Below are 55,647 nucleotides of genomic sequence, written 5' to 3' on the forward strand. Positions count from 1 at the left end.
CGCCCCCGCCCGTGCGGCGGCGGCCGCCCGTGCGGCTCGCTCGGCCGGGTCGGTCAGCATGCGGCGCAGCGCCTGCGCCAGCGCGGGCGCATCGTCGGGTGCGACCAGCAGGCCCGCATCGGCCGGAACCGTTCCCGGCACCGCGCCCGCGCGCGTGCTGACGATGGGCAGGCCATGGGACAGCGCCTCGTCGAAGACGATGCCGTAACCCTCGTACCGGGTCGCCAGCGCAAAGATCGAGGCCTTTCGGTACAGGTCCGCCAGGCGATCCGCCCCGACCCGCCCGGCCAGTTCCAGCCGTCCATCCAGTCCGCTGGCGGCGATCTGCGCCTGCAGGTCGGCAACATGGGCTGCGTCCCAGGGGTTGCCCACGATCACCGCCTGCCAGTCCAGATCGGCCAGCGCCGCCAGCGCGGCGATCAGCACGTCATGGCCCTTGCGCGGGTGCAGGATGCCCACCGACAGGATCAGCGGCGGGTCCTGTGGTGTGGCGGGCTGTTCCGGGCGGTCGGTGCCGGGGCGGGCGACGGTGATCCGGTCGGCGGGCACGTCATAGCGGTCGACCAGCATGTCGCGCGTATGCGGGCTGGGCACGATCACGTGGTCCGCATGGGCCAGGTTCGCGCGCTCGGTCCGCCACAGATGGTCGGCCAGATCGGCAGGCAGCGCGCTTTCCTGGGCCAGGGGATGATGGATCATCGCCACGATGGGCGCGCGGATCGCGACCACCCCCTGCGGGTCCAGCGCGCCAAAGGCCAGCCCGTCGATGACCACCGGCCGATCCGCGGGCACCGCCTGCAGCGCGTCGAGCGCCTGGCGCATGTCGCTGTCGGACGGGGTCGGAAAGCTATCGGGCAGGGCCAGGACATCGACATGCCGGCCCTCGTCGCGCAGCCCCTGGACCATGCGGCGGTCGTAGATATAGCCGCCGGTCAGGGTGGTGATGTCGCCCGGCAGGGCAAAGGTCAGGGTCTTTGGGTCGGTCACGGGTCTGCCTGTATGGCTGCGGGGGCGGGACGGTTGACGCGGCGCTGCGCCAACAGGACCAGCAGCCCCGGCAGGGTGCTGGCCAGAAACATCAGGCCGAAGGCCAGGCTGGCGGCAAGCCCCGCCTGCGCGCTGGCGCCGATCAGGGGGAACAGCCCGGCGGCCGCACCCTCGCGCAGACCCCAGCCGCTGACGGTCAGCGGCAGGATCATGGTCAGCAGAATCAGCGGCACCAGAACGGCGGTCTCGACCGGGGACATCATCGTGCCGGTGGCCGCGGCGCAGAAGGCAAAGGCCGCAAGGTTGGCCCCGGTGATCGCCAGGTTCAGCGCCACCTGACGCGGCAGGGCGCCCGGCGCCAGCAGCGTGACGCGCAACGCGCCCCGCAGATCGCGTGCGGCGGTGCCTGCGCGCCCAGGCAGCTGTCCCGCACCGCCGATGGCCAGCATCGCGATCAGCGCGACGCTCAGCAACGCGCCGATCAGGCCCATGACCCAGGACGGCAGTGTCAGCCCGCCCGGCATCAGCGTCACGGTCAGCGCACCCGCCGCCAGCACCAGGAACAGCGCGACCTGGCCCGCCAGGCGCTCGATCGCGACGGCGGCGCCGGCGCGGCGCAGGCCCGCCTGATGACGCGCGCGGACCGCGCGGCCGGCATCGCCCACGACACCGCCGGGCAGCGACTGGTTGACGACCTGCGCCAAGTAGTATTCGCAGATGGCCCGGGTGAGGGGGATGGTCTGGCCAAGCTGCCGCGCCGTCAGCCGCCAGCGCATTGCCGACAGCACCGTCTGCGCCGTCAGGGCCAGTGCTGCGGCCGCCAGCCACAGCGGATCGGCACGCACCAGCAAGTGCAGCGCCTGCTGGCCGTCCAGGCCGAACCACAGGAGCGCCATCACTGCCAGGGCGACCAGGATTTGAAGACTGCGTGTCACGTTCATGCAGGAGGCACGTTCAGGGACCCGGAAAAGTTGCGCATGAAGCGGTCGCGAAGTGCTTCCATCGGCATCGCCGGGCTGCCCGGTTCCGGGATCAACCCCCGCGTCAGGCCCCAACCGTCGGTCCGCGCGACCAGATCGGGCGGGCCGATGACGTGGATCGGAACCTCTCGGCGGTCGTCCAGGCCGATGGTGGTGGCGGCCTGGTGATCGCCGACCAGGATCATCAGGGGCGCGTCCTCTCCTTGCCGCGCGGCATAGTCCAGCACCGCCTGCAGCGTATAGTCGATCGTGTCCCGATACTGGGCCCGCACCCGGTCGCGGTCGCGCCAGACGACGTTCGGCGGATCGCCCGCTTGCGCCATCGCGTCGAATTCGGTGCCGTCGCCCAGATCCTCCCAGGGCAGCATTTCGGGGACCGGGGTCCAGGGCGCGTGGGACGAGATCAGGGCGATCTGCGCGAACAGGCGGCGCGGGTCGCTGCCGTCGCGCAACAGGCGGTCGGTGGCGGCCAGCGTGAACTGATCGGGCATGGTGACCCAGTTGAACGGCTGCCCGCGATAGCCCAGGTCGGGCGCGGCCAGGATCCGCTGGAAGCCCATCGTCGACGCCTCGGGCCAGGGACGGACGATGGCGGGCATCACGGCCGCGGTACGGAACCCGGCATCGGCGGCGTGGTGGAACAGTGTCCGGCGCCCGCTGGCGATGGCCGCCTGATAGCGCGTCTGGTCATTGACCCACAGCCCGTTAGCCAGCGTCGCATGCGCCAGCCAGCTTTGTCCGCCATGCGTCGGCGACGTCAGGAACCCCGATGCCATGGCCAATCCGTGATCCTGCAGCACCTGTTGTCCCTGGCGCAGCCGGGGCAGATGCGTGTCGGCAAAGAAGGGCGTGTCAAAGCTGGTGCGACCATAGCTTTCCAGAAAGATCACCAGAACGTCGCGGTCGATCAGCGCCAGCGGATCCTGCAGCCCGGCCAGCGTATCCTGGCGCGCCTGTTCGTTGAACTGGCGCAGCTCTGTCACGGTGCGTGCCGACAGCTGAGCGCGGTCGATGGCATAGGCGGCCGTCGGGGGCGGCATTAACGCCAGCAGCGCGATCCCCGCGACAGAGGCTGCCAGACCGGCGATCCGCATCCAGGCGGGACGCGGGGCCCGGCGCATCAGCACGCCCATCGCCCACCATGTGCCCGCAACGATAAGCAACGTGGCCAGAAGCGCGGCCAGAACCGCACCCGCCGCCTGCCAGGGGCCCAGGCTGCCGGCGATCAGCCGGACGGATGCATCGATCAGGGGCAGGTCCGCGACCGGATTGAACCTGCGGCCCAGACTTTCGAGCATCGCCAGGTCCGCGACCTTCAGCACGGTGACCAGCGTCAGGGCCAGGGTCGCCGCCACGCGCAGCAGCCGCCCCGCGACCGTCCGGCCCGCGGCCAGCGCCAGCAGGATCAGCACCGCCAGCTCCGGCGCCGGGCGTGCCAGCGCGGCCCAGGCCAGTTGATCGGGATGCGCGGGCAGCGCCAGCAGGACGTGCAGCAGCAGGATGGCGGCAAGGACCGACAAGGGCCGGGGGGTCACCGATGGCCCCGCAACCACAGCACGTCGCGTCCAAAGGACCAGATCAGCGCCGCCGCCGCGATCCGCGCCAGGGTGATCGCAAGATCGTCCGACAGGACCGGCACCTGAAGCGCGATCAGCGTCGCAAGCTGCAGCACGCAGACGGCCTTGCGGGCATAGCTGACCGGCAGCGGCGCCATGATCCACGGCCAGACCAGCCCCGCCCCGATGAACAGATAGCGCATGACGCCCAGGGCCAGGATCTCGGGTCCGACGGGGCTGCCGGCCAGGGCGTGCAGCGCCAGGATCAGGGCCAGCGCGGCGTCGACCTCCATGTCGAAACGGGCGCCGAAATCGGAGCACAGCCCGCTGCGCCGCGCCAGCCAGCCATCCACCCCGTCCAGCGTCAGTGATATGGTCGCGATCGCCGCCACTGCCCAGCCCGCCGCGACCCCGCCGACCAGGGGCGCGATCAACGCCGTCGTCAGCGCCATGCGCATCAGCGTCACCGCGTTGCACGACCCAAGCCTGGCATGCGGATAATGCCTGCGCATTGCAACGCAGACCAGCGCGGCCCCCGCCAGATAGACGACGCCCGCGACCAGGGCACCCGTGCCCTGGCCCAGGACCATCACGCCGATGCCCAGGTTCAGGGCCAGCCCCGCGGGAATGGCCAGGATCAACCCCTCGGGCAGGCGGCGGCCTGCGGCGGGGGCCGGTCTGACGGTGGGATCGGCAAGGTCGGGGCGGGAAATCTGCATCGGGTGAACATATGACAGGGGCATGACGCGTCAAGCTGACTTCTGAACAGGCTTGCCTCAGCACGATCCCGGGCTATCCTGTCGCGACAGGAGGGCTGCGCCATGGATCATCGACCCGCAGGCTATGGCACCACGGCGCGGATGCTGCACTGGCTGGTCGCGGCGCTGATACTGGCGATGATCCCGGTGGGTCTGCTGATGGTGCAGGACGGGTTGGACCGCGGCCTGGGGGACGCGCTGTACCTGTTTCACAAGAACGTGGGCAGCCTGCTGATCGTCATCATCGCGCTGCGGCTGGTCTGGCGGCTGACGCATCCGCCCGCGCCGCTGCCCGCGACCATGCCCGACTGGCAGCGGCGGGTGGCGGGGCTGTCGCATCTGGCGCTGTACGGACTTATGGTCGTGATGCCGCTGTCGGGATACATCCGCGTGCGCGCGGGCGGCTTTCCGATCGAAGGGCTGGATGCGCTTGGCCTGCCGACGCTGGTCCCCCGGTCAAAGCCCCTGGCCGACGCCGCCAGCAGCCTGCACGAACTGGCGGCCTGGGCGCTGATGGCGGTGTTGGCCCTGCATGTGGGCGCGGCGCTGCACCATGCGCTGATCCGGCGCGACGGGGTCTGGGCACGGATGTGGCCGCCGCGGGCGCGCTGAGCCCTCGACAGGACCGTCCGGTTTGGATATGGCCATGCGGCGCGAATGACGGGGACCGTCGGGTCGCACCGGATTATCAAATATTGATCACAGGCGGTTGAACGAAAGGTCCTGTCGCGGCGTTCGACGGTGACGTCGAAAATGCCGCCGACCAGGAGAGATCGTGACCAAGACCCAAGACCTGACGATTCTGGTCGTCATCGCAGCGGCCCTTGCCGGCGTGTTTACCCTCGATCTGATGGTGCCGTTGGGGACGGCGGTCTGGCTGATCTATATCCTGCCGTTGAGTCTTGCAGTCTTCGCGCGCTGGCCCGCGCTGCCGGTGGCCACGGCCGTGCTGGTCTGCGTGGCGATGGCGCTGGCGTTCCAGAAGGACAACACCGGCATCGATCCGACCGTGGCAGCCGTGAACCGCGGCTTGGCCGGGATCGTGTATCTGTGCCTGGGATTTCTGGGGCGAAGGCTGATCGTCACCCGCGGCAAGCTGCTGGACACCGACTGGATCACCGGCACCCAGGTCGCGGTGTCCCGTGCCGTCCAGGGCGACCTGACCGCGGAAAAGCTGGCCCGCCAGGTCCTGCAGGTTCTGGCCGACCGGATCGGCGCGCGGGCCGCCGTCGCCTATGCCCGTAATGGACATGGCCACCTGCGGCTGGCGCAATGGGGCACCGACGGTGACGCCCTGGCGGAACGCGTGGCGGATGACGAAGGCCATCTGGGCCGCGCCGTCACCGAAGGTCGCATCCTGCAGATGTCCCTTGCGCCGGACCAGGCGCTGGGCTGGGCGACGGGACTGGCGCGGGGGCGCACGGCGCATGCGCTGATCGTGCCGATGCGGGACGGGCAGCTGATCAACGGCGTGCTGGAGTTCGGGCTGGATGCCGCCCCGCCGCCTCGCGTGATCGACCTGTTCGAGCGTATCGGAGACAAGCTGGGCATCGCGCTGCGGTCCGCCCAGTATCGCCAGCAGCTGCAGGAATTGCTGGAGGAGACCCGCCGTCAAGCCGAGGAGTTGCGCGCCCATACCGAGGAGCTTGCGGCGTCCAACGAAGAGCTGGAGGAGCAGACCCGCGCTCTGCAGGACAGCCAGCGCCGGTTGGAGGCACAGCAATCAGAGCTGGAAGAACAGAACGCCCAGCTTGAAAGCCAGACGCAGGAGCTGGAGGAACAGCGCGATGCGCTGGCCCGGTCGCGCCGGATGCTGGAGGATCAGGCGCAGGAGCTGGCGCAGGAGAGCCGCTACAAGTCCGAATTCGTCGCCAACATGTCGCACGAGCTGCGCACGCCGCTGAACGCGCTGCTGATCATGTCGCGGCTGCTGTCGGACAACCGCGGCCGCAACCTGTCCGAGGAGCAGGTCCGTTGGGCCGAGACGATCGAGGCATCGGGCAAGGATCTGCTGGCGCTGATCAACGACATCCTGGACTTGTCCAAGATCGAATCCGGCAAGATGGACGTGTCGCGCGACACGGTCGAGCCGCAGGCGCTGGCCGACAAGCTGGTGCGCGCCTTCGAGGCGCAGGCCCGCGACAAGGGGCTGACCCTGTCGGCGCAGGTCGATCCCAAGGTCGCGGCGTTCTCCTCCGACCGGCAGCGTCTGGAGCAGGTGCTGCGGAACTTCATCTCGAACGCGCTGAAATTCACCGAACGGGGGCAGGTGGTGCTGCATATTTCCCCGGCGGCGCAGGGGATCGCGCTGTCGGTGCAGGACAGCGGCATCGGCATCGACGCCAGCCAGCAGGAGACCGTGTTCGAGGCGTTCCGGCAGGCGGACGGCACCATCTCGCGCCGCTTCGGCGGAACAGGGCTGGGCCTGTCGATCTGCCGTGAACTGGCCGATCTGCTGGGCGGGCGCATCACGCTGACCAGCGCGCCCGGCAAGGGCAGCACCTTCACGCTGATCCTGCCCGCCGCCCCGGCGCTGCAATCGCCGGCACCTGCGCGGCGGTCCTTGCCCGCGCCCACGATGCCCGAACCCGCGCCGATGATGCTGGACGCCCTGCCGGGGGTCGAGGACGACCGCGCGGACATCGGCGCCGGCGACCGGGTGATGCTGGTGGTCGAGGACGATCCGGCATTCGCCCGCATCCTCTATGGTCTGGCGCAGGAGCTGGGCTTCCGCTGCGTCTGCGTGGGCCGGGCGGATGACGCGGTGCGTGCGGCGCGCCATTTCCTGCCGCAGGCGATCGTGATGGATGTGGGCCTGCCCGACCATTCGGGCCTGTCCGCGTTGGACCGGCTGAAGCGCGACACGACCACGCGACACATCCCGGTGCATATGGTCTCGGCCGACGATTACACCAAGGAGGCGCTGGCCCAGGGCGCCATCAGCTATATGATGAAGCCGGTGCGGCGCGACGACTTGGCCACGGCGATCCGCAACCTGGAGACCCGCCTGGAACAGCGCCTGCGCCGCGTGCTGATCGTCGAGGACGATCCCGCGCAGATGCTGGGGCTGAAGGCGCTGCTGACCAGCGACGGGGTCGAGACGGTGGGCGCCGGTACCGCCGCCGAGGCACTGAAGATCTGCCGCAGCCAGACGGTCGACTGCATCGTCCTGGACATGACGCTGCCGGACGCCTCGGGGTTCGAGGTGCTGGAGCAGCTGGACGGGGACGGCACGGCGTCCTTCCCGCCGGTCATCGTCTATACTGCGCGCGCACTGTCCGAGGCCGAGGAGCAGCGCCTGCGCCGCTATTCGAAATCGATCATTATTAAGGGCGCCAAGTCGCCCGAGCGCCTGATCAACGAGGTCACGCTGTTCCTGCATCAGGTCGTCTCCGACCTGCCGCAGAAACAGCGCGACATGCTGGCCGCGTCGCTGAACCGCGATGCGCAGCTGGAGGGGCGCCGCATCCTGGTGGTCGAGGACGACATCCGCAACGTCTATGCCCTGACCGGCGTGTTCGAGCCGCATGGCGCGACCGTGCAGATCGCCCGGAACGGCCGCGAGGCGCTGGAGGCCCTGGGCCGCATCAACGACGGTGCCGCCCCCAAGATCGACCTGGTGCTGATGGACGTGATGATGCCCGAGATGGACGGCCTGACCGCCACGCGCGAGATCCGCAAGATCGACCGCTGGAAGGGCCTGCCCATCATCATGCTGACCGCCAAGGCCATGGCCGAGGATCAGAACCAGTGCCTCGCGGCGGGGGCGAACGATTACCTGCCCAAGCCCCTGGATGTCGACAAGCTGCTGTCGCTGACCCGGGTCTGGATGCCGCGATGAGCGTCGATCCCGTCCCCCTGCGCGCGGCCGACGCGATCGAGCTGGACCTGTTCCTGGAGGCGCTGAACCGGCGCCACCATTACGACTTCAGGTCCTATTCGCGCGCATCGCTGGCCCGTCGCGCCGAACTGGCGCGCGAAAGGCTTGGCTGCGCGACCCTGTCCGAGGTGCAGGGCCGCCTGCTGCATGATCCCGCGGTGCTGCCCGACATCATCGACGCGATGACCGTGCAGGTCAGCGAACTGTTTCGCGATCCGGCCTATTACCTTGCACTGCGCCGCGAGGTCATCCCGCATCTGCGGACCTTCCCCTCGCTCAAGGTCTGGGTGGCGGGTTGTGCCGATGGAGAGGAGCTGTATTCGCTGGCCATCCTGTTCCGCGAGGAGGGGCTGTTCGACCGCACGATGTTCTATGCGACCGAGATCAACCGACGCGCCCTGGCCCGGGCCGAGGCCGGCATCTATGACATCGACCGCCTGCCGGTCTTCTCGCAGAACTATCAGCGGGCGGGAGGGCTGGGGTCGCTGTCGGATTACTATACCGCCGCCTATGGGCGCGCGGCCTTCGACCGGGGCCTGCGATCGCGCACGGTGTTCACCGAGCACAACCTGGCCACCGACCAGGTCTTTTCCGAGGTCCAGCTGGTGTCGTGCCGGAACGTGCTGATCTATTTCGACGGGACGCTGCAGGACCGCGCCGTGGGCCTGTTCGCCGAGGCGCTGGCGCGGGGCGGCTTTCTTGGCCTCGGTTCTCACGAGACGTTGCGCTTTTCCACCCATGCCGCGTCCTTCGCGGCCTTTGCCGAACCGGACCGGATCTGGCGCCGGAATGCCGACCAGGAGACTGTTCATGCCCGATAGACCCATCCGTTTCCTGATCGTCGACGACATCGCGGAAAACATCATGGCGCTGGAGGCGCTGCTGCGGCGCGACGGGCTGGTGGTCGACACCGCGCGGTCCGCGACCGAGGCGCTGGAACTGATGCTGCAGCATGATTACGCGCTGGCCTTCCTGGACGTGCAGATGCCCGGCACCGACGGCTATGAACTGGCGGAACTCATGCGGTCCACCGAACGCACCCGCGGCGTGCCCATCATCTTCGTCACCGCCGCAGAGATGGACGAGGCCCGCCGGTTCCGGGGGTACGAGGCGGGGGCGGTCGATTATATCTTCAAGCCCATCGACCCGGTGGTGCTGAAATCCAAGGCCGAGGTGTTCTTCCGCATCGGCCGCCAGGCCAAGGACCTGCAGCGCCAGCGCGACGAGATGCAGGACATCGCGCTGCACCGCGACCGCGCGATGGCGCAGCTGAAGGCCCATGCCGACAATTCGCCGCTGGCCTTCGTCACGCTGGACCGGAACCTGTGCGTGCGCAGCTGGTCCAAGGGGGCCGAACGCATGTTCGGGCGGCCCGCGGGCGACATGCTGGGCATGACCGCCACCGCGGCGGGCTGGCTGGACGAACAGGGGGCCGCGCTGCTGACCGGCTGGCTGGACAGCCAGCAGGACGGCGTGCCGCGCTTCTCGGCCGAGATCAGCCTGGATCACGCCGATATCGGCCCGATCTGCTGCGAGGTCTATGGATCGGTCCTGTCCGAGGGTCTGAACCGCCAGTCGCTGTCGCTGCAGGTTCAGGACATCACCGAACGAAAGCAGTCCGAGGAGGTCCGCGCGCTGCTGATCGGAGAGCTGAACCACCGCATCAAGAATACCCTGGCCAACGTCCAGGCCATCGCCCGCCAAAGCCTGCGCCAATCCGGCAGCCTGCCTGAATTCGAGACCAGCTTTGGCGGACGCCTGCAGGCGCTGGCCCGCGCCCATTCGATCCTGTCGGATGCGACCTGGGCCAGCGCGCCGCTGGATCAGCTGATCGACGACCAGATCAGTTCGGGTACGCTGGACGGCGACCGGCTGCGCCGCGACGGCCCACCGGTGGAACTGGCCCCCGACACCATGCTGCGCCTTGCGCTGACGCTGCACGAATTGGGCACGAATGCCGCGAAATACGGGGCATTGTCGGTTCCGGGCGGGATCGTGCACATCGCCTGGCGCCTTGAGGGGCAGCGCCTGGTCCTGACCTGGCGCGAGACGGGCGGCCCGGCGGTCACCGCGCCGTCGCGCATGGGCTTCGGCATGACGCTGATCGGGGCGGCCGGGGGCGGCGATGCGGCCGCGGTCAGCGCCGACTGGAACCCCGACGGGGTCGTCTGGACCATCCGTCTGACCGACGGCGTGACCCGGCTGGCGGGCCAGGCCGCCGCCGCCGAGGCGCTGGTCGGCCAACCCGTCATCCGCGCATCGACGCTGGAGGGCGCGCGCGTCCTGCTAGTCGAGGACGAGCCGCTGGTTGCGCTGGACCTGCGCTATGAGTTGGAGGATGCCGGGGCCACCGTCACCGGCGTCGCCCGCAGCGTCCCCGAGGCGATGGCCGCTGCCCGGAACGGGCCCATCGACCTGGCCCTGCTGGACGGCAACCTGAAGGGAGAGCCGGTGGACGAGGTCGCGGCCTTGTTCGACAGCCTTTCGGTGCCGTTCTGCTTCGTGTCGGGCTATGGCCGCGAGAACCTGCCGCAGGGGTTCGACCATGCGCCGCTGATCGAAAAGCCGTTCCGCCCCGACACGCTGCGCACGATCCTGACCGCGCTTCTGGCGCGCGGGGTGCCAGACGCCGCGGAATAAGGATGCCGTCCTGCCCGATGCGCGTCCCGACCGCCGCGGTCCGTGCGCATCGGCCGGGGCAGGGCCTGCGTTCCGGCAGGCTGCGCGGCGCGCGAACGGCCGTTCCGGGCGGGATCGCCGTGCGGCTGCGGCACGGCTTGCGCCCGGCGGCCGTTTCGGGCAGGACCGCGCCCTGACTTTTGGCAAGCATGCAGGATGCGGATGACCGGCGCGGCGATAACCTTCGAAGGGCTGGGCAAGTCCTTTCCCAAGGCGGGAGGGCAGGTGACGGCGCTGGCCGACATCACCCTGTCGGTCCCTGAGGGCAGCATCACCGGCATCATCGGCCGGTCCGGCGCGGGCAAATCCACGCTGCTTCGCATGGTGAACGGGCTGGAGCGGCCGACGACGGGCCGCGTCACGGTCTCGGGCCGCGACGTGGGCACCGCCACCGGGTCCGCGCTGCGCGCGATCCGGCGCGATGTCGGGATGATCTTCCAGCACTTCAACCTGCTGGCCTCGCGCACGGTGCGGGGCAACATCGCCCTGCCGCTGGAGGTCGCGGGCACGCCGCGCGGCCAGATCCGCGCCCGCGTCGACCAGCTGATCGAGCAGGTAGGCCTTGGCGCGCTGGCCGACCGCTATCCGGCGGAACTGTCGGGCGGGCAGAAGCAGCGCGTGGGCATCGCGCGCGCGTTGGCCACCGGCCCCAAGGTCCTCCTGTCGGACGAGGCGACCAGTGCGCTGGACCCCGAGACCACGCAGACCGTCCTGGACCTGCTGGCCCAGATCAACCGCGACCTGGGCGTCAGCGTCCTGCTGATCACGCATGAGATGGCCGTGCTGCGCGACATCGCCAGCCACATGGCGGTGATCGAGGCGGGCCGCATCGTCGAGGCCGGTCCGACCTACGACATCTTCGCGCGGCCCGAACATGCCACGACCCGGCGCTTCCTGTCCGGTGTCACGGGCGCCACGCTGCCGGCCTTCGTCGCGGCGCGGCTGCAGACCGATCCGCCGGGCGACCAGGTGATCCGCGTGACATTTGCGGGTACGCATGCGACCGACCCGATGCTGGCGCGTCTGGCGACCGATCTGGGCATCAGCGCCAACATCCTGGGCGGCACTATCGAGGAGATCGGCACGCGCCCCTTCGGCAACCTGCTGATCTCGGTCCCCCAGGACCGGGGCGATCAGGCGCGGGCCTTCCTTGAGCAACACGGTCTGACCACGGAGGTGCTGGGCCATGTCCGCTAACCTGATCCCGATCCTGTGGGATGCGACGCTGCAGACCCTCTACATGGTCGCCATCTCGGCCATTCTGGGGACGTTGGGCGGGCTGCCTCTGGGCGTGTTCCTGGCATGCTCTCAGCGGGGGGAACTGCTGTCGGCGCCGTGGATCAACAAGGTGCTGGGGCTGGTGGTGAACGCCACCCGTTCGGTCCCGTTCATCATCCTGGTGGTGGCGATCATTCCCTTCACGCGGGCCGTGGTCGGCACGTCGATCGGCACGGACGCGGCCATCGTGCCGCTGACCCTGGCCGCCATCCCCTTCATCGCGCGGCTGGTCGAGAACGCCATCCGCGAGGTCGACGCCGGCCTGATCGAGGCCGCGCGCGCCATGGGTGCGACGCCGTTCCAGATCATCCGCAAGGTGCTGATCCCCGAGGCGCTGCCCGCCATCACCCTGGGCCTGACCCTGGCCGTGGTCAGCCTGATCGGCTATTCCGCGATGGTCGGCGCGGTCGGCGGGCAGGGCCTGGGCGATCTGGGCATCCGCTACGGCTATCAGCGCTTCATGCCCGAGGTCATGGCCGCCGTCGTCGTCATCCTGATCGTGCTGGTGCAGCTGGTCCAGTCGCTTGGCGAATGGATCGCGGCCCGCGTCGACCGCCGCGCGCCCCGCAACCGCGGCGCCTGAATTTCCCGCAGACAAGAAAGGACGAATCCCATGCTGCGTCTGACAACCTTCGTATCCGCCATCGCCTTGTCCTCCGCCGCCATGGCTTCCGTCGCCATGGCCGAAGACATCAAGGTTGGCGTGTCCCCCGGCGAACATGGCGAGATCATGGAGAAGGTGGCCGAGGTCGCCGAACCCCTGGGCCTGACCATCGAGGTCATCGAGTTCTCCGACTACGTCGTGCCGAACCAGGCGCTGGCGGATGGCGATCTGGACGCCAACAGTTTCCAGCACCGCCCCTATCTGGAGAACCAGATGAAGGATCGCGGCTTTGAGCTGGTCGAGGTCGGCACCACCATCACCACGCCGATGGGGATCTACTCCGACAAGGTCGAGGACATCGCCGACCTGCCCGAGGGCGCGCAGGTCGCGATCCCGAACGATCCGACCAATGGCGGCCGCGCGCTGCTGATCCTGCAGGATCTGGGCCTGATCACCCTGGCCGAGGGCACGGGCCTGGTCCCCAGCCCGCTGGATGTCAGCGACAACCCCAAGGGTCTGCAGTTCCTGGAGCTGGACGCGGCGCAGCTGCCCCGCGCGCTGGCCGATGCCGACATCGCGGTGATCAACACCAACTATGCGCTGGCCTCGGGCCTGTCCCCGCGCGAGGATGCCATCGCCATGGAAAAGGCCGACAGCCCCTATGTGAACATCCTGGTCGTCCAGCAGGGCCGCGAGGCCGAGCCCTGGGTCAAGACCATGGTCGAGGCCTATCAGTCGCCCGAGGTCAAGGCCTTCATCGACGAGAAATACGACGGGGCCGTCATCACCTCGTGGTAAGGCTTCGGGGCCGTCCTTCGGGGCGGCCCTTATCCGTCAGACGCTGGACCGCGCCCGCCGCGGCGAACAGCGCCAGTCCCATCGCCGTCAGCACGGCCAGTGCCGCGAACATCAGGTCGGTCTGACCCCGCCCGTTCGCCATCAGCATCACATGGCCCAGGCCCCGGCTGGAGCCGACCCATTCGCCCACGATCACCGCCAGCGGCGCCTGCACCGCCGCCAGCCGCAGCCCTGAGCCAAGCGCGGGCAGGGCGGCGGGCAGCTGGATCAACGTCAAGCGCCGCAAAGGCCGCGCGCCCATCGACCGCGCCAGATCGTCAAGCGCGGCGGGCGGGCGCATCAGCGCGTCGAACAGCACCGACGCCACCGGGAAATAGACCACCAGCGCCACCATCACGACCTTGCTGGGCGCGCCGTAGCCCAGCCACAGCGTCAGGATCGGGGCCAGCGCAAAGACCGGCACCGCCTGAGCCGCGATCAGCATCGGTCGCAGCAGCCACCGTGCCGCGGGCGACAGCGCCAGATTGACCGCCGTCCCGACCCCAAGCGCCATCCCCAGGGCCAGCCCCGCCGCCAGATTGGCCAGCGTAAAGCGCGCATTCACCGCCAGCATCGCGGCGTGATCCATCAGCGCCTGCGCCACCCGCGCGGGTCCGGGCAGGATGAAGGGCGGCACGCCGCTGGCCCAGACCACGCCCTGCCAGACCGACAGCGCGACCAGGACGGCGATCAGGCTGCGCATGGCATCAGGCTGCGAAACAGCGCGGTTTGGGCCGCCAGAACCTGCGGGTCGTCCAGCGCGCGCGGCGTGGGCGTCGCGGGCAGGGGCAGCGGGCGGGTTCCCCGGGCATCCAGCAGGAAGGCCGCGTGGCAGAGGCGCGCCGCCTCCAGCGGGTCGTGGGTGATCAGGATCACCGTGCGCCCGGCCAGATGCCGTGCCGCCAGATCCTGCATCTGCGCCCGCGTGGCGGCGTCCAAAGCCGAGAACGGCTCGTCCAGAACGACGACCGGGCGATCCTCGATCAGGGTGCGGGCCAGGGCCATGCGCTGACGCTGGCCGCCCGACAGCTGGGCGGGGCGGCGCGTCTCCAGACCCGCCAGGCCCAGATCGGCCAGCAGGGCGCGGGAGCGGGCGCGGTCGGGGGCCTGCCCGCGCAGCCGCGCGCCGATGGTGACATTGGCCAGCGCATCGGCCCAGGGCAGCAGCTGATCCTGCTGGCCCATCAGCGTGACCGGGCCCGCGACATCGACGGTCCCGGCCAGACGCGCGGCCACGGGCAGGCCTGCCACGATCCGGCCCAAGGTCGACTTGCCCACCCCCGACGGCCCCATCAGCGCCGTCCAGCGCCCCGGCGGACAGTCCAGCGCCAGATGCGGCAGCAGCACCCGCCCGTCCAGGATCAGATCGCCCATGATGCGGATCATGTCCGGTCCAGCCCCATCTGCCAGAACCCGACCTCCAGCTGGGTGGCCTGGGTAAAGTGGCGCGCCAGCGTCCGCGCGCGGGGCAGGGCGGGCCAGTCGGGCCCCAACCGCGCCTGCAGCGCCGCGTCGATCAGCGCGCCGACATCATGGCAGACGCGCTGATAGTCGGCGCCGCCATAGGTCGCGGTCCATTCGCCATAGGGGCCGCCGCTGTCCGCATGCGCCAGCCCGATCTGGCCGTAGCCGAAGACGCAAGGCGCCAGCGCCGCCAGCAGGTCCAGCATGTCGCCCGCATAGCCGGTGGCCTGCACGAAGCGCGTATAGGCCATGTTCGCGGGCGATTCCGGGGTGTCCTGCAGCATGCCTTCGGTGATGCCTTCGCGGCCGCAGATCGCGACATGCAGCGGCATCTCTCCGTTCAGCAGGCCGTGGGCGATGGAGGAGGCCAGCGCCATCTCGGACATCCGGTCCGACTTGGCAAAGACCAGCGCCCAGGATCGCGCGAAATGCAGCAGGAACACGTAATCCTGCCGCAGATAGTGCAAGAAACTGTCGCGGGGCAGGCTGCCCGCCGCCAGCTGCCGCACGAAGGCGTGGTCCACATAGGCGTCCCAATGCGCCCCCGCCGCCTCCCGCCACAGCGCGAAGGCGCGGCCGTAATCGGGCGCGCTCATGGTGCGGTCACGTCGATGGCCAGATCGGACAGCGACTGTCCGCCCGGCGTGGCGCCTTGGTCGGCCAGGAACGCCTCGAAGCGCAGATAGCGGCCCGCGTCCAGCGCCGCGGGGCGCCCGGCAAAGCGGGGCCAGGTGTCGGCCCATGCAGCCTCGTTCAGGGGGGTGCGCAGTTCGGCGGCGGTCTCTGCGAAGATCCGCCATGCCGCGTCGGGGTCGTTCTTGATGAAGGCCGTCGCGCGTTCCGTGGCCTCCAGAAAGGCCGCGACGGCGGCACGGTCCATGCGGGCGGGATCGGCCAGATAGATCAGCTCGTCATAGGCGGGGATGCCGTGATCCTCGGGGTTCAGGCAGCGGCCCTCGAACCCCTCCAGCCGCAGCTGGTTCAGCTCGAAGTTGCGGAAGGCGCCGATGACGCCGTCCACCTGTCCCGACATCAGCGCAGGCGCGATGGACCAGCCGATGTTGATCTGCTCGACATCGTCGGGGTCCAGCCCGCCATCGGTCAGCATGGCGTCCAGCATCACCTCCTGCACGCCCGCCACGGCAAAGCCGACCTTGCGGCCGGACAGGTCGGCAGGGGTGGTGATACCGCTGTCGGCCAGCACGACCAGACAGGTCAGCGGCGTTTCCACCAACGTGCCGACGCGGGTCACCGGCAGGCCCTGGTGACGCGACAGGTGCAGCTGCGGCTGATAGCTGACGGCCAGATCGACGCGCCCCGCGGCCACCATGCGCGGCGGATCGTTGGGGTCGGACGGGGCCACGGTCTGAACCGCCAGCCCGGCGTCGGCGAAATATCCCATTTCCTGAGCCAGCACGATGGGGGTGTGGTCGGGGTTCACGAACCAGTCCAGCATCACCGTCAGGCGGGTTTCGGCATGGGCGGGCAGGGCCAGCACGGCCAGCGCCAGGGTCAGCGTCTTCATGGGCGTCCTTTCAGGTCGTCATCGGTCAGGGCCAGCAGGGCGATGCGCCCCGGCCAGCGTGATTGCAGCACCTGCCCGGCATTGTGCGCGCGCAGGCCGGTGCGACAGGCCAGCACCACCCGCGGGGCGGGGCCGGGGTCCAGATGCGCGATGCGGTCTGGGGGCAGGTGGCGGGCGCCGGCGATGGGGGCGGCCTCGGTCCGCAGGTCGATCAGCAGATCGCCGGGGGCGATCTGGGCGTGGGCGATGAAGGGCAGGGCATCGACGGGTTCGGGCGCGGTGTCGAAGCGGAAGCCGCCCATCCGCCAGCCGCCTGCGTCCCAGCTGATCAGCCGCCCCAAGGGCCGAGGGTCCAGGCCCAGCAGCACCGCCAGCGCCATCTGCGCCTGCAGCGCTCCGATCATCCCGACGACGGGGCCCAGCACACCCGCGCTGGCACAGCTGGCGGCCTGCGCGGGCAGGTCGGGAAAAATCGCGCGCAGGCTGGGCGCCCCGCCGCAGCAGCCCGCGGCATAGCCCGACAGGCCAAGCGCAGAGGCGGTGATCATCGGCCTGCCCGCCGCCATGCAGGCATCAGACAGCGTCAGGCTGACCGCAAAGCTGTCGGCGCAATCCAGCGTCACGTCGGCTGCCTGCACCAGATCGCCCGCGTTGGCCGGGGTCAGCCATTCCACACGCGGTACCACCTGACAGTCGGGGTTCAGCACCGCCAATGCGGCCGCCGCGGCCTGGGCCTTGGGTCGGCCCACCTGGTCCATGCGGTACAGGGGCTGGCGATGCAGGTTCGTCTCCTCCACGCGGTCGGGATCGACCAGCGTGATCCGACCCACTCCCGCGGCGGCCAGGTATTGCAGCGCGGGGCAGCCCAGCCCGCCTGCGCCCACGACCAGCACGTGGGCCTGCGCCAGCCGATCCTGGCCCGCGGCGCCGATGCCCGGAAGCACCATCTGGCGGGCATAGCGGTTCATGCCGTCACCGCCAGCCAGTCGGCGATCCGCGCCTCGGGGTCCGGGTTCAGCGTGATGTCGGTCACGGCCGATACGATGTCCGCCCCCGCCGCCAGCGCCTGCGCACCGCGATCGGGGGTCAGCCCGCCGATCGCGACCAACGGAATGTCGCCCACCAGCGCCTTCCATTCGGTGACCCGGTCCAAGCCCTGTTCATGCCAGCGCATCTTTTTCAGGATCGTGGGCCAGACGGGCCCAAGGGCCACGTAATCGGGGGCCAGCGCCAGCGCACGGTCCAGTTCCGCCCGGTCATGGGTCGAGACGCCAAGTTGCAGCCCGGCGCGGCGGATCGCGGGCAGGTCGGCGTCGTCCAGGTCCTCCTGCCCCAGGTGCAGCCAGTCGGCGCCCAGATCGATCGCCGCCTGCCAGTGGTCGTTGACGACCAGCGTCGCGCCATGTGCGCGCGTCAGGCGCAGCCCGCGGTCAATCTGGTCGAGGACGTCGGCGGGGTCGCGGTCCTTCAGCCGCAGCTGGACCAGCCGGACGCCCAGGGGCAGAACGCGGTCCAGCCATGCGGCATCATCGAAAATCGGATAGAAGCGCGGCAGCGTCACAGCCAGGCCCTCCCAATCAGGGGGGTAGAGGGCGCACCCATGTCGCGCACCCCCATGGGATCGGCGTCGCGCGCCAAGGCGCCCGCCTGCACAGCCAGCGCAAAGGCGCGGGCCATCGCGACCGGGTCGCCCGCCTGCGCCACCGCGCTGTTCAGAAGGACCGCGTCGAACCCCATCTCCATCGCCTCCGCCGCATGGCTTGGCAGGCCAAGGCCCGCGTCGATCACCATCGGCACATCGGGAAAGGCCGCGCGCAGCATGCGCAGCCCGTGGCGGTTGTTCAGCCCAAGGCCAGACCCGATGGGCGCGCCCCAGGGCATCAGCACCCGGCACCCCGCATCCAGCAGGCGGGCGGCCAGAACCTGGTCCTCGGTCGTATAGGGGAACACCTCGAAGCCCTCGGCGCAGAGCGTCGTCGCGGCCTCCAGCAGGCCGAAGGGGTCGGGCTGCAGCGTGTCGGCATGGCCGATCACCTCCAGCTTGATCCAGTCGGTCTCAAAGACTTCGCGCGCCATGCGGGCCGTGGTCACGGCCTCTCGCGCGCTGTGACAGCCGGCGGTGTTGGGCAGCACGCGCACGCCCATGTCTCGGATCAGCGACCAGAAGGCCTGGCCCTGGCCGGCCTCGCGGCGCAGCGACACGGTGGCCACGCCCGCACCGCTGGCGCGGAACGCCTCCTGCAGGACCGACGGGGACGGGTATTGAGCGGTGCCCAGCATCAGCGCGTTGGGCACGGTGACGCCATAGAAATCACGCATCGGCTATCCTCCCTGCATGGGTGCCAGGACCTCCAGCCGGTCACCGTCGCGCAGCGCCTGCATCGGGCGGGACGCGGCGGGCAGGAAATCACCGTTCAGCGCCGTGGCCACGCGGGCCTCGCCCCAGCCCAGCTCGGACAGTGCGTCGGCCACGGTGGCGGCTGCGATGTCGCGGGGGGTTCCGTTGACCTCAATCCTCATGGACCAGTTCTCCCTTGGTTTCGGTGATCAGGTAATCGGCCGCCTGGCGCGCCAGCGCGGGGGCCATCAGGTATCCGTGACGAAACAGCCCGTTCAGGTGCAGCACCCGCCCTCGGACGGTCACGCGCGGGACGTTGTCAGGAAATGCCGGGCGCAGATCGGCGCCCATCTCGACGATGGCGCTCTCTGCAAAGCGGGGATCCAGCGCATAGGCCGCCGACAGCAGTTCCAGCACCGACCGGGCGGTAGGACGCGCACGGGATGCGCTTTCGATCTGGGTCGCGCCCAGCATGAACACGCCGCCCGCGCGCGGCACGATGTACAGCGGATGACGCGGATGCAGCAGGCGGACCGGCCGCGTCAGGGCGATGTCGGGCGCGTGCAGGACGACCATCTCGCCGCGCACGCCGCGGAGGCCGGGCAGGGCGGCGGACAGTCCGCGGGCATCGATCACCGGGCCTGCGACGTCGCCCGGCTCGGCGGTCGCGCATTCGATGCTGATGCCGCGCGCGGCCAGCCACGCGGCCAGATCCGCCAAGGCACGTCGGGGGTCCAGATGCGCCTCGGTTGGAAAGATCAGGCCGGGCCGGGGCTGCAGGTCTGGTTCCAGATCGGCGCTATCGCAGGGGTGATGCGCCGTGGCACGGCGCGCAAAGCGGGCCAGTTCCGCCCGGTCGCGGTCCAGCGCCAGGACCAGCGTGCCGCGCCGCGTGACGGGCGTGACGGCGGACCAGGCATCGGCGGCTTCTGCGCCAAGGCGGGTGATCACGGGGTCGGCGGTCACGCCTTCGCACTGCGGGGCCAGCATGCCGCCGGCCCACCATGAGCAGCCGTGTGGGCCGGGCGCGCCTTTGCGGTCCAGGATGCGCGGGGTCAGGCCGCGCTGCACCAGCACATGGGCCGCGAACAGCCCGGCCACGCCCGCGCCGATGATGGTGACATCAGCCATGCGACCAGACCGCATGGAAATGATGCACCGGCCCGTGCCCCGACCCCACGCACAGATCGTCGGCCGCCGCGATCGCGCGTTGCAGATAGCGGTGTGCGACCCCGACCGCCTGCTCCAGCGGCAGGCCGTGTGCCAGGCCGGCTGCGATGGCCGCCGACAGCGTGCAGCCAGTGCCATGCGTGTTGCGGGTGGACAGGCGTCGGGCGCTGAAAGGCGTCGCCCCCTGCGCGGTCACCAGAAGGTCGGTGCAGATCGCGCCCTCGCCATGCCCACCCTTCATCAGCACGGCCCCCGCGCCCATGGCGCGCAGCGCAGCACCCTGTTCGGCCATCTGGGCCGGGGTGGTGGCCGGGGCACAACCCAGCAGGCAGGCGGCCTCGGGCAGGTTCGGGGTCAGCAGCGTCGCGCAGCCCAACAGGGAACGTAGCGCGTCGATGGCATCGGGCGGCAGCAAGCGGTCGCCCGATTTCGCCACCATCACCGGGTCCAGCACGATGGGCAGGCCGCAGCCGTCCAGACCCCCGGCCACCGTGGCGATGGCCTGGGCCCCGCCCAGCATGCCCAGCTTGACCGCCCGGACGTCCAGATCGTCCAGAACGGCACGCATCTGCCCTGCGATCATCGCGAGGCTGGCCGGTTCGACCAAAGCCACGGTGCGGGTGTTCTGCGCCGTCAGCGCGGTCACGACGCTGGCGCCATAGCAGCCAAGGGCCGAAAAGGTCTTCAGATCCGCCTGAATGCCGGCGCCGCCGCCCGAATCGGACCCGGCGATGGTCAGGGCAATGGGTGCTGTCACGTCGTCCCCCGTAATGTGGCGGGTCGTGACCGGGCAAAGGGGTGGGGACACAGGGCGGGCCGATGGCCGCGCGGATATCTGCACCGTTCCCTCCGCCGGTATGACCCGGATCAGGTTCGATGGGTTGGCTGTCGCCTCTCAGCCCCTGTGACGGGACACCCCAACGGTTTGCCCCCCAAGGCTAGGCGCGGCGGGCCCGGGGCGCAAGGGGGGCTTTTCGCGCCCGCGCGATTGTCGCAGGATGGTGGGACAGCGGACGGGGGACAGATGGACAGGCGCGGGCTGGAGATGACGGTGCTGATGTCGCCGGACATGGCGAATTTCAGCGGCAAGGTGCATGGCGGCGCGCTTTTGGCCTGTCTGGACCGGGTGGCCTATGCGTGCGCGTCGCGCTGGTCTGGAGAATATGCGGTGACCCTGTCCGTCGACCAGGTGACCTTCAAGGAGGCCATCCACGTGGGAGAGCTGGTGACCTTTCGCGCGCGGGTGAACCATACCGGCCGCACCTCGATGGAGGTCGGCATCCGGGTCGAGGCCGAGAACATCCGCCGCGGCACCCGCAGGCATACCAATTCCTGCTATTTCACCATGGTCGCGGTCGACGAACGAGGCCATCCTGTGCCGGTCCCCAAGCCCGAGCTTGAGGACGACATCGACCGCCAGCGCTGGCGGTCGGCCGAGGTCAGGCGCACCATGCGGCGCGAGATCGCGGCCCGCCAGGAGGCCGCGTCGAACACCCCCTGATTGGGCGTGGACTTTGCGATCCAAACCGCGTAGGGAACCGCCTTTGGCCCTGCTAGTCCGGGGCGGCGGGTGCAGGGTGGGCCGGTCGCAGCGACGATAGGTGCCGCTCATCGGGTCGCTCACGGCCCCCGCATTTTGGCGAATCACATGACTGAACTGAATTTCCCCGCGCCGCTTCAGGCGGCGTTGGCCGACAAGGGCTATGAGACGTTGACTGCCGTGCAGTCGGCGGTGCTGGCGCCCGAGGCCGCGGGCCGCGACGTGCTGGTCTCGGCCCAGACCGGGTCGGGCAAGACCGTGGCCTTTGGCCTGGCGATGGGCGCGGACCTTCTGGACGGCGACCGCATCATCGCGGGCGAGCTGCCGCTGGCCCTGGCCATCGCGCCCACGCGCGAACTGGCGCTGCAGGTCGCGCGCGAGCTGGAATGGCTCTATGCCGGGACCGGCGCGCAGATCGCGACCTGCGTCGGCGGTATGGACTATCGCAACGAAAAGCGCGCCCTGCAACGCGGCGCGCAGATCGTGGTCGGCACGCCTGGCCGCCTGCGCGACCATATCGACCGCGGCAGCCTGGACCTGTCGGACCTGCGCGCGGCCGTCCTGGACGAGGCCGACGAAATGCTGGACCTGGGTTTCCGCGAGGACCTGGAGTTCATCCTGGGCGCTGCCCCGGTCGAGCGCCGCACGCTGATGTTCTCGGCCACGGTGCCGTCGGCGATCGAGAAGCTGGCCCGTGATTTCCAGCGCGACGCCCTGCGCATCGCCGCCATGGGCGAGGCGCGCCAGCATGGCGACATCGCCTATCGCGCCTATACCGTGACCGCCCGCGACCGCGAGCCCGCGATCTTCAACCTGCTGCGCATCCACGAGGCGCAGACCGCCATCGTCTTCTGCAAGACGCGGGCCAACGTGAACCACCTGCTGGCGCGGATGTCGAACCGGGGCTTCAAATGCGTGGCCCTGTCGGGCGAGCTGTCCCAGCAGGAGCGGACCCATGCGTTGCAGGCGCTGCGTGACGGGCGCGCCCGCGTCTGCATCGCCACCGACGTGGCCGCGCGCGGCATCGACCTGCCGGGGCTGGAGCTGGTGATCCACGCGGACCTGCCGACCAACCCCGACACGATGCTGCACCGGTCGGGCCGCACTGGGCGTGCGGGCTCCAAGGGCGTGTCCGCGCTGATCGTGCCGTCGGCCGATTATCGTCGGGCACAGCGTCTGCTGCAGAACGCCAAGGTCTCGGCCGAATGGCTGGACGCGCCGACCGCGGACGAGGTGCGGGCGCGCGATGATCAGCGCATGCTGGACCATCCCGGCCTGCACGAACCCGTGGGCGACGACGCCGCCCTGGCCGCGCAGCTGCTGGAGCAGTTCAGCGCCGAACAGGTCGCCGCCGCCTTCCTGCGCCTGTGGCGCGAAGGCCGCCCTGCCGCCGAGGAACTGTCCGAGGCGCATGCGCCCCCCGCGCCGATGGCCCCCCGTGCGCAGCGCGAATTCGGCCCTTCGGTCTGGTTCACGCTGTCGGTCGGTCATTCCGGTCGGGCCGAGGCGCGTTGGCTGCTGCCCAAGGTCTGCGATGCGGGCGGGATCACCCGCGACAGCATCGGCGCGATCCGCGTCAAGCAGGACCTGTCCTATATCCAGATCGCGTCGGAAGTCGCCGCCAAGTTCGGCGATTTCATCGAGATCACCCCGGAGGTCACCATGCGCCGCATGGACGGCGCCCCCGACCTGGATGCGCCGATCGAGCGGGCGCCCCGTGCCCCGCGCACCGACAACCGTTCCGAGGGTCGCAAGCCCGCGCCGCGTGCCAAGCACGCCGCGTCGGACGAGGGTCACCACGCCCGCGTCAAGTCCGCCCGCGGCGGCTGGCTGCCCGATGATGCCCCCGCCGAACCGCGCGAGACCGGACCGCATGCGGCCGTGAAATCGTGGAAGAAGAAGTCGTCGGGTGACGCTGGCAAGGGCCCCAAGCCGGCCTGGGCCAAGTCCAGGCCCGCCGGCGACAAGGCGGGTGCCCCCAAGGCGCATCGCAAGGGACCCAAGCGGCCCGCCTGACCGGCAACTGCCTGCGGGGCCAAGCAACTGCCTCACAAACAGGCAGTGGGCCCTGCACGCTCTGCAATCCACATGGCCCTCGCGCCCGAAGCTCTCTTGCGGGGTTTCGGGCGCGACGCGTTCGGGGCATGGAATGTCGCAATTGATATTGCCAGTCGGGCAGGGCGACGCTTAACCTGATCCTTGCGCTGAATAACCAACGACATAACAGGGAGAGCGCTTTTGCTGGACGACCGCCACGGCGACGCATTCGTCGCCTTCGAGCATGTGCAAAAAAGCTATGATGGACAGACACTTGTCGTCAAAGACTTGAATCTGTCGATCGGACGGGGTGAATTTCTAACGATGCTGGGGCCGTCCGGTTCCGGCAAGACCACCTGCCTGATGATGCTGGCGGGCTTCGAGACCGCGACGAACGGAGAAATCCGTCTTGGCGGGCGTCCGATCAACCAGGTGCCGCCGCACAAGCGCGGGATCGGCATGGTGTTCCAGAACTATGCGCTGTTTCCGCACATGACCGTCGGAGAGAACCTGTCCTTTCCGCTGGAGGTCCGCGGGATGGGCAAGGACGAACGCCAGACGCGCATCGCCCGCGCGCTGGACATGGTCCAAATGGGCAAGTTCGCGAACCGGCGTCCGGCGCAGCTGTCCGGCGGGCAGCAACAGCGGATCGCCCTGGCCCGCGCCCTGGTGTTCGACCCCGAACTGGTGCTGATGGACGAGCCGCTTGGCGCCTTGGACAAGCAGCTTCGCGAGCATATGCAGTTCGAGATCAAGCACCTGCACGAGAAACTTGGAATCACCGTCGTCTATGTGACCCATGACCAGGGCGAGGCCCTGACCATGTCGGACCGCATCGCGGTCTTCAACGACGGGCGCATCCAGCAGCTGGCCCCGCCGTCCGACCTCTACGAGCGCCCCGAGAACAGCTTCGTCGCAAGCTTCATCGGAGAGAACAACGCCCTGGCCGGCACGATCGAGCAGCTGGATGGAGACAAGGCGCTGGTGCGGCTGGACGGGGGCGGGGTGATCGACGCCACCGCCGTGAACATACGCGAGAGGGGTCAGCGCACGACCGTGTCGATCCGCCCCGAACGGGTCGAGTTCAAGCCCGAGATGATGTCCCAGGGCGCCCACACGATCGAGGCGCAGGTGATGGAGGTCATCTATATGGGCGACATCCTGCGCGCCCGGCTGAAGGTCGCCGGCAGCGACAATTTCGTCATGAAGATGCGCAACACGATCGGCCAGACCCGTCTGGACCCCGGCCAGGTCATCCGCATCGGCTGGCATCCCCAGGATGCCCGCGCGCTGGACCCGATCTGATCCCTTTTCCCAACCGGAGACTTCGATGAAGCGTTTTCTTGCACTCAGCACCGCGATGGGCCTGGTCGCCGGGCCGGCCCTGGCCGATGTGAACCTGCTGTCCTGGGGCGGCGCCTATGGCAACAGCCACCTTGAGGCCTATGCCAAGCCGTTCACGGCGGAAACGGGCATCAACGTCGTCATGTCGGACGCAGACAACCCCGCGACCCCGATCAAGGCGCAGGTCGAGGCAGGCAATGTCAGCGTCGATGTCGCGTCGGTCGAATACGCCGATGCGGTACGCCTGTGCGACGAGGGCGCATTGGAGATGATCGACCCCGCCATCCTGCTGCCGGCCGAGGACGGAACGGCCGCAGCCGACGACTTCATCGACGGCGCGGTGACCGAATGCTTCGTGGCGACCGACGTCTATTCGATGGTCCTGGCGTTCAACGAGACCGCCTTTCCGGAGGCCAAGCCCGCGACCCCCGCCGATTTCTTCGATCTGGAAGCGTTTCCGGGCAAGCGGACCATGCGCAAGGGCGCCAAGTTCAACCTTGAGCTGGCGCTGATGGCCGACGGCGTGCCCGCCGCCGAGGTCTATGACGTGCTGTCCACCCCGGAGGGCGTGGACCGCGCCTTTGCCAAGCTGGACACGGTCAAGTCCGAGGTGATCTGGTGGGAGGCAGGCGCCCAGCCCCCGCAGCTGCTTGCCGATGGCGAGGTCAGCATGGCCTATGCCTTCAACGGCCGCATCTTCAACGCGGCGCAGGCCGACGGCCAGCCCTTCGAGATCATCTGGGACGCCCAGATCTATGAGATGGAGGGCTGGGTCGTGCCGAAGGGCGCGCCGAACCTGGAGCAGGCGATGGAATTCGTGGCGTGGACCACCGCGCCCGCGCCCCAGGCCCGCGCCGCCGAATTCATCAGCTATGGTCCGCCGCGCCGGTCCGCCGCCGCGATGGTCGGCAACATCGAGGGCACCGAGGAGCCGATGGGCCCGAACCTGCCCACCTTCGACGCGAACATGGCCGGGGCGCTGGCATCGGACCTGGATTTCTGGGTCGACCGCGACGCCGAGCTGATCGAGCGTTTCAACAGCTGGCTGGCCAGCTGATCCAGTTCGGACCGGGAGGGTTCGTCCCGCCCGGTCCGCGCCCCGCCAACGGGGCCAATGACAACGGGCGAAAATGCCCGAGACCAACCAACCGGGAGAACCAACGTGAAATCCACCCTGATCCTTTCGACCGCCCTGTGCGGCGTGGCCTTCGGCGCGATGGCGCAAGAGGTCAACGTCGTGTCCTGGGGCGGCGCCTACGAGGTCAGCCAGGTCGAGGCCTACAACAAGCCCTTCACCGCTGAGACCGGCATCACCGTCAACATGATCGCCGCCGACAACCCCGCGACGCCGCTGCGCGCCCAGGTCGAGGCCGGCAACGTCACGGGCGACGTCTTCGACGTCGAGGTCAGCGACGCGATCCGCCTGTGCGACGAGGGTGCGCTGGTCGAGATCGACCCCGCCGACCTGCCCAGTGCGCCCGACGGCACCGCTGCGGCAGATGATTTCGTGCCCGGCGCGCTGCAGGATTGCGCGGTCGCCAACATCGTCTGGGGCACGGTCATTTCGTTCAACACGACCAAGTTCGAGGGAGAGACCCCCAGCACGGCGGCCGATTTCTTCGACACCGAGACCTTCCCGGGCAAGCGCGGCCTGCCCAAGAACCCCAAGCGCACCCTGTATCTGGCGCTGATCGCCGACGGCGTGCCCGCGGCCGAGGTCTATGACGTGCTGTCCACCCCCGAGGGCGTGGACCGCGCCTTTGCCAAGCTGGACACGATCAAGGCCGATACCGTCTGGTGGGAGGCCGGCGCCCAGCCCGTGCAGCTGCTGGCTGACGGAGAGGTCAGCATGACCACCGTCTATAACGGTCGCGCCTTTGATGCGATGGTGGCCGAAAAGCAGCCCTTCGAGATCATCTGGGACGGCCAGTACCTGGACATGGACATGTTCGTGATCCCGGTCGATGCGCCCAACCCGGACGCGGCGATGGAATACCTGAAATTCGCGACCGACACGCAGCGTCTGGCCGATCAGGCGAAATATATCGCCTATGGCCCGGCGCGGAAATCGTCGAACGAACTGGTCGGGCTGTACCAGGACGGCGTGACCGAGATGGCGCCGCACATGCCGACCAGCCCCGAGGCGCTGGCCAACGCGGTGACGGACGATCCGGAATTCTGGGCCGACCATTCCGCGGAACTGACCGAACGCTTCAACAGCTGGCTGGCCGCGTCCTGAACTGACACCCTGCCGCCCCCGCATCCGGGGGCGGCGGACCTGACTGCCCGGGGGACGACATGGCCGACGCCGCACTTGATCCACATGCCGCCATCGCCACCACCGCATCCGGTGTGGGGTCTGGCACGCTGACGACCGCCGACGGAATGCCGCTGGCCCGCGCCTTGGCGCACAGCCAACGCCGGGCGCGACGGCGGGCCTTTCTGCTGGTGCTGCCGCTGTTGGCCTTCATCCTGATCACCTTTGTGGTGCCGATCGGGCAGATGCTGGCGCGGTCGTTCCACAATGACGGCTTTTCCGCCAACATGCCGCAGGTCTCGGCCTGGTTCGCATCGACGGAGCCCGGCACCGCGCCCGACGAGGCGGCCTGGACCGCATTGGCCCAGGACCTGATCGCCAGCGCCGATGCGCGCAGCATCGGGGTGGTTGGCACGCGGATCAACTATGACATGCCGGGGACGCGTTCGCTGTTCACCGCGACCGGGCGCCAGGTCCGCCGCGGGCTGGAGCCGCCCTATCAACAGGCCCTGTTGGAGATCAACGAGGACTGGGGCGACCCGCGCCTGTGGTCCGTCATGCGATCGGCATCGACGCCGGTCACGGCGAACTTCTATCTGGCAGCGGTCGACCGCACCCGGGACGAGGCCGGCAACATCCAGCAGGTCGCGGAACAGCAGCGGATCTATCTGACCCTGTTCTGGCGCACCTTCTGGCTGTCGGCGGTGATCACCGGCCTGACCTTCATCCTGGGCTTTCCCATCGCGCATCTGCTGGCGACGCTGCCCATGCGCAAGTCGAACCTGCTGATGATCCTGGTGCTGCTGCCGTTCTGGACGTCGCTTCTGGTGCGCACGACATCCTGGATGGTGCTGCTGCAGCAGCAGGGCGTGGTGAACGACATCCTGGTCTGGCTGGGTGTGATCGGCGGCGGGCAGCGGTTGCAGATGATCTATAACCAGACCGGCACGATCATCGCGATGACGCATATCCTGCTGCCCTTCATGATCCTGCCGCTGTATTCGGTGATGCGGACCATCAACCCCGCCTATGTCCGTGCGGCGCGCAGCCTGGGCGCGACAAGCTGGACCGCGTTCCGCCGGGTCTATTTTCCGCAGACCCTGCCGGGCCTGGGGGCGGGGGCGATGCTGGTCTTCATCCTGGCGGTCGGATACTACATCACACCCGCGCTGGTCGGCGGATCGTCGGGGCAGCTGATCTCGAACATGATCGCCCAGCACATGACCGGCACGCTGAACTGGTCGATGGCGGCGGCGCTGGCGGCCCTGCTGCTGGGGTCGGTGCTGATCCTCTATTGGCTCTACGACCGCCTTGTCGGCGTCGACAACCTGAAACTGGGGTAAGCGAATGGCTGTTCCGACCTATGCAAGCCCGCTGGAGCGTGTCTGGCACTATACCTACCTGACGGTCTGCGCGCTGATCTTCGTGTTCCTGATCGCGCCGATCATCGTGATCATCCCGCTGTCGTTCAACGCCGAGCCCTATTTCACGTTCACCGACCGGATGCTGTTGCTCGACCCTGACGGCTACAGCATGCGGTGGTATTCCAGCCTGCTGACCTTCGGGATGCAGAACCCGGATTCGACGGGCTGGGCCTTCTGGTCGGATGCCTGGGCGAATGCGAAATGGGTGCAGGCGGCCAAGAACTCGATCATCATCGGGGTATGTTCGACCATCGTGGCGACGGTTCTGGGAACGCTGGCGGCCCTGGGCCTGTCGCGGCCCGAGATGCCGTTCCGCCGGGCGATCATGGCGATCCTGATCTCTCCGATGATCGTGCCGCTGATCATCACGGCGACGGGGATGTTCTTCTTCTACTCGAACCCCTGCGAACTGCTGGCGCTGGTCGGGCTGTCGCCGGAATGCGGGCGGCTGGCGGGAACCTATCTGGGGGTGATCCTGGCCCATGCGACCCTGGGTATTCCCTTCGTGATCATCACCGTCACCGCGACGCTGGTGGGGTTCGATCAGTCGCTGAACCGTGCGGCGGCCAGCCTGGGGGCCAATCCGCGCACGACCTTCTTCAAGGTGACGATGCCGCTGATCCTGCCAGGCGTGGTGTCGGGGGCGTTGTTCGCCTTCGTCACGTCGTTCGATGAGGTCGTGGCGGTGCTGTTCATCGCCGGTCCCGATCAGCAGACCATTCCGCGCCAGATGTGGAACGGCATTCGCGAACAGATCAGCCCGGCCATCCTGGCGGTGGCGACGCTGCTGGTGATCTTCTCGATCGCGCTGCTGACCACGGTGGAACTGCTGCGCCGGCGGTCCGAGCGTATCCGGGGCGTCACGCCTCGATGACGCCCGAAGAGCTGGAGGACGAGGGCGCGCGTCCTGCGCCCCCGTCCTATCCCGCCATCACGCGGGCCGAGCGCGCACATGGCCGGCGCCTGGCCGCCATCCATGACATGTACCGGGCCGAACTGGACGGCGTGCAGCGGCTGCTGGTTCATGTCCGTGCCGCGCAGGCCGATCCGTCCTTGGTCGCACCGGCGGTGGCCGGGACGGCGCTGGCGCGCAACATGGCGCAGTTCGGCACTGCCTGCGGCCGCGACTGCGCGCTTTTGCAGAACCATCACGACATCGAGGAGCAGTGGATGTTTCCGGCCCTTGCGGAGCGGGGCGGGTCGGCACTGGCCCCGGTGATCCGTCGGCTGAAGGCCGAGCATGAGGTGATCCACAGGTTGATCGGCGCGTTGCACGAGGCGGCACAGGCGCTTGTCGCGGATCGGGGGCCAGCGGCCCTTGATCTGTGCACGGAGCGGTTCGCGGCGCTGGATCGGGCGATCCGGTCGCATTTCGGGTACGAGGAGCGGGCGCTGGAGGAGCCTTTGGGGGCGCTTCGCGTACCGATCTGAGGCAGGTTGCGTCCCGCGACGGCGGGGGGCCGGCCCCCCGCACCCCCCGCCGGGGAGCCTGCGGCCCCCCGGACCCCCGCGACGCCTCAGGGCAGCAACGCCAGCCACATCCAGATCGTCAGCGTGGACAGCGCCGTGGCGATCAGCACGCTGGAGGCTGCGACACGCTTGGCCACGCCGTAGACATTGGCGAACAGATAGGCGTTCACGCCCGGGGCCATCGACGCCGTCAGCACGGCCGAGCGCATGCCGTCGCGGTCGAGATCCATCGCCCAGGCCGTGCCGAAGGTGATGGCGGGATGCAGGATCAGCGATGCGGCGCAGCACAAGGCGATGGTCGCCATGTCGCCTTCGGGGCGATAGCGATAAAGGACGCCGCCAAGGCCGAACAGTGCGGCGGGCAGGGCAGCGCGCGCGATCATGTCGGCGGCGTCCCAGAACCCCTGCGGCAGGGCCAGCCCCGCCTGCGACAGCAGGTTCACCGAGAGGCCCGCGATGATGCCGATGACCAGCGAGGTGCGCAGCACCCCCGTCAGCGCACGCAGGGCCACGCGCCCGACCGACAGGCCACTGCCGCGGGCGCGCGTGAATTCCATCACCGTGATCCCGAAGGTGTAGAGCATCGGCGAATGGATCGCGATGATCGCCCAGTTCCCGGCCAGCGCATCCGGGCCGTAGGCGCGTTCCGTGATCGGCACACCCAGCAGCAGCGTGTTCGAGAAAAGGCACACGAACCCGATCGCCACGCAGTCCACCGGCGGCCTGCCGAACAGGAACCGGGCGCCCCCCCAACCCGCCGCAAAGGCCGCGAAGGCGCCGGCATAGAAGGGGATCAGCAGCTGGGCGCGAAACTCGGTGCCCAGGTCCAGGCGCGCCATCGATACGAAGAGCAGCGTGGGGACCGCGAAGTTCTGCGCGAAATTCATCAACCCGTCGACACCGCTGGCCGAAAACCAGCCCCGCCACGCCACCAGATAGCCGAAGCCCACGATCAGGAAGACGGGCAGGATGATCGTGAACAGCGCCGTCATATCGCGGCGGGCACGGTGATCTGCATGCCGTCGAAGGCGGGCTCGACATGGTCCGGGGTCTGGGCTGCGACCGCGGCATAGTCCATGTCGATATGCATGTTCGTCAGCACCGCGCGGGGGCTGCGCGCGCGGGCGATCCAGTCCAGCGACAGGGCCAGGTGGGCATGGCTGGGATGGGGTTCATGGCGCAGGGCGTCGATGACGAAGACCGGCGCGTCCTCGATCAGCGGCCATGCGGCGTCGGGAATGTCCGAGACGTCGGGCAGATAGACCAGACCGCCGATGCGGAAGCCCAGGGCGGTGATCTCTCCGTGCTGGACGCGGAACGGGGTCAGCGTCACTGGGCCGCCGGGGCCGTCGATGGTGATCGGGCCGTCGATCGCATGCAGCGCGCAGATCGGGGGATAGAGGCTGCCCTCGGGCGTCTCGAACACATAGCCGAAGCGGGTCGTCAGCGCCTCGGCCGTGGGCTGATCGGCCCAGACCGGCAGGATGCGGCGCGCGTTGAAGACCAGCTGACGCAGGTCGTCGATGCCGTGGACATGATCGGCATGGGCATGGGTATAGACCACGGCGTCCAGCGTCGCCACGCCCGCGTCCAGCATCTGCGGCACCAGATCGGGGCCGGTGTCGATCAACACCTGGGTGGTGCCGTCCGGCCCGTCGCGTTCGACCAGCAGCGAACAGCGGCGGCGGCGGTTTCGCGGGTTTTCCGGGTCGCAGGCGCCCCATCGGTTGCCAAGGCGAGGCACCCCGCCAGACGATCCGCAGCCCAGGATCGTGGCGCGGATCGTGTCGCTCATCGGGCGGCCTTCCAGAACAGGCGTTCGAAATTGGCCTCGGTCCGCGCGGCGAAATCGGGCAGGGACAGGCCGAACAGGTCCGCGCCCACCGCGGCGGTATGGGCGACGTAGGCGGGTTCGTTCCGGCGCCCGCGATGCGGGGGCGGGGCCAGATAGGGGCTGTCGGTCTCGACCAGGATGCGGTCCAGCGGCGCGGCCTTGAAGATGTCGCGCAGATCGGACGACCGCGGAAAGGCCGCGATGCCCGACATCGACAGGTAGAACCCCAGGTCCAGCGCCGCCTGGGCCAGCGCGGGTGTCGAGCTGAAGCAGTGCATGACGCAGGTATATTCGCCGGCGCGGTGTTCCTCAGCCAGGATGCGCGCCATGTCGTCATCGGCGTCGCGGGCGTGAATGATCAAAGGCAGGCGCGTCCGACGCGCGGCCTCGATATGAATACGCAGGCTGTCCTGCTGCGCCTGCGCGCTTTCGGCGGTATAGTGGTAGTCCAGACCCGTCTCGCCGATGGCTACGAATTTCGGGTGATCGGCCAAGGCCACCAGTTGATCGACGGTGGCCATGGGTTCGTCCGCGACGCTCATCGGGTGGGTGCCGGCGGCGTAAAAGACGCCGTCATGGGCCTCGGCCAGGGCGCGCACGGTGGGTTCCTGGCGCAGGCGGGTGCAGATGGTGACCATCCGCCCGACGCCCGCGGCACGGGCACGATCGATCAGGGCTGCGTGTTCGCCGTCGAAATCGGGAAAATCAAGATGGCAATGGCTGTCGGTCAGCCGGAGGGCCGCATCGGTCATCGGTCAGGCCTTGGTCAGGGACGCTTGCGCGGGCGGCAGCTGCGCCAGTTCCAGCACCATATCCATGACCAGCGCGGCAGGGTCAAGGTTGACCGCCCGTCCCGTGCGGGCACGCGCCGACAGGCGGGCCTGCGCCTCGGCCCAGATGCGGGCGGCGTGGTCGTCGGGTGACAGCCGCGCCATCAAAGCCCCTTCGCCGCGCGCGGCCTGGGGCAGCGGCGCGCCCATCAGCCCCGCCCGCGCCAGCCGGGTAACGAAGCGGTCCAGCACGGTGATGGTCAGATCGAACGGGTCACCGTCGGCGCCAGCGCGCCCCGCCGCGCCATCGGCGAATTTGGAGGCCGCCAGCCGGTCCAGCCGGGGCAGGGTGGCGAACAGGTCGACCAGGTCCTGATAGCGGTCAAGACCCCCCTGGCCGGCCAGCCGCAGCGCCTCTCCGACCGATCCGTCGGACAGGGCCGACAGCGCCTCGGCATCCTCGTTCAGGCCCATGTCGGACAGGATCGCCGACATCTGTCGCGGTGGCAGCGGCGACAGGCGCAGTGTGCGGCAGCGCGACCGGATCGTGGGTAGCAGGCGTGCGGGCTGATGCGCGATCAGCAGGATCAGCGCATCCGACGGCGGCTCCTCCAGCACCTTCAGAAGGGCGTTGGCGGCGGGGATGTTCATCTCGTCGGCGGCATCGATGATCGCCACGCGGCGACCGCCTTCGGCAGCCGAGAGGTGGAAGAAGGACAGCAGCTTGCGGATCTCGTCCACGGTGATCTCGGCGCGCAGGCGGCTGGTCTTGTCGTCCCAGGGGCGGCGGATCAGGGCCAGGCGCGGCTCGGACAGGGCGGCGATGCGGCGGGCCTCTGGCGTGTCGGGATCGACGGCCAGATCGGCCCGCCCGGTCTCGGCCAGCAGCCAGCGCGCGATGGCCCAGGCCAGCGTCGCCTTGCCCACGCCCCGCGGCCCGGTCAGCAGCCAGGCATGATGCAGCCGGTCGCCCTGCGCGGCCTGCAGAAACGCCGCCGCAGCCGCGTCCTGACCGATCACGCGCGTCGCGTGACGCGGATGGGGTGCGCCCGGGACCCGGTCGGGTTCGGGAATGTCGGCGGCCTCGGTCTTCACAACGCGGCCATGATGCGGGCGGACACGTCCGCGGCGCTGCCTCTGCCGTCGATCAGCCGGACGCGGTCGGGATATTCGGCGGCCAGCGCGCGAAAGCCCGTCGCCAGCCGCTGCTGGAAAGCCAGCCCCAGGCTTTCGAAGCGGTCCTCGGCCCCGCCGCGCGCAGTGCCGCGGGCAAGCCCCGTTTCTGGGTCGATGTCGATGACGAAGGTCCGGTCCGGCTCGACCCCGATCATCAACGCGTGCAGCCGGTCCACCATGTCCCGCAGGTCACCCCGCGCCGCACCCTGATAGACGCGGGTGCTGTCGGCGAACCGGTCGGTCACGACGACATGGCCCGCTTTCAGCGCGGGTCGGATCGTGCGTTCCAGATGATCGCGCCGGGCGGCGGTGAACAGCAGGCATTCCGTCTCGGGCGACCACCGTTCGCCTGCCCCCTCGACCAGCAGGCGGCGGATCTCCTCGGCGCCTGGGCTGCCGCCCGGCTCGCGGGTCAGCACGACCTCGCGGCCCTGCGCCCGCAGCGCGTCGGCCAGCAGGCGGGACTGGGTGGACTTACCGCAGCCGTCGATGCCTTCCAGGCTGATCAGCATCAGCCGGTGACGGCGGTGATGGCACGCTGGCCAAGCTGCATCACGGCCCCCTTCATGCGGCCCACCAGCCCGGCCTCGGGGACGTCCTGCGTGGCGATCAGGGGCGTGACGGTGTCGCGCGTGCCGGGGATGGTCACGACCAACTGGCCAAGGCGGTCCCCCCGCGCGATGGGCGCTGGAACGGGAGAGTCGTAGACGACCTCGACCTTGACCTGGTCCTGGACGCCGGCGGGAACCAGGACGTTGACGCCGTTCTGGGTGGTCAGGCCGACGCGCGACACGGTGCCCAGCCAGACGGGGGCCTGCGCCACGTCCTCTCCGGCGGGGACCAGGGTGCGCATGCTGAATTCGCGGAATGCCCAGTTGACCAGGCGTTCGGATTCCTCGGCCCGGGCACGGTCGCTTGTCAGGCCGGTGATGACGAAGATGATGCGACGCCCGTCCTGGATGGCCGACCCGACCAGGCCGTATCCGGCCTCCTGGGTGTGGCCGGTCTTCAGCCCGTCGGCGGTCCATTCGCCCGTGCCGATGGACAGCAGCGGGTTGCGGTTGCCCGCGTTCGACGGCACGCGGCCCTTGTAGTTGAACGAAGTCATGGCGAAGTTCGGATAGAGATCCGGGAATTCCGTGATGATGTAGGTAGCCAGCAGACCCAGATCCTCCATCGACATGCGATGTCCCGGATCGGGCCAGCCCGAGGCGTTCGTCAGCGTCGTGTGGGTCAGTCCCAGCTGCGCCGCGCGTTCGTTCATCTGGCGGGCAAAGGCCTCTTCGGTCCCGGCCAGGCCCTCGGCCACGACGACGCAGGCGTCGTTGCCGGAATTGATGATAATGCCGTGGATCAGATCCTCGACCGAGGGGCGGTCGGCTGGTTCCACGAACATCTTGGACCCGCCCATGCGCCACGCCTTCTCGGACACCGGAAAGGTCGTGTCCATGCTTACGCGGCCGTCGCGCAGCGCCTCGAACAGCATGGTCAGGGTCATCAGCTTGGACATCGAGGCCGGGGGAAGCGGCGTCTCGGCGTTCTTCTCCATCAGCACGGTGCCGGTCTGGACGTCATAGACCCACGCGGCCGATGCTGTCGTGTCAAAGGCCTTGGCGGGGGCCGTCATGGCCAGCACGGCCGCCACCCAGATCAGGAATCCGCGCATGATAAGTCCCCCTAGGTTGTTTTCCATGATGGTTACATCAACCCAATCCGCCCCGCAACGCGCCATGGCCGGGACGGGGCAATCGTGATCAGTTTCCCGTGGCCTCGCGCCAGTGCTTGCGGCAGAGCGAGACATAGGTCTCGTTCCCGCCGACCTGCACCTGCGCGCCCTCGGTGATCGCCTGTCCCGCCTCGTTGCGGCGGATGACCATGGTGGCCTTCTTGCCGCAATGACAGATGGTGCGCACCTCGCGCATGTCGTCGGCCAGCGCCAGCAGGGCAGCGGATCCCGGAAACAGCATGCCCCGGAAATCGACCCGCAGCCCATAGCACATCACCGGAATGCCCAGGTCGTCGGCCACGCGGGCCAGCTGCCAGACTTGGTCCGCGGTCAGGAACTGCGCCTCGTCGACGAACACGCAGGCGGGGCGTGGCGCGGTCTGCGCCACCAGCGTCAGCAGGTCGGACGCGCTGTCAAAGGACAGCGCCTCGTCGGCGATGCCGATCCGGCTGGCGATGCGCCCCTTGCCGGCGCGGTCGTCCAGCGCCGCGGTCAGCAGCAGCGTCTCCATCCCGCGTTCGCGATAGTTGTAGGACGCCTGCAGCAGCAGCGTGCTCTTGCCCGCGTTCATCGTCGAATAGTTGAAATACAGCTTTGCCATGGTGCCCGGCCCATACCCGCGCGCATCACGCGCGACAAGCGAAAGCCGCCGGAGATTGCGCCCCGGCGGCCCGTTCGTTGTCCAGATACCCATTCCGCCTTGCGGCAGGGATCAGGCGGTGCGGCTCTTGGGCGCGCGCGACGGGCGGCGTGCCGGACGCTTGTGGGCGCCCCCGTCCATCGGCTTGCCGCGTCCGCGCTGTGCACCTCCGGCAGGACCCGCCGCTGCGGCCGCAGCAGCCGAGGGCACGTCGCCGCCGATCACCGGAATGGCGTTCTTCATGGCCTTCTCGATGGCGCGCAGCTCTCCCAGTTCGGCAGGCGAGCAGAAGGCCACGGCGCGACCGTCACGACCCGCACGCGCCGTCCGGCCGATGCGGTGGACATAGTTCTCGGGGACGTTCGGCAGGTCGTAGTTATAGACATGCGCGACCTCGGGGATGTCCAGGCCGCGGGCGGCCACGTCGGTGGCGACCAGCACCTTGGTCTCTCCCTTGCGGAAGGCCTCCAGCGCACGCTCGCGCTGGCCCTGGCTCTTGTTGCCGTGGATCGCGGCGACCGCGAAGCCCCACTTTTCCAGCAGCTTGGCCAGCTTTTCGCAGCCGTGCTTGGTGCGGCCGAAGACCATCGCCAGCTCGTTGGTGTGCTTGGACATGTATTCGGCCAGCAGCGTGGCTTTGTCGCCCTGGCTGACGAAGTGGACACCCTGTTCGATCTTCTTGGCGGCCTGGCCCGGCGGGTTGACGGCGACCTTGACCGGGTTGGTCAGGTAGGTGTCCGACAGTTCCGACATCAGCTTGGGCATGGTGGCCGAGAACATCAGCGTCTGGCGTTCACGGGGCAGCATCCGCGCGATCTTGCGCAGCGTATGGATGAAGCCGATGTCCAGCATCTGGTCGGCCTCGTCCAGCACCAGATAGGTGGTGGCCTCCAGGCTGATCGCACGGCGCTCGATCAGGTCCATCAGGCGGCCCGGGGTGGCGATCAGCACGTCCACGCCGCGCGACAGCCGCTCGGTCTGGGTGTTGATCGAGGCGCCGCCCACGACGCGGAACGACCGGATCGGCGTGCCTTCGGCATAGGCGTCGATGTTCGTCGCGATCTGGGTGGCCAGTTCGCGGGTCGGTGCCAGGATCAGCGCGCGGCAGGTCTTGGGGTCGGGCTTCTTGCCATAGTTGATCAGGCGGGTCAGCATCGGCAGGCCGAAGGCCGCCGTCTTGCCGGTGCCGGTCTGGGCCAGGCCCAGCACGTCGCGGCCCTGCACGATGGCGGGAATGCCCTGTTCCTGGATCGGGGTGGGCGTGGTCAGGCCCATCGCGATGATGTTGGCGTTGATGCGGTGGTCGATCCCCATATCCGCGAAGGGACCTGTGATGACGGGTTCGCGGGCGGGGGCGCGGCGGCCTTCGTTGGCCTGGATCGGCGGGCGGGCGGGGGTGGACTTGCCGCCACGGTTGGGGCGGCGGCGGGTGTTGTTCTGTTCCATCAGGATCTTTCGTCCCTTCCGTCCCCCGTATCGGACGCAAAGGCAGGGGCCCCGCGCAGGGCGCGGCCAGTGGCAGGGGTGCAGGCGCGATACGAGGATGCCTGCTGCCTCCCCGCGTGAATGGGAAACTGGATTGGGTGTCGGCGTCATCGGGCAGGGGCCCAAGGCTGCTCACGCGGCAGCGGACGGCGATGGGGGTCAGATGGGCGGAAATGACGTGAAAGTCAAGCCCCGTCAGGCACGGTCCTGGATGGTCAGGCGCGGTCGGCGCTGTCCATCCAGATCGTCACGGGCCCGTCATTGACCAAAACCACCTGCATATCCGCGCCAAAGCGCCCGGTTTCGGTGGGGACCCCCAGGTCGCGCAGCGCCTGAGCGAAGCGTTCGTACAGGCGCCGGCCATCGTCGGGCGCGGCGGCCGAGGAGAAGCCGGGGCGGTTGCCGCTGCGGGTGTCGGCGGCCAGGGTGAACTGGCTGACGACCAGCGCCGTCCCGCCCGTGTCCAGCACCGACCGGTTCATCCGCCCCTGATCGTCGCGGAAGATGCGCAGCCGCGCGACCCGCCCGGCCAGTGCCGTGGCGGCCGCGTCGTCGTCGCCCCGCATGGCGCAGGCCAGGATCAGCAGGCCCGGCCCGGTCTGCCCCACGATCTGGGCGTCGACGGTGACGCTGGCTTGGGTGACACGCTGGATCAGGACCCTCATCGTCGGGTCACCGGGCCAGCACGATGCCGATCACGACCATCATCAGGCCGATGACCGATGCCGCCAGCGCGCCCATGTTCACGGCCAGCACGCCGCGCATCTTCTCGCGCAGCGCCGCGTCGTCCAGGCCCCGCGCGCGGGCGCGGCTGACGGTCCAGATGCACCAGACAAGGGCGCCCAGCCCGATCAGGGTCAGGGCCGCGCCGCTCCAGATGATCCAGTCGAACAGGGTCATGGTCGTCTCCTTGCGCAAAGCGGGGTTTCGCGACCGTCCCCTAGCGGCGATTGCACCCCGCAACAAGACCGCCTAACACCCGGTGCAAACGCGCAAGAAGGGACGAATCCGATGCAGGACGATCAAGCCTATGGGGTGGCCGCGGACGAGCTGCGCCAGTTCATCGAACAGTTCGAGCAGCTTGAGGCCGAAAAGAAGGACATCGCCGAACGCCAGAAAGAGGTGATGGCCGAGGCCAAGGCCCGCGGATACGACACCAAGGTGATGAAGCAGATCATCGCCCTGCGCCGCCGCGACAAGGACGACATCGCCGAGGAAGAGGCGATCCTGGACATGTACAAGGCCGCCCTGGGCATGGTCTGACGCACCCGTCCCGGGGCCGCCCGCGCGGCCCTAGGGCAGGATGAACTCGACGCCCGGCAGGACCGCGATCTCGGCCACGTCGGCGCGATAGTTTTCGGTCACCTGATCGACCAGCCCCTGCGTCCAGCCCGGCAGGTCGACGGTCTGCTCCAGCACCTCGGGCAAGGCATGTGCGGCCAGGACGTCGGAATAGATCTGGCGGCGCTGCGCGACATTGGTCTGGTCGCGGCCCGCCATCGCGGCGCGCAGCTTCTCCATCCCGGACGGGCCCAGCAGGTCGAACATGTAGGGCATGTTTCCCGCCAGCGGCACGCCGTCGGGCAATGCGCCGATCAACCGCACCACCTCGGGCCAGATCAGCGGCACATCCTCGTGGCACCACAGGACCAGGCGGCGGCCCTGCACCGATCGGACCAGCTTCTGGATGGCCAGCCGCCAGCGCAGCTGCAGCGGGTGATTGCCCTGCATCAGGTCGTCATAGCCGCCGCCGCTGAACTGGGGCAGGACCTCGGCCAGCAGGGTGGCGGGATTGCGCATCGCCAGGAAGAACTCGGTCCGCGCCGACGGGAACAGCCGCGACAGCGCGGCCGCGCGCATGCCGATCTGCGGATAGAGCCCGTCGCGCCCCACAGCCCGGCCCGGCGCACCCATGAAGGTCGAGGTGGACATCACGATCCGCTTGGGATCGTCGCTTTCCAGCATCGCGTCCATCATGATCTGTTCCATCTCGGGCGTGGCGGTGCCGCCGTTCAGCGATGCCAGCGCCTCGTCGAACAGCCCACGGTGGCGGTTCGGGGTGACCACCTCGGTGCCGATGCCCTGCAGGGCGGCGCGGTTGTTCAGCAGCGTCTTGAGCAGGCGGTCGCGGTCGGTGCCGTGCACCCCCAGGTGGAAAACCATCTGCATCTGAACTGTCCCGTCTTTTCTTGGCCTTGCGGCGGGCAAGCCCGCCCTGGTTGTGGCGCGCAGATTAACCGTCCGGCGTGGACAGTCAAACCGCTTTGGCATATCGCCCTTGGGCATGACCCGGACAGCCCCAGAACCGACCCGCAGCCGCCGTCACGATCATGCCCTGCGCCAGGGGGGCGGGCGCGGATGGTCGGTCGCCGCGGTCCTGGTCGCAGGGCTTGTGCTGATGCCGGTCCTGTCGGTCGTCTGGCTGGCGCTGAACCCCACCGACAACATCTGGCCGCATCTGCTGTCCAGCGTCATGCCCCGCTATTTCGGCAACACGGTCGCGCTGGCGGTGGGGACGGGACTGCTGGCCGCGGCGATGGGCACCGGGGCGGCCTGGCTGGTCAGCATGTACGACTTTCCGGGCCGCGGCATGCTGCAGTGGCTGCTGCTGCTGCCGCTGGCGGTACCCGCCTATATCGGCGCCTATGCGCTGGCCGATTTCCTGGATTATTCCGGCCCGGTCCAGATCGCCCTGCGCGGCTGGTTCGGGTGGGAGACGGCCCGCGACTACTGGTTTCCGCGCATCCGCTCGCTGGAGGCGGCGATCGTGGTGCTGGCCTCCGCGCTCTATCCCTATGTCTATCTGCTGACGCGCGCCGCGCTGCACGAACAGTCGGGCAGCGCATACGAGGTCGCACGCGCCTTGGGCACCGGCCCTTGGGGCCTGTTCGCCCGCGTTGGCCTGCCGCTGGCGCGCCCGGCCATCGTGGCGGGATCGGCCATCGCGATGATGGAGGCGGTCGCCGATTACGGCGTCGTCAGCTATTTCGGGGTCCAGACCCTGAACACCGGCATCTTCACCACCTGGCTGGAGCGTCGGAACGCCGGCGGCGCCGCCCAGATCGCCTGCGCGATGCTGGCCATCATCGTGCTTCTGTCGCTGTGGGAACGCTTTGCCCGCCGCAACGCACGCTATCACCAAAGCGCCCGGCAGCCGCGGCCGATCCAGCGCCAGCGCCTGCGTGCCCTGCCGGGGGTCCTGGCGACGCTGGCCTGCACGCTGCCCTTCGCGATGGGGTTCGTCCTGCCGGTGGGGGTGATCGCGACCTATGCGCTGGCCTATCCGCAGGGTTGGGTGTCGCCGGGGCTGGTGCGGGCCGCTTGGCATACGGTGTCATTGGGCGGGATTGCCGCGGTGCTGACGGTGCTGATGGCGCTGATCATGGTCTATGGCACGCGCCTGTCGGGGCGGGCGCTGCCGCGCCTGCTGATGCCGGTCACCACCATCGGCTATGCCGCGCCGGGGGCGGTGTTGGCGGTGGGCCTGCTGATCCCGCTTGCCGCGCTGGACCACCGGGTCGCGGATGGCTGGCTGGCGGTGACGGGCACCGATCCGGGGCTGATCCTGACCGGGACGGGCACGGCCATCGTGCTGGCCTATCTGGTCCGTTTCTTCGCGATCGGGCAGGGGGCGATCGACGCGGCCTTCACGCGGGTGCCGCCCTCGCTGCCGATGGCGGCGCGGTCGCTGGGGCGCGACAATGCCGGGGTGCTGCGCGCGGTCTATCTGCCGATGATGCGCGGGTCGGTGGGGGCGGCGCTGCTGCTGGTCTTCGTCGATTGCGTCAAGGAACTGCCCGCAACGCTGCTGCTGCGCCCGTTCAACTTCGAGACGCTGGCCACCCGCACCCACGAACGCGCCAGCCTGGAGGATCTGGGCAACGCCGCGCCAGCGGCACTGCTGGTGATGGCCGTGGGGCTGGCCGCGGTCGCGCTTTTGGCGCGCACCAACCTGGGCGGTGCCAGACGCACGAAGCCGCCGCTTGCGTAACATCGGGCGGCTTGGTAATCGGACGACGATGCCGGCTTAGCTCAGTGGTAGAGCGTCTGATTTGTAATCAGGGGGTCGGGGGTTCAAATCCCTCAGCCGGCACCAAGTTTCCCTTGCATTAAGGCCCTGTCCGCCCTATCTAGACATGGCTACGTTAAATTCTCTGCATCCTGTCTGCTTCTGCCTTCAGTCTGCTTTGTTAATCTGACGGCCAAGCCACCGCATACTGTGGGTGGAACACTAAGACAGGAGATCTCACGATGGCCAACGGCACCGTGAAGTGGTTCAACAGCACCAAAGGCTTCGGCTTCATTCAACCGGAAGGCGGCCGCCAGGACGTTTTCCTGCACATCTCGGCTCTCGAGCGCGCGGGCCTGTCGGCTCCGGCCGACGGCCAGAAGGTGACGTTCGAGCTGGAGCGTGGCCGCGACGGTCGCGAATCGGCAACGAACGTTCAGTTCGTCTGATCCGACGCCTTACGGCGACGATATGAAAGGGCTGCCGCAAGGCAGCCCTTTTTGCATGTGCGCGCTTGAGGCCGCACGCAGATTGGCTTAGCAGACCCCCATGAAAATTCTGTTTCTTGGCGATGTGATGGGCCGTTCGGGCCGTCGAGCGATCACTGAACGGCTGGCGGGGCTGCGCGCCCGGCTGAAGGCCGATCTTGTCGTGGTCAATTCGGAGAATGCCAGCGGCGGGCGCGGCCTGACCGCGGGTCACGCGCAACTGCTGCTGGAGGCGGGTGCCGATTGCCTGACGCTCGGCGACCATGCCTTTGATCAAAAGGAGATGCTGGCCTTCATCGACCGCGAACCGCGGATCGTGCGCCCGCTGAACTTCGCGCGCGAGGCGCCGGGCCGCGGCCATACGATCATCAGCGACCAGCGCGGGCGCAAGGCGCTGATCGTGCAGGCCCTGGGCCAGGTGTTCATGTCGCGTCCCTATGACGATCCGTTCTCGGCGCTGGACGGCGTGCTGCGCGCCCATCCGCCGGGCGGCATGGTGCAGGCCGCCCTGGTCGACATCCACGCCGAGGCGACCAGCGAGAAGATGGCCGTGGGTCATTTCTGCGACGGGCGCGCCAGCCTGGTGGTGGGCACCCACACCCACGTCCCCACGGCCGATGCACAGGTCCTGCCGCGCGGCACGGCCTATCTGACCGATGCGGGAATGTGCGGCGACTATGACAGCGTGATCGGCATGGACAAGGCGGAGCCGCTGCGCCGCTTCATCACCGGTATGGTCCGCGACCGCTTTGTGCCCGCAGAAGGCGAGGCGACGCTGTCCGGCGTGCTGGTCGAGACGGACGACCGCACGGGCCAGGCGCGCAGCGTCCAGCCGGTGCGCGACGGCGGTCGGCTGGCGGCCACGCATCCGGCCTGACCCGCCGGCACCGTTTCAACTTTCGCTTGCGGCAGCGCAGAAAACTGCTCTACACCCCGATGTCGGGGCCGCATCCGGGCCGTGTGACGAGACAGGATCTTCATGCTTGGCTTTGAACTGACCGGCACGACCGCTTCCGTTGCCATGCTGATCATCGTCAGCATCACCTTTGTCCTCTTCATCCGCGAAAAGCACCCGCCAGAGGTCATCGCCATCGCCTCGGCGGCGACGATGATGGTGCTGGGGCTGCTGCCGGTCGAGGATGCGGCGGGGGTGCTGTCGAATGCCGCGCCCTGGACGATCGCCTTCATGTACCTGCTGATGGGCGGCCTGATGCGGACAGGGGCGCTGGACCTGATGTCCAGCATCGTATCGGCCCGCGCCGACACCAATCCGATGCTGGCGGTGGCCAGCCTGTTCGGCTTCGTGATCGTTGCATCGGCGGTGATGAACAACACGCCGGTCGTCGCGGTGATGATTCCGATCTGCATCCAGCTGGCGCTGCGGCTTGGAACAACGCCGTCCAAACTTCTGATGCCGCTTAGTTATTTCACGTTGATGGGGGGCATGATCTCGTTGATCGGCACCTCGACCAACCTGCTGGTCGACGGGGTGGCGCGCGAACGCGGGATGGAGCCCTTCACGATCTTCGAGATCGCCCCGGTGGGCATCGCCATCACGCTTGCCGGGATCGCCTATTTCCTGCTGATCGGGCGCAAGCTTCTGCCCGAACGCACCTCGCTGGCCGGCTTCCTGGGGTCGCGCCGCGAGATGAAGTACTTCACCGAAGTCGCGATTCCCGAGGATTCATCCCTGGTCGGCCAGACCGTGACCGAGGTGGCGCTGTTCAAGCGCGACGCGGTGCGCCTGATCGACGTGCTGCGGGGCGACGCTTCGCTGCGCCGCAACCTGCCCGAGGTGGTGCTGGCCCCCGGCGACCGCGTCGTCCTGCGGTCGGAGATGTCCGACCTGCTGGAGATGCTGGACAACAAGAACCTGCAGATGCTGGACAAGCTGGGCTCGGTCGCGACCGAGACGGTCGAGGTCCTGATCTCGCCGGGCTGCCATCTGATCGGTCGCCGCCTTGGCGACCTGCGCCTGCGCCGCCGCTATGGCATCTATGTCCTGGCGGCGCACCGGCGGAACCAGAACATCGGTCGCCAGCTGGACGACCTGGTGGTGCGCGTGGGCGACACCCTGCTGCTGGAGGGCGCGCCCGAGGATATCGGCCGCCTGGCCACCGACATGGAGATGGTCGACGTCTCGCGCCCCTCGGCGCGGGCCTATCGGCGCAATCGCGCGCCCATCGCGATCATCTGCCTGCTGGCCGTGGTGACGCTGGCGGCCCTGAACGTCGCCCCGATCCTGGCGCTGTCCTTCCTGGCGGCGGCGGTGATCCTGATCACCCGCTGCGTCGACGCCGAAGAGGCGTTCTCTTTCGTGGACGGCCGCCTGATGGCGATGATCTTCGCCATGCTGGCCGTGGGCGAGGCGTTGGAACATACGGGGACGGTCAACCTGATCGTCGACTTCCTGGCGCCGCACCTGATGGACCTGCCGCCGTTCCTGACCCTCATCGCGGTCTATTTCCTGGGCCTGATCCTGACCGAGGTCCTGTCGAACAATGCTGTCGCCGTCCTTCTGACGCCCATTGCCATCGCGCTGGCCACGACCCTTGGCCACGACCCACGACCCTATGTCGTGGCCGTCATGTTCGCGGCGACCGTCGCCTTTGCGACGCCAATCGGCTATCAGACGCATATGATGGTCTATGGACCGGGGGGGTATCGGTTCTCCGACTTCGTCAAGGTGGGCGTGCCGCTGGACATCATCTGCGGCATCGTGGCGTGCCTGATCATCCCCATCCTGTGGCCGCTGGTCCCCTGACGCCTTGCGTTTGCCGCGACTGCAATGCTGCCATGCAGCATCGGCTGTTGCGATCGGGGGGCAAAACCCCGATCTAGGGCGCAGGGGAGGAAACGACTTTGTCCTATGCAAGGAGTTTCCACATGGCGACCATCGCTTCTGTCGATCACAAATCCACCGTTTTCTCGGCCGGCTCGCTGTTGGCGCCGTTCCGTGCCGTGGGCCGCTTCATGATCGCTCTGGCCGAGGCTAGCCCGCAGATGCGCGCGCTGAACCGCCTGAGCCAGATGTCGGATGCCGAACTGTCGGCCAAGGGTCTGACCCGCGACGGCGAAGTCCGCCGCATCCTGGGCGGTTCCGCCGCGTTGTAAGGCGCGCCAGATCACCGGACGACCACCGCGCGGCCCCTTGGGGCCGCGTTTCGCATTGCGATGGGGGTGCCCGCTGGACTAGAAGCGGGCCATATTCCAGTTTCCGCACGAAGGACGACCCGACATGGCAGGGCATTCCAAATGGGCCAACATCCAGCACCGCAAGGGCCGGCAGGACAAGCTGCGGTCCAAGCTGTTCTCCAAGCTGGCGAAAGAGATCACCGTGGCCGCCAAGATGGGCGACCCCGATCCTGAAAAGAACCCGCGCCTGCGCCTGGCCGTCAAGGAGGCCAAGTCGAAATCCGTTCCCAAGGACGTGATCGACCGCGCCATCAAGAAATCGCAGGGCGGCGACGCCGAGACCTATGACGAGATCCGCTATGAGGGTTACGGCCCGAACGGGATCGCGCTGGTGGTCGAGGCGATGACGGACAACCGCAACCGCACCGCGTCGAACGTGCGCAGCTATTTCACCAAGTCGGGCGGCGACATGGGCCAAACCGGTTCGGTCAGCTTCATGTTCGACCGGGTCGGAGAGATCGTCTATCCCGCATCCGCGGGCGATGCCGATACGGTCATGCTGGCTGCGCTGGAAGCCGGGGCTGACGACGTCGAATCCGACGAGGAGGGCCACTGGATCTATTGCGCCGACACCGCGCTGAACGAGGTGTCCAGCGCATTGGAGGCGTCCTTGGGCGAATCCGACACCGCCAAGCTGATCTGGAAGCCTCAGGCGCCCACCGAGGTCACCGACCTTGAGACCGCGCAAAAGCTGATGCGCCTGATCGACACGCTGGAGGATGACGACGACGTGCAGACCGTCACCGGCAATTTCGACATCTCGGAAGAGATCGCGGCGCAACTGTAATCGCCGTCGATTGCGCGGGCGGGCCGTTCCCATCGGGGCCGGCCCGTCTTGCGTTTTGCGCCTTGCGCGCCGCCGGGAAAGGCGGCAATTGCAGATCATGCAGATGCAAAGCGAGACACGCCGCGACCTGATCGGCATCGGATGGATGCTGGCGACAGGGCTGTGCTTTGTCGCGGTCAACACCATCGTGCGCGGGCTGGACGGCGCGCTGCCCGCGGCGCAGGCGGCGTTCATCCGCTTTCTGTTCGGATTGGTGTTTCTGGCCCCGGTCATCACCAGCGCCTTGCGGGGCGGGTTTTCGCGGGGGATCTGGGGGCTGTTCGCGCTGCGTGGGGCGCTGCACGTGGTGGCGGTGGTCGCATGGTTCTATGCGATGTCGCGCATCACCGTGGCCGAGGTGACGGCCATCGGCTTTCTGAACCCCATCATCGTGACGATCTGCGCCGCGCTGTTCCTGGGCGAAAAGCTGGCCTCGCGGCGGATCGCGGCGGTGGCGGTGGCGCTTATGGGCGCGCTGGTCGTACTGCGGCCGGGGTTGCGGGAGCTGGACCCCGGGCATCTGAGCCAGGTGCTGGCCGCTGTCGCCTTCGGTCTGTCATATCTGATCGCCAAGCAGCTGTCGGATCGCGTGCCCGCGGCGGTGGTCGTGGCGATGATGTCGCTGACTGTGTCGGTCGGTCTGGCACCGCTGGCCATCGCGCAGTGGGTGCCGCCGACGATGGGCCAGCTGGGCTGGCTGGCGCTGGTCGCGGTCTTTGCGACGCTTGGCCACTACACGATGACGCGGGCCTTTGCGGCGGCGCCGCTGACGGTCACGCAGCCGGTGACGTTCCTGCAGCTGATCTGGGCCAGCCTGGTCGGCGTGCTGGTCTTTCATGAGCCGCTGGACCCGTGGGTGATCCTGGGCGGCGGTCTGATGATCGGGGCGATCAGCTATATCACCTGGCGCGAGGCGCGCATTCGCGCCCGCACCGTCACGCCACCGGTCAGCGCCACCAAGGTCTGAGCTAGGCCGCGCGCAGTCGGCCCATCCCCCATAGCAGCCGTTCGGCCAGCCAGTCGGCGGGCCGTCTGAGCCGCGTCAGCGTGGTCGCCACCGTCGTCGAGCGGCGCGCGGCGCGGTCGAAACCAAGGCTCATCACGCACAGCGCGGCCAGCAGGGCGGCGGTCCATGCCAGTGCCCCGGTCACGTCGGTGGGCTGCGGGGCGACCAGATACAGCAGGACATTGCCCCAGCCGAAGGTGAACATGCTGGTGCGGCCAAAGAAGGTGACGCGGGACCATGCCCCGGTACTTCCGATCTTGCGGATGTCGATCAACCAGACGAAGAACAGCGTCATCAGCGTCGCCGACAGGATGCCAGTTGCGAAATAGAGCGGATTGCTGTCCCTGCGCAGGCTACCACCCGCCAGGCCGTCAATCACGTCGACGCTGACGAACAGCCCGCCGATCAGCGCGACCCCCGCGCCCCCGACCAGCAGCGCACGCACCCGGCGGCCAAAGCTTGGATCGGCCAAGGGGTCTGTCGATCCCGCCGCCGACGGGCCGGTCAGATAGCGGCCCAGGCATTGTCCGGCGACGACCAGCGTCAGGCCGTGCAGCACGGACGGACCTGCAAGCGGCAGGTCGCCGAAACCGGTCAGGAACTGCACGAGGCTGGCCACGGGGGTGGGCGCGCCCAGATCGTTCTGGACGTCCGGAAGGCCGCTGAGCAGGGGCCACGCCGCGTGACAGGCCAGCGCGGCGACCGCCAGCGGCAACAGCCCGGTCCGCGCCCGAATCCACAACAGAATCGGCGCGATGGCGAGGACGATGGCATAGAACTTCAGGATTTCCGTATAGGGTGAATTTCCCATGAACAGGATCGTCGCGGTGCTGTAGGGCACCGAGTAGCCGTCATCGGTCAAGGTCAGTGTCAGGATCGTCAGCGCATAGAGAACCCAGCACTGGAACGCCCGCGACAAAAGCCGCATGGCAACCCCATGGCGCGCCTGACGCGTGGTCCATCGTGGGCGATAGACCACCTCCAGCATTGTGCCGAACAGCAGGATGAAGGTCGGTGTGGCGATCTGGAAGGCAAATCCCGCAATGCGGGTCAGCGGTCCGGACATGTGGGCGTAAAGGCCCACATCCGCAAAGACATGCGACGACATTGCCAGCACGATCGCCAGGCTTCGCGCCGCATCAAGGCCAATGATCCGCATCTGTTTACCACGTTAATGATTTGCATTCTGTGCAACGCGGGGTCATAGCAGAATGCCGCCCGATTGGAACCGCGCATTGGCGCCAAGAGTTTTTCCGCCGATCGCAGGAGGATTCAGTGGCATCGCATGAACAGGTTTGGGACGACTGGCAGAAGCTGGTGAACATGACGCCGTCCCAGCTGAAAGATTGGCTGGACACTGACGACAGCAAGTCGGTGGGCGACACCGGCGGGCAGGGCGAAAGCACCGGCCACAAGTCTGGTCGCCACATCCTGCGCATCAAGGACAAGAAGAAGGCCGACCTGACCGACGACGACTGGTCGCACATGGCCAAGGTCGCGGGCTACATCAAGCGCCACTTGGCACAGGGTGGCCCCGAAAAGGACAAGGAACACAGCGACTGGCGCTATTCCCTGATGAACTGGGGCCACGATCCGCTGAAGTGATCGCAGCCCCGGCGAATTAGCGGTTCGGCCACAGCGTCGCGTGGCGGTTGACGTCCTTGTACAGAAGATAACGGAACGGCCCCGGGCCGCCGGCGTAACAGGCTTGCGGGCAGAAGGCGCGCAGCCACATGTAATCGCCCGGACCCACCTCGACCCAATCCCGGTTCAGGCGATAGACGGCCTTTCCTTCCAGCACGAACAGGCCGTGTTCCATCACGTGCGTTTCCGCGAAGGGAATCGAGCCGCCGGGTTTGAACGTCACGACGGTGATGTGCATGTCATGGCGCAGATCGGCCGGGTCCATGAAGCGCGTGGTGCCCCATGCCCCGTCCGTGTCGGGCATCATGGACGGGGCGATGTCCTGTTCCTGCACTACGATGGGGTCGGGCTTGTCCGTGCCGGCAAAGGGCTGCCAGCGCTTGCGCCACCAGTGAAAGCCTGCGGGGCCTGCGGTGCGGTTCCTGACCCGCCACGGCGTGCCAGCCGGGATATAGGCAAAGCCGCCCGGCGACAGCAAATGCTCGGTCCCGTCGATCACCACCTGCATGTCGCCGCCGGTGACAAAAATCGCGTGCTGGACCTCGGGGTCGTCGTCAGGCGTATCGCTGCCGCCGCCTTCGGCCAGTTCGACGATGTACTGGCTGAAGGTTTCCGCGAACCCGGTCAGCGGGCGGGCCAACATCCAGAACCGCATCCCCTGCCAGCCGGGCAGATAGCTGGTGACGATGTCGCGCATCACGGTGCGGGGGATGACGGCATAGGCCTCGGTGAAGATCGCCGTGTCGGTGGTCATCCCCGTCTGGGGCGGCAGGCCCGCCACGGGGCCGGCATAGTGGATGCGCGGCGCGGTGGCATCATCGGTGGGAAGCTGGGCGATGTCGCCGGTGGGGGCGCCCGCGGGGCCGGTCTGGGTCATTTCAGGATCTCTTTCAGGCGAAGGGTGGCGATGCGGGTGACCTGCGCCTCGGCTGTGGCGCGTTCGGTGGCGGTGTCGTTGTCGACGCGGGCCTGCATGGCGGACAGGATGCCCGCCTTGTCGTGGTCGCGGACCGCGATGATGAACGGAAAGCCGTGCTTGGCGACATAGGCGTCGTTCAGGCGTGTGAATTCGGCCCGTTCCGCATCGGTCAGCGCGTCCAGACCGGCGCTGGCCTGTTCGGCGGTGCTGTCGGCGGTCAGACGCTTTGCCAGCGCCAGCTTGCCGGCCAGATCGGGGTGGGCCCGCAGCACGCCCAGTCGTTCGTCGTCGCCTGACGCGCGGAACATCTGCGCCATGCGCCCGGCAAGGCCGCCGGGCGTGTCGTGGACGGCACCCATTTCGGCATCCCAGACGCGTTCGGCGATGAAGGGAGAATGTTCATAGACGCCGCCGAACCGTGCAACAAAGGCGTCGCGGTCCATCTGCGACGGGCGTGTGCGGGGCTGGAACGGATGTTCGGCCGCCCAATGGCGGGCGATGTCCAGGCGGCTAGCGAACCAGACGCCCTCGTGGCTTCGGGCGTGGTCCAGGAACCGCTGGATCGCCATGGCTCGACCGGGGCGCCCGGCCAAGCGGCAATGCAGGCCGATGGACATCATCTTGGGCGCGCCGGCGGCCCCTTCGGCATAGAGGATGTCGAAGCTGTCGCGCAGATAGTCGAAGAAGTCGGTCCCCGTTCCGAACCCTTGTCCGCTGGAAAATCGCATGTCGTTGGCGTCCATCGTATAGGGCACCATCAGCTGCGGCCGGCCGTTGTGGACGTGCCAATAGGGCAGTTCGTCCGCGATGGTGTCGGCCAGATAGGCGAACCCGCCTTCCTCGCAGCCCAAGGCCACCGTGTTCATCGACGTGCGCCCCTGATAGAAGCCGTGCGGGCGTTCACCGGTGATGGCGGTGTGAAGGGACACGGCCTGGGCGATGTGGTCGGCCTCGACCTCTCGCGGGACGTTGCGATAGTCGATCCATTTCAGTCCGTGGGTCGCGATCTCCCACCCGGCCTCCTGCATGGCGGCCACCTGTTCGGGGCTGCGCTCCAGCGCGGTGGCGACGCCATAGACGGTGATCGGCAGGTCGCTAAGCATGCGGTGCATCCGCCAGAAGCCCGACCGCGCGCCATAGTCATAGATCGATTCCATGTTCCAGTGCCGCTGGCCGGGCCAGGGCTGGGCGCCGATGATCTCGGACAGGAACGCCTCCGAGGCGGGATCGCCATGCTCGATGCTGTTCTCTCCGCCTTCCTCGTAGTTGAGGACGATCTGGACCGCGATGCGGGCACCGCCCGGCCAGCGGGGATCGGGGGTGGTCCGGCCATATCCGGTCAGGTCTCGGCTGTAGCGCATCTCTCTCCCCCTTGTGCCTGTCGTTGCGTCAGCAAAGCGCGGCGGCCGCGCAAGGACAAGCGGTCAGGGGCGGAATTCTGTATCAAGGAATGCGCGACAATGGTCGGGTCTTTCAAAATCGCGTTGAAAGACTTACGCGCCGGGGACAATTGCGGCATGAGGCCGCGCCGCCCACTGTCCGGCCCAACGGCGGACGGGGGGTCCGCTAAGGGGGGACGCATGGAACGCTATTTTGGACTTGCCGAAAAAGGCAGCAGCGTCAGGACGGAGGTGATCGCCGGGATCACCACCTTCCTGACGATGGCATATATCATCTTCGTCAATCCGGACATCCTGTCCACAACCGGCATGGACCGCGACGCGGTCTTCGTCGCGACCTGTCTTGCCGCGGCGCTGGGCTCGCTGATCATGGGGATGTGGGCCAACTGGCCCATCGGCATGGCGCCGGGCATGGGGCTGAACGCCTTCTTCGCCTTCACCGTCGTGGGCGTCATGGGCTTTACCTGGCAGCAGGCGCTGGGCGCGGTGTTCATCAGCGGGATGATCTTCCTGTTCCTGTCGCTGACGGGCATCCGGCGCTGGCTGATCGCGGGCATCCCCGCGTCGATGCGCAGCGCCATCGCGGCGGGCATCGGCCTGTTCCTGGCGATCATCGCACTGCAGTCGTCGGGCATCGTGGTGGGCAACCCCGCGACGCTGGTCGCGTTGGGCGATCTGACCGCCACGGGCACGCTGCTGACGATCTGCGGGTTTTTTCTGATCGTGACGCTGGACGCGCTGCGGGTCACGGGGGCGATCCTGATCGGCATCCTGGTGGTGACGGTCGCGGCAATCGTTCTTGGCGTCAGCCAGTTTTCTGGCGTCATGTCCATGCCGCCGTCGATCGCGCCGACCTTCCTGCAGATGGACCTGATGGGCGCATTGACCTTCGGCATCTTCCAGGTCGTTCTGGTCATGGTCTTGGTCGAGGTCTTCGACGCCACCGGCACGCTGATCGGCGTGGCCAAGCGCGCGGGCCTGCTGACCGAGGGGCCGACCCACAAGAACAAGAACCTGGGCCGCGCGCTGATGGCGGATTCGACCGCGATCACGGCCGGTGCGCTGCTGGGCACGTCCTCGACAACCGCCTATGTGGAAAGCGCGTCGGGCGTGCAGGCGGGGGGCCGGACCGGCCTGACCGCGGTGGTCGTGGGCCTGCTGTTCCTGGCCGCGATGTTCTTTGCGCCGCTGGCCGGGTCGGTGCCCGCCTATGCGACCGCGCCCGCGCTTCTGTATGTCGCGACGCTGATGGTGCGCGAGCTGGCCGAGGTCAGCTGGGACGACGTGACCGAGGCCGCGCCTTCGGTGCTGACCGCCATCGCCATGCCGCTGACTTATTCCATCGCCAACGGCTTGGCCTTCGGCTTCATCAGCTATGCCGTGATCAAGCTGCTGACCGGCCGCGCGCGCGAGGTGCATGCCGCAACCTGGATCATCGCGGCCCTGTTCGTGGCCAAGTTCGCGTTGTTCGGCGCGCACTGACCCCGGTCAGCGGGTCGGGCCGCCCAGGGCATCGGACAGGTTGGCCGCCGCGGCGGCCACCATCGCGCCCAGGGTCTTGACGTGTTCGGCCCCGATGCGGTGCGTGGGGCCGCTGACGCTGATCCCGGCGATCGCCTCGCCGGACAGATCGAAGACGGGGGCCGCGATGCAGCGCATGCCCCGGCTGCGTTCTTCGTCGTCGAAGGAAAAGCCGCGGTGCCGGATGCGGGCCAGGTCCGCCTCCAGCGCCGCGGGGTCGGTCAGCGTGGTGTCGGTGAACCGCGCCAGGGGACCCAGTGCCGCGACGCTGCCGGGCCGGAACGCCAGCAGCGCCTTGCCGATCCCCGATGCGTGCAGGGGCGACCGGGTGCCGGGGGGAAAGAACGCGCGGATCGTCTCGGAGGTCTCGACCTGGGACAGGAACAGCACGCTGTCGCCCTGCAGGATGCCCAGGTTCGCGGTCTCGCCGGTATGTTCCATCAGCGCGCGCATGATCGGGCGGGCGCGTTCCACAAGGCCCGACCGGCGCATGAAGGCCGATCCCAGGCGGAACGCCTGCGGTCCGATGTTCCAGGCCTGCGTCGCGGGGTCGCTTTCGGCCATGCCGCGCGCGGCCAGCGTGTGCAGCACCCGGTGCACGGTCGAGGGCGGCTGTGCCGATCGGTCCGCCACCTCGGACAAGGTCAGGCCGGGATGGGCCGCCAACAGGTCAAGAAGGTCCAGCGCCCGGTCCAGCGACTGCACGGTGCCCGGTGCGTCGGGCAGGGTCTTGCGGGGGCGCCCCCGCTTGCGGGTCGGGTCGGCCATTATGCGTCCCTTGTTAATGCTGCCTTTAGATGCGGGCGAAAATGACGTCTCGCAAGCCAAAAAGCCAACGCTTAGAAAACATTTCCATTTTCGGTCGCCGCGGGTTCCCGGCATGGGTTGGGCAGGGGCGGATTCGGTGCCGGGATTTCGGGCAGCCGGGGGTAGGGTGCCGACGTCGCCCTGAAAATCTGTTTCGGGAAAATGACGGGCCAAGCTAGGTCTGGGTCAGTCGCGCAACCACGACGCGACATCAGAAGGGGAGCCCGCCATGACAGACAGCCTTTCCCGGACCCAGGTCCATCCCGTCGACCAGATGCTGCCCACGGGGCGATTGATCACGTTGGGTTTCCAGCACGTGCTGGTCATGTACGCGGGCGCCATCGCGGTGCCGCTGATCGTCGGCCGCGCCCTGCAGCTGCCACCCGAGGAGGTGGCCTTCCTGATCTCGGCCGACCTGTTCGTCTGCGGACTGGCGACCCTGATCCAAAGCCTGGGCATGACCCAGTATTTCGGCATCCGCCTGCCGGTGATGATGGGCGTAACCTTTGCGGCCGTGGGGCCGATGGTCGCCATCGCGGGCCAGACGCCGGGCACCGACGGGGCGCGCGCACTGTTCGGTGCGATCATCGCGGCGGGCCTGATCGCCATCCTGCTGGCGCCGCTGATCGGGCGGGTGCTGCGGTTCTTTCCGCCCGTCGTCACCGGCACGGTCATCCTGGCCATCGGCATCAGCCTGATGCCCATCGGGATCAACTGGATCTTCGGCCTGCCGGTCGGTCCGACCGCGCCGATGCTGGTCGATCCCGCGCAGCAGGCCTGGCTGGACGGCGCCATCGCCGCAGGCGGCGTGCCCGAGGGGCTGCGCCTGGCGCCCGCCATGCCGAACCCCGCCTATGCTTCGGGGACGAACATCCTGATCGCGGTGCTGGTGCTGGGCACGATCCTGCTGGTGTCGCGGTTCGCCCGCGGTTTCATGGCCAACATCGCCGTGCTGCTTGGCATCGCCGTGGGCGGCGTCGCCGCGGCGGCGATGGGGCTGATGCAGTTCGACAAGGTCGGAGAGGCCGCCTGGTTCGCCGTCATCAAGCCGTTCCATTTCGGTCCTCCGACCTTTGACCCGGTGATGATCGTCACGATGGTCCTGGTGATGATCGTAGTGATGATCGAATCGACGGGCATGTTCCTGGCGCTGTCAGACATGTGCCGCCGTCCGATCAACTCTCGCGGCCTGGCCGCGGGCCTGCGTGCCGACGGTCTGGGCACGATGCTGGGCGGCATCTTCAACACCTTCCCCTATACCTCTTTCTCGCAGAACGTCGGGCTGGTTGGGGTCACGGGCATCCGGTCGCGGTTCGTCTGCGTGGCGGGCGGCATCATCATGATCGTGCTGGGCCTGATCCCCAAGATGGGCGCCCTGGTCGAAAGCCTGCCGACCACCGTCCTGGGCGGGGCAGGGCTGGTGATGTTCGGGATGGTCGCCGCCACCGGCATCCGCATCCTGAGCCGTGTTGATTTCACCGCCAACCGCCACAATCTGTTCGTCGTGGCCATCAGCATCGGCATGGCGATGATCCCGCTGGTCGCCCCGAACTTCAAGCAGTGGCTGCCCCATGCGATCCATCCGCTGATCCATTCGGGCATCCTGCTGGCCGCGGTCAGCGCGGTGGCGCTGAACTGGTTCTACAACGGTGCGGCCCCCGCGGACGAGGCTGAACTGGCCGAAGCCGGTCGCCTGGCCGATCACTGAGGATCGATTATGCACGGTTTCTTAAGACTGCCTTGTCCATCAAGCCCCTGCCGCCCTTGGGCAAATCGGGTATCACGGCGCAGAAACGATCAAGACGGGGGGATTTCATGTCGGGTTTTCTGACAACGCATGTTCTGGACACGGCGCGCGGGCTGCCCGCGCGCGGGATGCAGGTGGTGCTGTTCCGGCTGTCGCCCGCGCGCGAGGAGATCGCGCGCATGGTGACCAATGACGACGGGCGCACCGATGCGCATATCCTGCCGGCGGGCGATTTCGCCACCGGCACCTACGAGCTGGAATTCCATGCCGGCGCCTGGATGGACGCGTCGGGCGTGGCTCCCGAAAGCCCCCGCTTTCTGGACGTG

Annotated in this window: 56 protein-coding genes, 1 tRNA gene and 1 riboswitch (1 of these 58 only partly in view); of the genes, 28 read left to right on the forward strand and 29 right to left on the reverse strand. The window is 68.4% G+C overall.

Going from position 1 to position 55,647, the window contains the following annotated elements; genetic code table 11:
* The 4 genes from FHD67_RS05770 to FHD67_RS05785 form a co-directional block, all read right to left on the reverse strand.
* The coding region (locus FHD67_RS05770) for a glycosyltransferase family 4 protein (protein ID WP_246071243.1) at positions 1-987 on the reverse strand (987 nt) is incomplete at its 3' end.
* Positions 984-1,928, reverse strand: a complete 945-nt coding sequence (locus FHD67_RS05775; protein ID WP_139598140.1) for a lysylphosphatidylglycerol synthase transmembrane domain-containing protein — start codon at positions 1,926-1,928, stop codon at positions 984-986. The genes FHD67_RS05770 and FHD67_RS05775, both read right to left, overlap by 4 nt.
* Positions 1,925-3,502, reverse strand: a complete 1,578-nt coding sequence (locus FHD67_RS05780) for an alkaline phosphatase family protein (RefSeq protein ID WP_045998989.1) — start codon at positions 3,500-3,502, stop codon at positions 1,925-1,927. Before FHD67_RS05780 ends, FHD67_RS05775 begins: the two co-directional genes overlap by 4 nt.
* Complete coding sequence (locus tag FHD67_RS05785) at positions 3,499-4,242, reverse strand: CDP-alcohol phosphatidyltransferase family protein (RefSeq protein WP_245008465.1); 744 nt, start codon at positions 4,240-4,242, stop codon at positions 3,499-3,501. The genes FHD67_RS05780 and FHD67_RS05785 overlap by 4 nt, the downstream gene beginning before the upstream one ends.
* 102 nt (positions 4,243-4,344) lie before the next feature.
* Between FHD67_RS05785 and FHD67_RS05790 the strand changes: the two genes are divergently transcribed.
* The 7 genes from FHD67_RS05790 to FHD67_RS05820 all read left to right on the forward strand — a co-directional run bounded on the left by FHD67_RS05790 (position 4,345) and on the right by FHD67_RS05820 (position 13,520).
* Complete coding sequence (locus FHD67_RS05790) at positions 4,345-4,893, forward strand: cytochrome b (protein WP_045998990.1); 549 nt, start codon at positions 4,345-4,347, stop codon at positions 4,891-4,893.
* Positions 4,894-5,056: 163 nt separating this feature from the next.
* Entirely contained in the window at positions 5,057-8,122 is a 3,066-nt protein-coding gene (locus FHD67_RS05795) for a response regulator (RefSeq protein WP_246071244.1), read from the forward strand.
* Positions 8,119-8,982: a CheR family methyltransferase gene (locus FHD67_RS05800; protein ID WP_045981320.1), complete on the forward strand. Its 864-nt coding sequence runs from the start codon at positions 8,119-8,121 to the stop codon at positions 8,980-8,982. The genes FHD67_RS05795 and FHD67_RS05800 overlap by 4 nt, the downstream gene beginning before the upstream one ends.
* The gene (locus tag FHD67_RS05805) at positions 8,972-10,801 is read left to right on the forward strand and encodes a response regulator (RefSeq protein ID WP_139598141.1); all 1,830 of its coding nucleotides are present in this window, start codon (positions 8,972-8,974) and stop codon (positions 10,799-10,801) included. Before FHD67_RS05800 ends, FHD67_RS05805 begins: the two co-directional genes overlap by 11 nt.
* Positions 10,802-11,002: 201 nt before the next feature.
* Positions 11,003-12,037 (forward strand): methionine ABC transporter ATP-binding protein, encoded by a 1,035-nt coding sequence (locus FHD67_RS05810; protein WP_408902593.1) that lies wholly within the window; start codon positions 11,003-11,005, stop codon positions 12,035-12,037.
* Positions 12,027-12,701 carry a methionine ABC transporter permease gene (locus FHD67_RS05815; protein ID WP_139598143.1) on the forward strand — a complete coding sequence of 225 codons (675 nt, stop codon included), beginning with the start codon at positions 12,027-12,029 and terminating at the stop codon, positions 12,699-12,701. Before FHD67_RS05810 ends, FHD67_RS05815 begins: the two co-directional genes overlap by 11 nt.
* Positions 12,702-12,731: 30 nt before the next feature.
* A complete protein-coding gene (locus FHD67_RS05820) occupies positions 12,732-13,520 on the forward strand; it encodes a MetQ/NlpA family ABC transporter substrate-binding protein (RefSeq protein WP_139598144.1) in 789 nt (262 codons plus the stop codon).
* Here FHD67_RS05820 and FHD67_RS05825 read toward each other — a convergent pair.
* From FHD67_RS05825 to thiD, 10 genes are read right to left on the reverse strand one after another with little or no spacing between them, the layout of a single operon-like run.
* The gene (locus FHD67_RS05825) at positions 13,507-14,262 is read right to left on the reverse strand and encodes an ABC transporter permease (RefSeq protein ID WP_139598145.1); all 756 of its coding nucleotides are present in this window, start codon (positions 14,260-14,262) and stop codon (positions 13,507-13,509) included. The genes FHD67_RS05820 and FHD67_RS05825 overlap by 14 nt on opposite strands.
* Positions 14,250-14,945, reverse strand: coding sequence for an ATP-binding cassette domain-containing protein (locus FHD67_RS05830; protein WP_139598146.1), 696 nt, complete (start codon positions 14,943-14,945; stop codon positions 14,250-14,252). The genes FHD67_RS05825 and FHD67_RS05830 overlap by 13 nt, the downstream gene beginning before the upstream one ends.
* Positions 14,942-15,619 carry a TenA family protein gene (locus FHD67_RS05835; protein ID WP_139598147.1) on the reverse strand — a complete coding sequence of 226 codons (678 nt, stop codon included), beginning with the start codon at positions 15,617-15,619 and terminating at the stop codon, positions 14,942-14,944. Before FHD67_RS05835 ends, FHD67_RS05830 begins: the two co-directional genes overlap by 4 nt.
* Entirely contained in the window at positions 15,616-16,548 is a 933-nt protein-coding gene (locus tag FHD67_RS05840; protein WP_139598148.1) for an ABC transporter substrate-binding protein, read from the reverse strand. Before FHD67_RS05840 ends, FHD67_RS05835 begins: the two co-directional genes overlap by 4 nt.
* The gene (locus FHD67_RS05845; protein ID WP_139598149.1) at positions 16,545-17,516 is read right to left on the reverse strand and encodes a HesA/MoeB/ThiF family protein; all 972 of its coding nucleotides are present in this window, start codon (positions 17,514-17,516) and stop codon (positions 16,545-16,547) included. Before FHD67_RS05845 ends, FHD67_RS05840 begins: the two co-directional genes overlap by 4 nt.
* Positions 17,513-18,109 (reverse strand): thiamine phosphate synthase, encoded by a 597-nt coding sequence (locus FHD67_RS05850; protein ID WP_139598150.1) that lies wholly within the window; start codon positions 18,107-18,109, stop codon positions 17,513-17,515. Before FHD67_RS05850 ends, FHD67_RS05845 begins: the two co-directional genes overlap by 4 nt.
* Positions 18,106-18,867, reverse strand: a complete 762-nt coding sequence (locus FHD67_RS05855) for a thiazole synthase (protein WP_139598151.1) — start codon at positions 18,865-18,867, stop codon at positions 18,106-18,108. Before FHD67_RS05855 ends, FHD67_RS05850 begins: the two co-directional genes overlap by 4 nt.
* Positions 18,868-18,870: 3 nt before the next feature.
* Positions 18,871-19,068, reverse strand: a complete 198-nt coding sequence (thiS, locus tag FHD67_RS05860) for a sulfur carrier protein ThiS (RefSeq protein ID WP_139598152.1) — start codon at positions 19,066-19,068, stop codon at positions 18,871-18,873.
* Positions 19,058-20,017, reverse strand: coding sequence for an FAD-dependent oxidoreductase (locus FHD67_RS05865; RefSeq protein ID WP_139598153.1), 960 nt, complete (start codon positions 20,015-20,017; stop codon positions 19,058-19,060). Before FHD67_RS05865 ends, thiS begins: the two co-directional genes overlap by 11 nt.
* A complete protein-coding gene (thiD, locus tag FHD67_RS05870) occupies positions 20,010-20,813 on the reverse strand; it encodes a bifunctional hydroxymethylpyrimidine kinase/phosphomethylpyrimidine kinase (RefSeq protein WP_139598154.1) in 804 nt (267 codons plus the stop codon). Before thiD ends, FHD67_RS05865 begins: the two co-directional genes overlap by 8 nt.
* Before the next feature lie 70 nt (positions 20,814-20,883).
* Positions 20,884-20,986: riboswitch (TPP riboswitch) on the reverse strand.
* A gap of 94 nt (positions 20,987-21,080) precedes the next feature.
* Between thiD and FHD67_RS05875 the strand changes: the two genes are divergently transcribed.
* The 8 genes from FHD67_RS05875 to FHD67_RS05910 all read left to right on the forward strand — a co-directional run bounded on the left by FHD67_RS05875 (position 21,081) and on the right by FHD67_RS05910 (position 30,089).
* The gene (locus FHD67_RS05875) at positions 21,081-21,557 is read left to right on the forward strand and encodes an acyl-CoA thioesterase (RefSeq protein WP_045999004.1); all 477 of its coding nucleotides are present in this window, start codon (positions 21,081-21,083) and stop codon (positions 21,555-21,557) included.
* Positions 21,558-21,704: 147 nt separating this feature from the next.
* Positions 21,705-23,612 (forward strand): DEAD/DEAH box helicase, encoded by a 1,908-nt coding sequence (locus FHD67_RS05880; protein ID WP_139598155.1) that lies wholly within the window; start codon positions 21,705-21,707, stop codon positions 23,610-23,612.
* 222 nt (positions 23,613-23,834) lie between these two features.
* The gene (locus tag FHD67_RS05885; protein WP_045981305.1) at positions 23,835-24,938 is read left to right on the forward strand and encodes an ABC transporter ATP-binding protein; all 1,104 of its coding nucleotides are present in this window, start codon (positions 23,835-23,837) and stop codon (positions 24,936-24,938) included.
* 25 nt (positions 24,939-24,963) lie between these two features.
* On the forward strand, positions 24,964-26,034 hold the full coding sequence (locus FHD67_RS05890) for an ABC transporter substrate-binding protein (protein ID WP_139598156.1): 1,071 nt from the start codon (positions 24,964-24,966) through the stop codon (positions 26,032-26,034).
* Positions 26,035-26,139: 105 nt separating this feature from the next.
* Positions 26,140-27,216 carry an ABC transporter substrate-binding protein gene (locus tag FHD67_RS05895; RefSeq protein WP_139598157.1) on the forward strand — a complete coding sequence of 359 codons (1,077 nt, stop codon included), beginning with the start codon at positions 26,140-26,142 and terminating at the stop codon, positions 27,214-27,216.
* A 59-nt stretch (positions 27,217-27,275) separates the two neighbouring features.
* Positions 27,276-28,577 (forward strand): ABC transporter permease, encoded by a 1,302-nt coding sequence (locus FHD67_RS05900; protein WP_045999007.1) that lies wholly within the window; start codon positions 27,276-27,278, stop codon positions 28,575-28,577.
* Between the two features lie 4 nt (positions 28,578-28,581).
* Positions 28,582-29,532, forward strand: coding sequence for an ABC transporter permease (locus tag FHD67_RS05905; protein ID WP_139598158.1), 951 nt, complete (start codon positions 28,582-28,584; stop codon positions 29,530-29,532).
* Positions 29,529-30,089, forward strand: coding sequence for a hemerythrin domain-containing protein (locus tag FHD67_RS05910; protein WP_139598159.1), 561 nt, complete (start codon positions 29,529-29,531; stop codon positions 30,087-30,089). Before FHD67_RS05905 ends, FHD67_RS05910 begins: the two co-directional genes overlap by 4 nt.
* Positions 30,090-30,175: 86 nt before the next feature.
* Here FHD67_RS05910 and FHD67_RS05915 read toward each other — a convergent pair whose 3' ends face one another.
* From FHD67_RS05915 to FHD67_RS05960, 10 genes are all read right to left on the reverse strand, one after another.
* A complete protein-coding gene (locus FHD67_RS05915) occupies positions 30,176-31,120 on the reverse strand; it encodes an AEC family transporter (protein ID WP_139598160.1) in 945 nt (314 codons plus the stop codon).
* Positions 31,117-31,923: an MBL fold metallo-hydrolase gene (locus tag FHD67_RS05920; protein WP_139598161.1), complete on the reverse strand. Its 807-nt coding sequence runs from the start codon at positions 31,921-31,923 to the stop codon at positions 31,117-31,119. The genes FHD67_RS05915 and FHD67_RS05920 overlap by 4 nt, the downstream gene beginning before the upstream one ends.
* On the reverse strand, positions 31,920-32,714 hold the full coding sequence (locus tag FHD67_RS05925) for a TatD family hydrolase (protein WP_139598162.1): 795 nt from the start codon (positions 32,712-32,714) through the stop codon (positions 31,920-31,922). Before FHD67_RS05925 ends, FHD67_RS05920 begins: the two co-directional genes overlap by 4 nt.
* 3 nt (positions 32,715-32,717) lie before the next feature.
* Positions 32,718-33,827 (reverse strand): DNA polymerase III subunit delta', encoded by a 1,110-nt coding sequence (locus tag FHD67_RS05930; protein ID WP_139598163.1) that lies wholly within the window; start codon positions 33,825-33,827, stop codon positions 32,718-32,720.
* A complete protein-coding gene (gene tmk, locus FHD67_RS05935) occupies positions 33,824-34,420 on the reverse strand; it encodes a dTMP kinase (RefSeq protein ID WP_045981295.1) in 597 nt (198 codons plus the stop codon). The genes FHD67_RS05930 and tmk overlap by 4 nt, the downstream gene beginning before the upstream one ends.
* Complete coding sequence (locus FHD67_RS05940) at positions 34,420-35,574, reverse strand: D-alanyl-D-alanine carboxypeptidase family protein (protein ID WP_045999014.1); 1,155 nt, start codon at positions 35,572-35,574, stop codon at positions 34,420-34,422. Before FHD67_RS05940 ends, tmk begins: the two co-directional genes overlap by 1 nt.
* Before the next feature lie 88 nt (positions 35,575-35,662).
* Positions 35,663-36,235 carry a thymidine kinase gene (locus tag FHD67_RS05945; protein WP_045999015.1) on the reverse strand — a complete coding sequence of 191 codons (573 nt, stop codon included), beginning with the start codon at positions 36,233-36,235 and terminating at the stop codon, positions 35,663-35,665.
* Between the two features lie 111 nt (positions 36,236-36,346).
* Positions 36,347-37,720 (reverse strand): DEAD/DEAH box helicase, encoded by a 1,374-nt coding sequence (locus FHD67_RS05950; RefSeq protein WP_084693637.1) that lies wholly within the window; start codon positions 37,718-37,720, stop codon positions 36,347-36,349.
* A gap of 254 nt (positions 37,721-37,974) precedes the next feature.
* Positions 37,975-38,424 carry a D-aminoacyl-tRNA deacylase gene (gene dtd, locus FHD67_RS05955; protein ID WP_045999016.1) on the reverse strand — a complete coding sequence of 150 codons (450 nt, stop codon included), beginning with the start codon at positions 38,422-38,424 and terminating at the stop codon, positions 37,975-37,977.
* Between the two features lie 7 nt (positions 38,425-38,431).
* On the reverse strand, positions 38,432-38,659 hold the full coding sequence (locus FHD67_RS05960; RefSeq protein WP_045981291.1) for a hypothetical protein: 228 nt from the start codon (positions 38,657-38,659) through the stop codon (positions 38,432-38,434).
* Positions 38,660-38,770: 111 nt separating this feature from the next.
* On the opposite strand from FHD67_RS05960, the gene FHD67_RS05965 reads away from it, so the two are divergent.
* Positions 38,771-39,022: a DUF2312 domain-containing protein gene (locus tag FHD67_RS05965; protein ID WP_042248738.1), complete on the forward strand. Its 252-nt coding sequence runs from the start codon at positions 38,771-38,773 to the stop codon at positions 39,020-39,022.
* A gap of 30 nt (positions 39,023-39,052) precedes the next feature.
* Here FHD67_RS05965 and FHD67_RS05970 read toward each other — a convergent pair whose 3' ends face one another.
* The gene (locus tag FHD67_RS05970) at positions 39,053-39,928 is read right to left on the reverse strand and encodes a hypothetical protein (RefSeq protein WP_045999018.1); all 876 of its coding nucleotides are present in this window, start codon (positions 39,926-39,928) and stop codon (positions 39,053-39,055) included.
* 229 nt (positions 39,929-40,157) lie between these two features.
* On the opposite strand from FHD67_RS05970, the gene FHD67_RS05975 reads away from it, so the two are divergent.
* The 8 genes from FHD67_RS05975 (at position 40,158) to FHD67_RS06010 (ending at position 47,244) form a co-directional block, all read left to right on the forward strand.
* Positions 40,158-41,750 (forward strand): ABC transporter permease, encoded by a 1,593-nt coding sequence (locus FHD67_RS05975; protein ID WP_246071250.1) that lies wholly within the window; start codon positions 40,158-40,160, stop codon positions 41,748-41,750.
* Between the two features lie 30 nt (positions 41,751-41,780).
* Positions 41,781-41,855: transfer RNA gene (locus FHD67_RS05980), tRNA-Thr, on the forward strand.
* 155 nt (positions 41,856-42,010) lie between these two features.
* The gene (locus FHD67_RS05985; protein ID WP_042248736.1) at positions 42,011-42,217 is read left to right on the forward strand and encodes a cold-shock protein; all 207 of its coding nucleotides are present in this window, start codon (positions 42,011-42,013) and stop codon (positions 42,215-42,217) included.
* A 100-nt stretch (positions 42,218-42,317) separates the two neighbouring features.
* Positions 42,318-43,133: a TIGR00282 family metallophosphoesterase gene (locus FHD67_RS05990; RefSeq protein WP_139598165.1), complete on the forward strand. Its 816-nt coding sequence runs from the start codon at positions 42,318-42,320 to the stop codon at positions 43,131-43,133.
* Positions 43,134-43,235: 102 nt separating this feature from the next.
* Positions 43,236-45,020 (forward strand): SLC13 family permease, encoded by a 1,785-nt coding sequence (locus tag FHD67_RS05995; protein ID WP_045999020.1) that lies wholly within the window; start codon positions 43,236-43,238, stop codon positions 45,018-45,020.
* 122 nt (positions 45,021-45,142) lie between these two features.
* Positions 45,143-45,370, forward strand: coding sequence for a hypothetical protein (locus FHD67_RS06000; RefSeq protein ID WP_139598166.1), 228 nt, complete (start codon positions 45,143-45,145; stop codon positions 45,368-45,370).
* A gap of 124 nt (positions 45,371-45,494) precedes the next feature.
* On the forward strand, positions 45,495-46,238 hold the full coding sequence (locus FHD67_RS06005; protein WP_045981286.1) for a YebC/PmpR family DNA-binding transcriptional regulator: 744 nt from the start codon (positions 45,495-45,497) through the stop codon (positions 46,236-46,238).
* A 97-nt stretch (positions 46,239-46,335) separates the two neighbouring features.
* Positions 46,336-47,244, forward strand: coding sequence for a DMT family transporter (locus FHD67_RS06010; RefSeq protein ID WP_240542546.1), 909 nt, complete (start codon positions 46,336-46,338; stop codon positions 47,242-47,244).
* A 1-nt stretch (position 47,245) separates the two neighbouring features.
* Here the strand turns inward: FHD67_RS06010 and FHD67_RS06015 are convergent, their stop codons facing one another.
* Entirely contained in the window at positions 47,246-48,442 is a 1,197-nt protein-coding gene (locus FHD67_RS06015; RefSeq protein WP_139598167.1) for a heparan-alpha-glucosaminide N-acetyltransferase domain-containing protein, read from the reverse strand.
* A 116-nt stretch (positions 48,443-48,558) separates the two neighbouring features.
* Here FHD67_RS06015 and FHD67_RS06020 point away from each other — a divergent pair, with 116 nt between their 5' ends.
* Positions 48,559-48,888 (forward strand): DUF3140 domain-containing protein, encoded by a 330-nt coding sequence (locus tag FHD67_RS06020; RefSeq protein ID WP_045981284.1) that lies wholly within the window; start codon positions 48,559-48,561, stop codon positions 48,886-48,888.
* Between the two features lie 16 nt (positions 48,889-48,904).
* Here FHD67_RS06020 and FHD67_RS06025 read toward each other — a convergent pair whose 3' ends face one another.
* Together FHD67_RS06025 and puuE are read right to left on the reverse strand one after the other, a co-directional pair.
* The gene (locus FHD67_RS06025; protein WP_139598168.1) at positions 48,905-49,804 is read right to left on the reverse strand and encodes a bifunctional allantoicase/(S)-ureidoglycine aminohydrolase; all 900 of its coding nucleotides are present in this window, start codon (positions 49,802-49,804) and stop codon (positions 48,905-48,907) included.
* Positions 49,801-51,207 carry an allantoinase PuuE gene (puuE, locus tag FHD67_RS06030; RefSeq protein WP_139598169.1) on the reverse strand — a complete coding sequence of 469 codons (1,407 nt, stop codon included), beginning with the start codon at positions 51,205-51,207 and terminating at the stop codon, positions 49,801-49,803. The genes FHD67_RS06025 and puuE overlap by 4 nt, the downstream gene beginning before the upstream one ends.
* 219 nt (positions 51,208-51,426) lie before the next feature.
* On the opposite strand from puuE, the gene FHD67_RS06035 reads away from it, so the two are divergent.
* Positions 51,427-52,728 (forward strand): NCS2 family permease, encoded by a 1,302-nt coding sequence (locus tag FHD67_RS06035; protein WP_045999024.1) that lies wholly within the window; start codon positions 51,427-51,429, stop codon positions 52,726-52,728.
* 6 nt (positions 52,729-52,734) lie between these two features.
* On the opposite strand, the gene bhcR is transcribed toward FHD67_RS06035, so the two are convergent.
* A complete protein-coding gene (bhcR, locus tag FHD67_RS06040; protein WP_139598170.1) occupies positions 52,735-53,535 on the reverse strand; it encodes an HTH-type transcriptional regulator BhcR in 801 nt (266 codons plus the stop codon).
* Between the two features lie 268 nt (positions 53,536-53,803).
* Between bhcR and FHD67_RS06045 the strand changes: the two genes are divergently transcribed.
* Together FHD67_RS06045 and uraH are read left to right on the forward strand one after the other, a co-directional pair.
* On the forward strand, positions 53,804-55,282 hold the full coding sequence (locus tag FHD67_RS06045; RefSeq protein WP_139598171.1) for a nucleobase:cation symporter-2 family protein: 1,479 nt from the start codon (positions 53,804-53,806) through the stop codon (positions 55,280-55,282).
* 107 nt (positions 55,283-55,389) lie between these two features.
* Positions 55,390-55,647: the 5' portion of a hydroxyisourate hydrolase gene (gene uraH / locus FHD67_RS06050; protein ID WP_045981279.1), read on the forward strand. It continues 93 nt past the right edge of the window; only the first 258 of its 351 coding nucleotides appear in the window; it begins with the start codon at positions 55,390-55,392; its stop codon lies beyond the right edge, outside the window.

Origin of the sequence: Paracoccus haeundaensis (assembly GCF_006239215.1) — a bacterium.
Taxonomy (GTDB): domain Bacteria; phylum Pseudomonadota; class Alphaproteobacteria; order Rhodobacterales; family Rhodobacteraceae; genus Paracoccus; species Paracoccus marcusii.

Excerpts from the sequence above, each read along its gene's own strand:
- FHD67_RS06015 (WP_139598167.1), bottom strand. The coding sequence starts at position 48,442 with ATGCGGATCATTGGCCTTGATGCGGCGCGAAGCCTGGCGATCGTGCTG.
- FHD67_RS05950 (WP_084693637.1), bottom strand. The coding sequence starts at position 37,720 with ATGGAACAGAACAACACCCGCCGCCGCCCCAACCGTGGCGGCAAGTCC.
- FHD67_RS05965 (WP_042248738.1), top strand. The coding sequence starts at position 38,771 with ATGCAGGACGATCAAGCCTATGGGGTGGCCGCGGACGAGCTGCGCCAG.
- FHD67_RS05845 (WP_139598149.1), bottom strand. The coding sequence starts at position 17,516 with ATGAACCGCTATGCCCGCCAGATGGTGCTTCCGGGCATCGGCGCCGCG.
- dtd (WP_045999016.1), bottom strand. The coding sequence starts at position 38,424 with ATGAGGGTCCTGATCCAGCGTGTCACCCAAGCCAGCGTCACCGTCGAC.
- FHD67_RS06010 (WP_240542546.1), top strand. The coding sequence starts at position 46,336 with ATGCAGATGCAAAGCGAGACACGCCGCGACCTGATCGGCATCGGATGG.
- FHD67_RS06000 (WP_139598166.1), top strand. The coding sequence starts at position 45,143 with ATGGCGACCATCGCTTCTGTCGATCACAAATCCACCGTTTTCTCGGCC.
- FHD67_RS05835 (WP_139598147.1), bottom strand. The coding sequence starts at position 15,619 with ATGAGCGCGCCCGATTACGGCCGCGCCTTCGCGCTGTGGCGGGAGGCG.
- FHD67_RS05790 (WP_045998990.1), top strand. The coding sequence starts at position 4,345 with ATGGATCATCGACCCGCAGGCTATGGCACCACGGCGCGGATGCTGCAC.
- FHD67_RS05890 (WP_139598156.1), top strand. The coding sequence starts at position 24,964 with ATGAAGCGTTTTCTTGCACTCAGCACCGCGATGGGCCTGGTCGCCGGG.
- FHD67_RS06005 (WP_045981286.1), top strand. The coding sequence starts at position 45,495 with ATGGCAGGGCATTCCAAATGGGCCAACATCCAGCACCGCAAGGGCCGG.
- thiS (WP_139598152.1), bottom strand. The coding sequence starts at position 19,068 with ATGAGGATTGAGGTCAACGGAACCCCCCGCGACATCGCAGCCGCCACC.
- FHD67_RS05815 (WP_139598143.1), top strand. The coding sequence starts at position 12,027 with ATGTCCGCTAACCTGATCCCGATCCTGTGGGATGCGACGCTGCAGACC.
- FHD67_RS05825 (WP_139598145.1), bottom strand. The coding sequence starts at position 14,262 with ATGCGCAGCCTGATCGCCGTCCTGGTCGCGCTGTCGGTCTGGCAGGGC.
- FHD67_RS05840 (WP_139598148.1), bottom strand. The coding sequence starts at position 16,548 with ATGAAGACGCTGACCCTGGCGCTGGCCGTGCTGGCCCTGCCCGCCCAT.
- FHD67_RS05865 (WP_139598153.1), bottom strand. The coding sequence starts at position 20,017 with ATGGCTGATGTCACCATCATCGGCGCGGGCGTGGCCGGGCTGTTCGCG.
- FHD67_RS05960 (WP_045981291.1), bottom strand. The coding sequence starts at position 38,659 with ATGACCCTGTTCGACTGGATCATCTGGAGCGGCGCGGCCCTGACCCTG.
- FHD67_RS05785 (WP_245008465.1), bottom strand. The coding sequence starts at position 4,242 with ATGCAGATTTCCCGCCCCGACCTTGCCGATCCCACCGTCAGACCGGCC.
- FHD67_RS06035 (WP_045999024.1), top strand. The coding sequence starts at position 51,427 with ATGGAACGCTATTTTGGACTTGCCGAAAAAGGCAGCAGCGTCAGGACG.
- FHD67_RS05995 (WP_045999020.1), top strand. The coding sequence starts at position 43,236 with ATGCTTGGCTTTGAACTGACCGGCACGACCGCTTCCGTTGCCATGCTG.
- bhcR (WP_139598170.1), bottom strand. The coding sequence starts at position 53,535 with ATGGCCGACCCGACCCGCAAGCGGGGGCGCCCCCGCAAGACCCTGCCC.
- FHD67_RS05855 (WP_139598151.1), bottom strand. The coding sequence starts at position 18,867 with ATGCGTGATTTCTATGGCGTCACCGTGCCCAACGCGCTGATGCTGGGC.
- FHD67_RS05940 (WP_045999014.1), bottom strand. The coding sequence starts at position 35,574 with ATGCGCGGATTCCTGATCTGGGTGGCGGCCGTGCTGGCCATGACGGCC.
- FHD67_RS05905 (WP_139598158.1), top strand. The coding sequence starts at position 28,582 with ATGGCTGTTCCGACCTATGCAAGCCCGCTGGAGCGTGTCTGGCACTAT.
- FHD67_RS05985 (WP_042248736.1), top strand. The coding sequence starts at position 42,011 with ATGGCCAACGGCACCGTGAAGTGGTTCAACAGCACCAAAGGCTTCGGC.
- FHD67_RS05830 (WP_139598146.1), bottom strand. The coding sequence starts at position 14,945 with ATGATCCGCATCATGGGCGATCTGATCCTGGACGGGCGGGTGCTGCTG.
- FHD67_RS05945 (WP_045999015.1), bottom strand. The coding sequence starts at position 36,235 with ATGGCAAAGCTGTATTTCAACTATTCGACGATGAACGCGGGCAAGAGC.
- FHD67_RS05775 (WP_139598140.1), bottom strand. The coding sequence starts at position 1,928 with ATGAACGTGACACGCAGTCTTCAAATCCTGGTCGCCCTGGCAGTGATG.
- FHD67_RS05805 (WP_139598141.1), top strand. The coding sequence starts at position 8,972 with ATGCCCGATAGACCCATCCGTTTCCTGATCGTCGACGACATCGCGGAA.
- FHD67_RS05920 (WP_139598161.1), bottom strand. The coding sequence starts at position 31,923 with ATGAGCGACACGATCCGCGCCACGATCCTGGGCTGCGGATCGTCTGGC.
- FHD67_RS05900 (WP_045999007.1), top strand. The coding sequence starts at position 27,276 with ATGGCCGACGCCGCACTTGATCCACATGCCGCCATCGCCACCACCGCA.
- tmk (WP_045981295.1), bottom strand. The coding sequence starts at position 34,420 with ATGCTGATCAGCCTGGAAGGCATCGACGGCTGCGGTAAGTCCACCCAG.
- FHD67_RS05880 (WP_139598155.1), top strand. The coding sequence starts at position 21,705 with ATGACTGAACTGAATTTCCCCGCGCCGCTTCAGGCGGCGTTGGCCGAC.
- FHD67_RS05975 (WP_246071250.1), top strand. The coding sequence starts at position 40,158 with ATGCCGGTCCTGTCGGTCGTCTGGCTGGCGCTGAACCCCACCGACAAC.
- FHD67_RS05910 (WP_139598159.1), top strand. The coding sequence starts at position 29,529 with ATGACGCCCGAAGAGCTGGAGGACGAGGGCGCGCGTCCTGCGCCCCCG.
- FHD67_RS05915 (WP_139598160.1), bottom strand. The coding sequence starts at position 31,120 with ATGACGGCGCTGTTCACGATCATCCTGCCCGTCTTCCTGATCGTGGGC.
- FHD67_RS05800 (WP_045981320.1), top strand. The coding sequence starts at position 8,119 with ATGAGCGTCGATCCCGTCCCCCTGCGCGCGGCCGACGCGATCGAGCTG.
- FHD67_RS05820 (WP_139598144.1), top strand. The coding sequence starts at position 12,732 with ATGCTGCGTCTGACAACCTTCGTATCCGCCATCGCCTTGTCCTCCGCC.
- FHD67_RS05990 (WP_139598165.1), top strand. The coding sequence starts at position 42,318 with ATGAAAATTCTGTTTCTTGGCGATGTGATGGGCCGTTCGGGCCGTCGA.
- FHD67_RS05810 (WP_408902593.1), top strand. The coding sequence starts at position 11,003 with ATGACCGGCGCGGCGATAACCTTCGAAGGGCTGGGCAAGTCCTTTCCC.
- FHD67_RS06045 (WP_139598171.1), top strand. The coding sequence starts at position 53,804 with ATGACAGACAGCCTTTCCCGGACCCAGGTCCATCCCGTCGACCAGATG.
- FHD67_RS05925 (WP_139598162.1), bottom strand. The coding sequence starts at position 32,714 with ATGACCGATGCGGCCCTCCGGCTGACCGACAGCCATTGCCATCTTGAT.
- puuE (WP_139598169.1), bottom strand. The coding sequence starts at position 51,207 with ATGCGCTACAGCCGAGACCTGACCGGATATGGCCGGACCACCCCCGAT.
- FHD67_RS06025 (WP_139598168.1), bottom strand. The coding sequence starts at position 49,804 with ATGACCCAGACCGGCCCCGCGGGCGCCCCCACCGGCGACATCGCCCAG.
- FHD67_RS05875 (WP_045999004.1), top strand. The coding sequence starts at position 21,081 with ATGGACAGGCGCGGGCTGGAGATGACGGTGCTGATGTCGCCGGACATG.
- FHD67_RS05970 (WP_045999018.1), bottom strand. The coding sequence starts at position 39,928 with ATGCAGATGGTTTTCCACCTGGGGGTGCACGGCACCGACCGCGACCGC.